The organism is Mesorhizobium sp. WSM4312 (genome assembly GCF_002294875.1).
Classification (GTDB): Bacteria; Pseudomonadota; Alphaproteobacteria; order Rhizobiales; family Rhizobiaceae; genus Mesorhizobium.
In genome coordinates, this window is record NZ_NSFU01000002.1 from 229171 (window position 1) to 284274 (window position 55104).

The 55104-nt window shown below is 63.6% G+C and carries 61 protein-coding genes and 1 tRNA gene (2 of these 62 cut by a window edge); 33 read left to right on the forward strand and 29 right to left on the reverse strand.

Going from position 1 to position 55104, the window contains the following annotated elements; genetic code table 11:
- Nucleotides 1–171 carry the 5' portion of an acyl-CoA dehydrogenase gene (locus tag CK228_RS04335; RefSeq protein ID WP_095787025.1) on the reverse strand. Its footprint begins 1071 nt before the window's first position, so the window shows 171 of its 1242 coding nt (coding positions 1–171); it begins with the start codon at nucleotides 169–171; its stop codon lies beyond the left edge, outside the window.
- Between the two features lie 112 nt (nucleotides 172–283).
- Between CK228_RS04335 and CK228_RS04340 the strand changes: the two genes are divergently transcribed.
- From CK228_RS04340 to CK228_RS04365, 6 genes are all read left to right on the forward strand, one after another.
- Nucleotides 284–1099, forward strand: a complete 816-nt coding sequence (locus tag CK228_RS04340) for an SDR family oxidoreductase (RefSeq protein WP_095787026.1) — start codon at nucleotides 284–286, stop codon at nucleotides 1097–1099.
- Between the two features lie 39 nt (nucleotides 1100–1138).
- Complete coding sequence (locus CK228_RS04345) at nucleotides 1139–1624, forward strand: MaoC family dehydratase (protein WP_010911413.1); 486 nt, start codon at nucleotides 1139–1141, stop codon at nucleotides 1622–1624.
- Nucleotides 1621–2655, forward strand: coding sequence for a phosphotransferase (locus tag CK228_RS04350; protein ID WP_095787027.1), 1035 nt, complete (start codon nucleotides 1621–1623; stop codon nucleotides 2653–2655). Before CK228_RS04345 ends, CK228_RS04350 begins: the two co-directional genes overlap by 4 nt.
- A gap of 12 nt (nucleotides 2656–2667) precedes the next feature.
- A complete protein-coding gene (locus tag CK228_RS04355; protein WP_095787028.1) occupies nucleotides 2668–3444 on the forward strand; it encodes an SDR family oxidoreductase in 777 nt (258 codons plus the stop codon).
- Between the two features lie 104 nt (nucleotides 3445–3548).
- Nucleotides 3549–4193: a TetR/AcrR family transcriptional regulator gene (locus CK228_RS04360; protein WP_095787029.1), complete on the forward strand. Its 645-nt coding sequence runs from the start codon at nucleotides 3549–3551 to the stop codon at nucleotides 4191–4193.
- Between the two features lie 187 nt (nucleotides 4194–4380).
- Nucleotides 4381–4629, forward strand: coding sequence for a DUF680 domain-containing protein (locus CK228_RS04365; protein ID WP_095787030.1), 249 nt, complete (start codon nucleotides 4381–4383; stop codon nucleotides 4627–4629).
- Nucleotides 4630–4782: 153 nt separating this feature from the next.
- Here the strand turns inward: CK228_RS04365 and CK228_RS04370 are convergent, their stop codons facing one another.
- The 8 genes from CK228_RS04370 to CK228_RS04405 all read right to left on the reverse strand — a co-directional run bounded on the left by CK228_RS04370 (nucleotide 4783) and on the right by CK228_RS04405 (nucleotide 12560).
- Nucleotides 4783–5832, reverse strand: coding sequence for a Gfo/Idh/MocA family oxidoreductase (locus CK228_RS04370; RefSeq protein ID WP_095772551.1), 1050 nt, complete (start codon nucleotides 5830–5832; stop codon nucleotides 4783–4785).
- 16 nt (nucleotides 5833–5848) lie between these two features.
- A complete protein-coding gene (locus tag CK228_RS04375) occupies nucleotides 5849–6634 on the reverse strand; it encodes a ThuA domain-containing protein (RefSeq protein ID WP_095787031.1) in 786 nt (261 codons plus the stop codon).
- 79 nt (nucleotides 6635–6713) lie between these two features.
- The gene (locus tag CK228_RS04380) at nucleotides 6714–6950 is read right to left on the reverse strand and encodes a hypothetical protein (protein WP_095787032.1); all 237 of its coding nucleotides are present in this window, start codon (nucleotides 6948–6950) and stop codon (nucleotides 6714–6716) included.
- A gap of 59 nt (nucleotides 6951–7009) precedes the next feature.
- Nucleotides 7010–7594: a sarcosine oxidase subunit gamma gene (locus tag CK228_RS04385; RefSeq protein WP_095772548.1), complete on the reverse strand. Its 585-nt coding sequence runs from the start codon at nucleotides 7592–7594 to the stop codon at nucleotides 7010–7012.
- Nucleotides 7587–10580 (reverse strand): sarcosine oxidase subunit alpha, encoded by a 2994-nt coding sequence (locus tag CK228_RS04390; protein ID WP_095787033.1) that lies wholly within the window; start codon nucleotides 10578–10580, stop codon nucleotides 7587–7589. The genes CK228_RS04385 and CK228_RS04390 overlap by 8 nt, the downstream gene beginning before the upstream one ends.
- Entirely contained in the window at nucleotides 10577–10873 is a 297-nt protein-coding gene (locus CK228_RS04395) for a sarcosine oxidase subunit delta (protein WP_095772546.1), read from the reverse strand. The genes CK228_RS04390 and CK228_RS04395 overlap by 4 nt, the downstream gene beginning before the upstream one ends.
- 11 nt (nucleotides 10874–10884) lie before the next feature.
- Nucleotides 10885–11307 carry a hypothetical protein gene (locus CK228_RS04400; RefSeq protein WP_095772545.1) on the reverse strand — a complete coding sequence of 141 codons (423 nt, stop codon included), beginning with the start codon at nucleotides 11305–11307 and terminating at the stop codon, nucleotides 10885–10887.
- Nucleotides 11307–12560: a sarcosine oxidase subunit beta gene (locus tag CK228_RS04405; RefSeq protein ID WP_032931625.1), complete on the reverse strand. Its 1254-nt coding sequence runs from the start codon at nucleotides 12558–12560 to the stop codon at nucleotides 11307–11309. The genes CK228_RS04400 and CK228_RS04405 overlap by 1 nt, the downstream gene beginning before the upstream one ends.
- A 215-nt stretch (nucleotides 12561–12775) precedes the next feature.
- Between CK228_RS04405 and CK228_RS04410 the strand changes: the two genes are divergently transcribed.
- The 8 genes from CK228_RS04410 (at nucleotide 12776) to CK228_RS04445 (ending at nucleotide 18816) form a co-directional block, all read left to right on the forward strand.
- Nucleotides 12776–13144, forward strand: a complete 369-nt coding sequence (locus tag CK228_RS04410; RefSeq protein WP_095787034.1) for a YrdB family protein — start codon at nucleotides 12776–12778, stop codon at nucleotides 13142–13144.
- Between the two features lie 110 nt (nucleotides 13145–13254).
- Nucleotides 13255–14013 (forward strand): SDR family oxidoreductase, encoded by a 759-nt coding sequence (locus tag CK228_RS04415; RefSeq protein ID WP_095772542.1) that lies wholly within the window; start codon nucleotides 13255–13257, stop codon nucleotides 14011–14013.
- Between the two features lie 110 nt (nucleotides 14014–14123).
- Nucleotides 14124–14510 carry an SET domain-containing protein-lysine N-methyltransferase gene (locus tag CK228_RS04420; protein WP_095787137.1) on the forward strand — a complete coding sequence of 129 codons (387 nt, stop codon included), beginning with the start codon at nucleotides 14124–14126 and terminating at the stop codon, nucleotides 14508–14510.
- Nucleotides 14511–14686: 176 nt separating this feature from the next.
- Nucleotides 14687–14953, forward strand: a complete 267-nt coding sequence (rpsU, locus tag CK228_RS04425) for a 30S ribosomal protein S21 (protein ID WP_010911429.1) — start codon at nucleotides 14687–14689, stop codon at nucleotides 14951–14953.
- A gap of 143 nt (nucleotides 14954–15096) precedes the next feature.
- Nucleotides 15097–15939 (forward strand): tetratricopeptide repeat protein, encoded by an 843-nt coding sequence (locus tag CK228_RS04430; protein WP_095772541.1) that lies wholly within the window; start codon nucleotides 15097–15099, stop codon nucleotides 15937–15939.
- A gap of 208 nt (nucleotides 15940–16147) precedes the next feature.
- Nucleotides 16148–16624, forward strand: a complete 477-nt coding sequence (locus CK228_RS04435; RefSeq protein WP_095772540.1) for a DUF992 domain-containing protein — start codon at nucleotides 16148–16150, stop codon at nucleotides 16622–16624.
- A gap of 87 nt (nucleotides 16625–16711) precedes the next feature.
- Nucleotides 16712–17197 (forward strand): DUF992 domain-containing protein, encoded by a 486-nt coding sequence (locus CK228_RS04440; protein ID WP_095772539.1) that lies wholly within the window; start codon nucleotides 16712–16714, stop codon nucleotides 17195–17197.
- A gap of 182 nt (nucleotides 17198–17379) precedes the next feature.
- Entirely contained in the window at nucleotides 17380–18816 is a 1437-nt protein-coding gene (locus tag CK228_RS04445) for an MFS transporter (RefSeq protein WP_095787138.1), read from the forward strand.
- Between the two features lie 85 nt (nucleotides 18817–18901).
- Here CK228_RS04445 and CK228_RS04450 read toward each other — a convergent pair whose 3' ends face one another.
- The 7 genes from CK228_RS04450 to kdpF are packed head-to-tail and all read right to left on the reverse strand — an operon-like array spanning nucleotide 18902 to nucleotide 27074.
- The gene (locus CK228_RS04450) at nucleotides 18902–19591 is read right to left on the reverse strand and encodes a response regulator transcription factor (RefSeq protein ID WP_095787035.1); all 690 of its coding nucleotides are present in this window, start codon (nucleotides 19589–19591) and stop codon (nucleotides 18902–18904) included.
- A complete protein-coding gene (locus CK228_RS04455) occupies nucleotides 19588–22320 on the reverse strand; it encodes a sensor histidine kinase KdpD (RefSeq protein WP_095787036.1) in 2733 nt (910 codons plus the stop codon). Before CK228_RS04455 ends, CK228_RS04450 begins: the two co-directional genes overlap by 4 nt.
- 57 nt (nucleotides 22321–22377) lie before the next feature.
- Nucleotides 22378–22941, reverse strand: coding sequence for a potassium-transporting ATPase subunit KdpC (gene kdpC / locus CK228_RS04460; protein ID WP_095787037.1), 564 nt, complete (start codon nucleotides 22939–22941; stop codon nucleotides 22378–22380).
- An 11-nt stretch (nucleotides 22942–22952) separates the two neighbouring features.
- Nucleotides 22953–25046, reverse strand: a complete 2094-nt coding sequence (kdpB, locus tag CK228_RS04465) for a potassium-transporting ATPase subunit KdpB (RefSeq protein ID WP_095787038.1) — start codon at nucleotides 25044–25046, stop codon at nucleotides 22953–22955.
- Nucleotides 25043–25276, reverse strand: a complete 234-nt coding sequence (locus tag CK228_RS04470; protein ID WP_095772534.1) for a hypothetical protein — start codon at nucleotides 25274–25276, stop codon at nucleotides 25043–25045. The genes kdpB and CK228_RS04470 overlap by 4 nt, the downstream gene beginning before the upstream one ends.
- Complete coding sequence (kdpA, locus tag CK228_RS04475) at nucleotides 25260–26963, reverse strand: potassium-transporting ATPase subunit KdpA (protein WP_095787039.1); 1704 nt, start codon at nucleotides 26961–26963, stop codon at nucleotides 25260–25262. The genes CK228_RS04470 and kdpA overlap by 17 nt, the downstream gene beginning before the upstream one ends.
- 21 nt (nucleotides 26964–26984) lie before the next feature.
- A complete protein-coding gene (gene kdpF / locus CK228_RS04480) occupies nucleotides 26985–27074 on the reverse strand; it encodes a K(+)-transporting ATPase subunit F (RefSeq protein WP_019861144.1) in 90 nt (29 codons plus the stop codon).
- Between the two features lie 433 nt (nucleotides 27075–27507).
- On the opposite strand from kdpF, the gene CK228_RS04485 reads away from it, so the two are divergent.
- Entirely contained in the window at nucleotides 27508–28005 is a 498-nt protein-coding gene (locus tag CK228_RS04485; protein WP_179295809.1) for a ferritin-like domain-containing protein, read from the forward strand.
- A 41-nt stretch (nucleotides 28006–28046) separates the two neighbouring features.
- On the opposite strand, the gene CK228_RS04490 is transcribed toward CK228_RS04485, so the two are convergent.
- Nucleotides 28047–28766, reverse strand: coding sequence for a Crp/Fnr family transcriptional regulator (locus CK228_RS04490; protein WP_095787040.1), 720 nt, complete (start codon nucleotides 28764–28766; stop codon nucleotides 28047–28049).
- 220 nt (nucleotides 28767–28986) lie between these two features.
- Here CK228_RS04490 and CK228_RS04495 point away from each other — a divergent pair, with 220 nt between their 5' ends.
- Nucleotides 28987–29223 (forward strand): hypothetical protein, encoded by a 237-nt coding sequence (locus CK228_RS04495; RefSeq protein WP_095772530.1) that lies wholly within the window; start codon nucleotides 28987–28989, stop codon nucleotides 29221–29223.
- A 501-nt stretch (nucleotides 29224–29724) separates the two neighbouring features.
- Here CK228_RS04495 and CK228_RS04505 read toward each other — a convergent pair.
- A complete protein-coding gene (locus CK228_RS04505) occupies nucleotides 29725–30027 on the reverse strand; it encodes a DUF982 domain-containing protein (protein WP_095772528.1) in 303 nt (100 codons plus the stop codon).
- A gap of 197 nt (nucleotides 30028–30224) precedes the next feature.
- Entirely contained in the window at nucleotides 30225–31484 is a 1260-nt protein-coding gene (locus tag CK228_RS04510) for an acyltransferase (RefSeq protein WP_095787041.1), read from the reverse strand.
- Between the two features lie 942 nt (nucleotides 31485–32426).
- Here CK228_RS04510 and CK228_RS04520 point away from each other — a divergent pair.
- Nucleotides 32427–32981: a hypothetical protein gene (locus CK228_RS04520; RefSeq protein WP_095787043.1), complete on the forward strand. Its 555-nt coding sequence runs from the start codon at nucleotides 32427–32429 to the stop codon at nucleotides 32979–32981.
- Between the two features lie 53 nt (nucleotides 32982–33034).
- On the opposite strand, the gene CK228_RS04525 is transcribed toward CK228_RS04520, so the two are convergent.
- On the reverse strand, nucleotides 33035–33328 hold the full coding sequence (locus tag CK228_RS04525) for a hypothetical protein (protein WP_245437966.1): 294 nt from the start codon (nucleotides 33326–33328) through the stop codon (nucleotides 33035–33037).
- A 113-nt stretch (nucleotides 33329–33441) separates the two neighbouring features.
- A tRNA-Ser gene (locus CK228_RS04530) sits at nucleotides 33442–33531 on the reverse strand.
- A 368-nt stretch (nucleotides 33532–33899) separates the two neighbouring features.
- On the opposite strand from CK228_RS04530, the gene CK228_RS04535 reads away from it, so the two are divergent.
- The 3 genes from CK228_RS04535 (at nucleotide 33900) to CK228_RS04545 (ending at nucleotide 36282) form a co-directional block, all read left to right on the forward strand.
- Complete coding sequence (locus tag CK228_RS04535) at nucleotides 33900–34616, forward strand: hypothetical protein (RefSeq protein WP_245437967.1); 717 nt, start codon at nucleotides 33900–33902, stop codon at nucleotides 34614–34616.
- A gap of 134 nt (nucleotides 34617–34750) precedes the next feature.
- On the forward strand, nucleotides 34751–35074 hold the full coding sequence (locus CK228_RS04540) for a hypothetical protein (protein WP_095772521.1): 324 nt from the start codon (nucleotides 34751–34753) through the stop codon (nucleotides 35072–35074).
- A gap of 218 nt (nucleotides 35075–35292) precedes the next feature.
- Nucleotides 35293–36282, forward strand: a complete 990-nt coding sequence (locus CK228_RS04545) for a BMP family ABC transporter substrate-binding protein (protein WP_095772520.1) — start codon at nucleotides 35293–35295, stop codon at nucleotides 36280–36282.
- A gap of 56 nt (nucleotides 36283–36338) precedes the next feature.
- Here the strand turns inward: CK228_RS04545 and CK228_RS04550 are convergent, their stop codons facing one another.
- Both CK228_RS04550 and CK228_RS04555 read right to left on the reverse strand, forming a co-directional pair.
- Nucleotides 36339–36737, reverse strand: a complete 399-nt coding sequence (locus CK228_RS04550; RefSeq protein WP_095772519.1) for a hypothetical protein — start codon at nucleotides 36735–36737, stop codon at nucleotides 36339–36341.
- Nucleotides 36738–36759: 22 nt separating this feature from the next.
- On the reverse strand, nucleotides 36760–36969 hold the full coding sequence (locus CK228_RS04555; RefSeq protein WP_095772518.1) for a SlyX family protein: 210 nt from the start codon (nucleotides 36967–36969) through the stop codon (nucleotides 36760–36762).
- A gap of 215 nt (nucleotides 36970–37184) precedes the next feature.
- Here CK228_RS04555 and CK228_RS04560 point away from each other — a divergent pair, with 215 nt between their 5' ends.
- From CK228_RS04560 to deoA, 6 genes are all read left to right on the forward strand, one after another.
- Entirely contained in the window at nucleotides 37185–38717 is a 1533-nt protein-coding gene (locus tag CK228_RS04560; RefSeq protein WP_095772517.1) for an ABC transporter ATP-binding protein, read from the forward strand.
- Nucleotides 38714–39853 (forward strand): ABC transporter permease, encoded by a 1140-nt coding sequence (locus CK228_RS04565; RefSeq protein WP_095787044.1) that lies wholly within the window; start codon nucleotides 38714–38716, stop codon nucleotides 39851–39853. Before CK228_RS04560 ends, CK228_RS04565 begins: the two co-directional genes overlap by 4 nt.
- Nucleotide 39854: 1 nt before the next feature.
- Nucleotides 39855–40826 (forward strand): ABC transporter permease, encoded by a 972-nt coding sequence (locus CK228_RS04570; RefSeq protein ID WP_095787045.1) that lies wholly within the window; start codon nucleotides 39855–39857, stop codon nucleotides 40824–40826.
- A gap of 167 nt (nucleotides 40827–40993) precedes the next feature.
- Nucleotides 40994–41386 (forward strand): cytidine deaminase, encoded by a 393-nt coding sequence (gene cdd, locus CK228_RS04575; RefSeq protein ID WP_095772514.1) that lies wholly within the window; start codon nucleotides 40994–40996, stop codon nucleotides 41384–41386.
- Between the two features lie 30 nt (nucleotides 41387–41416).
- Nucleotides 41417–42226, forward strand: a complete 810-nt coding sequence (locus tag CK228_RS04580; RefSeq protein WP_069093120.1) for a purine-nucleoside phosphorylase — start codon at nucleotides 41417–41419, stop codon at nucleotides 42224–42226.
- On the forward strand, nucleotides 42226–43545 hold the full coding sequence (gene deoA, locus CK228_RS04585; RefSeq protein WP_095772513.1) for a thymidine phosphorylase: 1320 nt from the start codon (nucleotides 42226–42228) through the stop codon (nucleotides 43543–43545). The genes CK228_RS04580 and deoA overlap by 1 nt, the downstream gene beginning before the upstream one ends.
- Here deoA and CK228_RS04590 read toward each other — a convergent pair whose 3' ends face one another.
- The 3 genes from CK228_RS04590 to CK228_RS04600 all read right to left on the reverse strand — a co-directional run bounded on the left by CK228_RS04590 (nucleotide 43546) and on the right by CK228_RS04600 (nucleotide 45961).
- Nucleotides 43546–44109 carry a TIGR02281 family clan AA aspartic protease gene (locus CK228_RS04590; RefSeq protein ID WP_095772512.1) on the reverse strand — a complete coding sequence of 188 codons (564 nt, stop codon included), beginning with the start codon at nucleotides 44107–44109 and terminating at the stop codon, nucleotides 43546–43548.
- Nucleotides 44110–44230: 121 nt separating this feature from the next.
- On the reverse strand, nucleotides 44231–44860 hold the full coding sequence (gene upp, locus CK228_RS04595) for a uracil phosphoribosyltransferase (protein WP_010911460.1): 630 nt from the start codon (nucleotides 44858–44860) through the stop codon (nucleotides 44231–44233).
- A gap of 126 nt (nucleotides 44861–44986) precedes the next feature.
- A complete protein-coding gene (locus CK228_RS04600) occupies nucleotides 44987–45961 on the reverse strand; it encodes an adenosine deaminase (protein ID WP_095787046.1) in 975 nt (324 codons plus the stop codon).
- A 134-nt stretch (nucleotides 45962–46095) separates the two neighbouring features.
- Here CK228_RS04600 and ubiE point away from each other — a divergent pair, with 134 nt between their 5' ends.
- From ubiE to coaBC, 3 genes are all read left to right on the forward strand, one after another.
- Nucleotides 46096–46872: a bifunctional demethylmenaquinone methyltransferase/2-methoxy-6-polyprenyl-1,4-benzoquinol methylase UbiE gene (gene ubiE, locus CK228_RS04605; RefSeq protein ID WP_095787047.1), complete on the forward strand. Its 777-nt coding sequence runs from the start codon at nucleotides 46096–46098 to the stop codon at nucleotides 46870–46872.
- A gap of 67 nt (nucleotides 46873–46939) precedes the next feature.
- A complete protein-coding gene (gene ubiB, locus CK228_RS04610) occupies nucleotides 46940–48514 on the forward strand; it encodes a 2-polyprenylphenol 6-hydroxylase (RefSeq protein WP_095787141.1) in 1575 nt (524 codons plus the stop codon).
- 91 nt (nucleotides 48515–48605) lie between these two features.
- Nucleotides 48606–50075 (forward strand): bifunctional phosphopantothenoylcysteine decarboxylase/phosphopantothenate--cysteine ligase CoaBC, encoded by a 1470-nt coding sequence (coaBC, locus tag CK228_RS04615; protein ID WP_210202886.1) that lies wholly within the window; start codon nucleotides 48606–48608, stop codon nucleotides 50073–50075.
- A 140-nt stretch (nucleotides 50076–50215) separates the two neighbouring features.
- Here the strand turns inward: coaBC and CK228_RS35680 are convergent, their stop codons facing one another.
- Nucleotides 50216–51175: an invasion associated locus B family protein gene (locus CK228_RS35680; RefSeq protein WP_245437968.1), complete on the reverse strand. Its 960-nt coding sequence runs from the start codon at nucleotides 51173–51175 to the stop codon at nucleotides 50216–50218.
- 20 nt (nucleotides 51176–51195) lie between these two features.
- Here CK228_RS35680 and CK228_RS04625 point away from each other — a divergent pair, with 20 nt between their 5' ends.
- Together CK228_RS04625 and CK228_RS04630 are read left to right on the forward strand one after the other, a co-directional pair.
- Nucleotides 51196–51579 carry a hypothetical protein gene (locus CK228_RS04625; RefSeq protein ID WP_245318103.1) on the forward strand — a complete coding sequence of 128 codons (384 nt, stop codon included), beginning with the start codon at nucleotides 51196–51198 and terminating at the stop codon, nucleotides 51577–51579.
- 125 nt (nucleotides 51580–51704) lie between these two features.
- Complete coding sequence (locus CK228_RS04630) at nucleotides 51705–52181, forward strand: NUDIX hydrolase (RefSeq protein ID WP_095772509.1); 477 nt, start codon at nucleotides 51705–51707, stop codon at nucleotides 52179–52181.
- 176 nt (nucleotides 52182–52357) lie between these two features.
- Here CK228_RS04630 and CK228_RS36285 read toward each other — a convergent pair whose 3' ends face one another.
- A complete protein-coding gene (locus tag CK228_RS36285) occupies nucleotides 52358–52582 on the reverse strand; it encodes a citrate/2-methylcitrate synthase (protein ID WP_280951009.1) in 225 nt (74 codons plus the stop codon).
- On the reverse strand, nucleotides 52519–52848 hold the full coding sequence (locus CK228_RS04635) for a hypothetical protein (RefSeq protein ID WP_348629230.1): 330 nt from the start codon (nucleotides 52846–52848) through the stop codon (nucleotides 52519–52521). The genes CK228_RS36285 and CK228_RS04635 overlap by 64 nt, the downstream gene beginning before the upstream one ends.
- Between CK228_RS04635 and CK228_RS04640 the strand changes: the two genes are divergently transcribed.
- Both CK228_RS04640 and CK228_RS04645 read left to right on the forward strand, forming a co-directional pair.
- Complete coding sequence (locus CK228_RS04640; protein ID WP_245437969.1) at nucleotides 52730–53362, forward strand: hypothetical protein; 633 nt, start codon at nucleotides 52730–52732, stop codon at nucleotides 53360–53362. The two genes, CK228_RS04635 and CK228_RS04640, sit on opposite strands and share 119 nt — an antisense overlap.
- 261 nt (nucleotides 53363–53623) lie before the next feature.
- On the forward strand, nucleotides 53624–55104 hold the 5' portion of the coding sequence (locus tag CK228_RS04645; RefSeq protein WP_095787048.1) for an EAL domain-containing protein. Its footprint extends 1018 nt past the window's final position; the window shows 1481 of its 2499 coding nt (coding positions 1–1481); it begins with the start codon at nucleotides 53624–53626; its stop codon lies beyond the right edge, outside the window.

The window sequence follows — 55104 nt, forward strand, 5'->3', positions numbered from 1 at the left end:
CCCTTCGAGGATTTCGCCCTGGCGTGGGCTGTAGACCCAGCGGTCGCCTGCCTTGCCCACTTCGCCCAAGAATTCCTTGTCGAGCGGCATGATCTCGTCACGCACCATGGCCGCGACGCGCGCGTGGATCGGCTTCAGCCGCTCGGTCATGCCGAGATTCATCTCCGTCATCGGTCGCTAACCCTTCATAGAGGCCCGGCAATTTACCCGTGGCAAGGATGACCGTACTTCGGATAGCCTTGTCAACGCGAACTCTTTGCCCAGGGCAGCGCGGAGGATTGGAATGGCCTATCTCGACGAGCTGTTTTCGGTGGCCGGCATGACCGCGCTGGTGACGGGCGCGGCGACCGGCATCGGCCGCATGGCGGCGACAGCGCTGGTCAAGGCCGGCGCCAGCGTGATGATCGCTTCGCGCAAGGGCCAGGATTGCATCAGGGTCGCCGATGCGTTGAACGGACTTGGCGCCCCTGGCCGGGCCGAGGGCTTTGCCGGCGACGTCTCGAGCGAAGCCGGCATCGCCGCACTCGTCGCCGAGGTCAAGGCGCGGACCGCCAAGCTCGATATCCTGATCAACAATGCCGGCGTTTCCTGGGGCGCGCCGCTGGAGAGTTTTCCTTATTCGGCATGGGCCAAGGTGCTCGGCGTCAATGTCACCGCCGTCTTCCACCTGACCCGCGAATTGCTGCCGCTGCTCGAGGCCGCGGCAAGCGACGCCGATCCGGCACGGGTGATCAATCTGGGTTCGGTGATGGGGACGCAGCCGCTGGCCGACGACGCCTATTCCTACACGGCGTCCAAGGCCGCGGTGCATCACCTGACGCGTACGCTCGCACTCGAATTCGCCGCCCGCCGCATCACCGTCAACGCCTTTGCCCCCGGCCCTTTCCAGAGCCGCATGACGGCCTTTGCCACCGGTACGGATGAGCAGGCCAAACATGTCGGCAACCATGTTCCGATCGGCCGTATCGGCGCACCGGATGACATTGCCGGCGCAACGCTCTATTTGTGCAGCCGTGCAGGCAGCTATGTCACCGGCGCCATCCTGCCGATCGACGGCGGGCAGTCGGTGCAGCATGGATTGACCTTGTTCAAGGAATGACATTTTCCGGCCGTAGAAGCCGGAGGTGAACTGGAGGACATGAGCGTGGAACCGATCAGTCTCGATGTGCTTCTGGCCAGTGTCGGCAAGGAGGTTGGCGTTTCGCCGTGGCGGGTGGTGACGCAGCGCATGATCGACCAGTTCGCCGACGCCACCGACGACCACCAGTTCATCCACTGCGATCCCGAGCGGGCCAAGCGCGAGACGCCGTTCGGCGGCACCATCGCGCACGGCTTCCTGTCGCTGTCGCTGCTGTCGGCAATGACGTTCGAGACAATGCCGCCGCTGGAAAACAGCAAGATGGGCGTCAACCACGGCTTCGATTCGCTGCGCTTCCTGGCGCCGGTGAAGACCGGCGCGCGCATCCGCACCCGTTTCGTGCTGGCCGACGTCAAGGTGAGACCCTCGGGCTGGGTGCAGACGGCGCACGACGTGACGATCGAGATCGAGGGCTCGAAGAAACCGGCCCTGACCGCCCGCTGGCTGACGCTGACGCTGATCGAACGCCAGCCCGAGACCGCATGATCGACCCCAACGCGCTCGACCAGGCAGCGCTTGCGCCTTACCTCGAGACGGAAATACCCGGCTTTTTCGGGCTTGCTTCAATCGAAAAATTCAAATCCGGCCAGTCCAACCCGACCTATCTCATCACGGCGGACAGCGGCCGCTATGTGCTGCGCGCCAAGCCGCCGGGGCAGTTGCTGAAATCGGCGCATCAGGTCGACCGCGAATTCCGCGTGATGAAGGCCCTTGCCGGCACCGCCGTTCCGGTGCCCGAAATGCTGCATCTGTCGGCCGAGGACTCGCCGATCGGCCGCATGTTCTATGTCATGGATTTCCTCGACGGCCGTATCTTCTGGGATCCGGCATTGCCCGAGGCACGTGACAACGAAGAACGCGCCGCCATCTACGACGCCATGAACGGCACGCTCGCGGCCCTGCACGATGTCGATGTCGACGCGGTGGGTCTCTCCGATTTCGGCCGGCCGGGCAATTATTTCGAACGGCAGCTGGCACGCTGGACCAGCCAGTACCGCGCCTCCGAAACCGCCATCATTGCCGACATGGACCGACTGATCGCCTGGCTGGAAACGCACCTGCCCGCCGATGACGGCCTGATATCGCTGGTGCATGGCGACTACCGGCTGGACAATCTGATCTTCGCGCCGGGCCAGCCAAGGGTCATCGCGGTGCTCGACTGGGAGTTGTCGACGCTTGGCCACCCCTTTGCCGATATCGCCTATCAATGCATGCAATGGCGCCTGCCGCATGCTTCCGGCTTTCGCGGCCTCGGCGGCGTCGACCGCGCCGCGCTCGGCCTGCCTTCCGAGGAAGACTACGTCGCTGCCTACTGCCGGCAGCGCGGCCTCAGCGGCATCGGCAACTGGACCTTCTTCCTCGCCTTCTCCTTCTTCCGGTTGGCGGCGATCTGCCAGGGCGTCTACAGGCGCGCGCTGGACGGCAATGCCTCCAATCCCGAAAAGGCCAGGACCTATGGCGAGGCGGTGAAGCTGCTGTCGCATCTCGCCGCCAGACTGATCGACAACCAGACATGACGGGGAGCCATTATGGGCCGCTTTGACGGGGCAACGGTGCTGATCACAGGCGCCGCCGGCGGCCTCGGCCGGGGTGCTGCGAAAGGCTTTGCCACCGAGGGCGCGCGGCTGGTGCTGTCGGACATCGACGAAAAGGCGCTCACCGATCTCGCCGCAACCTTGCCCGCCGAGACGGCGTTCCTGGCCGGCAACGTAGCGGACGAAAAATTGTCCGAGGACCTGGTCCGGCTGGCGGTCGAAAGATTCGGCAGGCTGGATGTCGCCATCAACAATGCCGGCATCGTCCAGAGTTTCGTGCGCCTGCCGCAGGTTGCGTCGGACGAGGCCCGCCGCGTGCTTGAGATCGACCTGCTTGGCGTCTTCTATGCCATGAAGCACCAGATCCCGCAGATGGAGCGCCAGTTCGGGGCGACGGCCAAGGGCGGCGCTATCGTCAATATCGCCTCGGTTGCCGGACTGGTCGGCGCGCCGAAACTCTCGGTCTATGCGGCCGCCAAGCATGGCGTCGTCGGGCTGACCAAATCGGCGGCCGCCGAATATGCCACCAAGGGTGTGCGCATCAACGCCATCTGCCCGGCCCACACAAGGACGGCAATGGTGGACAGTTTCGTGCGCGCCTCGGGTGCCCCGGAGGCAGAGGCGTTGGCCGAACTGACACGCGGCGTGCCGATGAAACGCGTGGCGGAGGTCGACGAAATCATCGCCGCCATCCTCTTCGCCGCCGACCCGGCCAACTCCTTCATGACCGGCCATGCGCTGGCCATAGACGGTGGCGTCGGGGCGATCTGATGCCTCCCGCTTGGGAACCTGCGGCGCCCTTGTCCGTTTCCGTACAGCGTATATAATTTAGCCCAGATACCGCCAACCCCAGACACCACCGAAAGGCACCGGACTTGCCGCTGAGCGTCCAGAAACGCCGCGAAAAACAGAAGGCCGAGCTGCGTTCCGAACTGGTCGAAGCCGCGCATAAGCTCGTTCAGGAAGAAGGCTATGAGGGCCTGACCATCCGCAAACTGGCCAAGCGGGTCGGCTATGCGCCGATGTCGGTCTATTCCTATTTCGCCGACAAGCAGGACATTCTGTTCGCGCTGGCCGAAGACGCCTTCGAAACGCTCGCCCGCCGCATCGAGGAGCATCCGTCCGACGATCCGATCGAGGCCTTGCAGGCGGTGATGACTGAATATGCCGCCTTCGGCCTCGGCAATCCCAATGAATACCGCACCGTTTTCATGACCGAAAAGACCAGGCCGCCGGAAGGTCGGAGTTTTCAAGAAATGCACGAGGCCAACCCGGCGATGAAGGTGCTGATCACGCGGGTCGAAGCCTGCGTCGCCGCCGGAAAACTGCAAGGCGATCCGCGCGCCATCGCCACCATGTTGTGGGCGGTCGGCCACGGCACGATCTCGCTGCTGATCACCTTTCCCTTCTACCCCTTCGGCGACCCGCAGGCTTTCGTGAAACGCATGTGCGATTTCCAACTGGCCGCACTCAGCACCCAGAACGTGCCGCCATTGACCGACACACCGGTCAACTGCTGAACGACATCTCCTTCGTTTCCACGCTTCCTCGCCACCTTTCGAACCAAACCGAGGGCAAATTCTTGGTTAACAAAAAATTTATCGTACGCGTACGATCTTGACTTGAACTTCGCGATCGGCGGACGTATCTGTACGCAGAGCCGTACATGTACGAAAGAAATTCACTCGTCGAAAACGGAGACTGACGATGAAAAAGACACTCCTCACCCTCGCCGCCGTGCTGGCACTTTCCGGTTCGGCCTTCGCCGCCGGCACCACCCAGCCGGTCAAGCACCTGCCGGCCGCGACCTGCGTCGACACCAAGACCAATGTGAAGCTGGATTGCGCCTCGACCGGCTCGGTCGAGAAGAAGGGCGCCGCGGAAAATACTGCTGAAGGCAAGGGCCCGCGCCTTGGCATCAGCATCAATCCCTGGATCCTGCCGAGCGCCTTCTAAGATCGACCGCATACCCGCCCGGGGTTTCCCCGGGCATGGACGAGATAGGTAGCCCAGGTTCTGCGCCTGATATCGAGTAGGTACGCAGCCAACCTTGCCGCTGAAGGCGGTGCTGAAGGCGCCAAGACTGCCAACCGCTGCTATGGCCAGACGTCAGCCGACCGAGATCGGCAGCCTGCTCGCCGAACTCTCGAAGGCGGCGTCGATAAGCTTCTGAATGTCGGCGGCGCGCCGGAAGGACGGGTCGCCATTCCGCCCGGCATCCAGCGCGTCGACAAAACGCCGGGCGTTGCGCTTGACATCCGGCAGGGCCAGCTCTCGCCAGAGCTGAACATCGACATCCTCTCCCAGGCACGCCGACAGCCGCGCTGCCTTGCCATCGGTCTCGACCTTGAGCGCTCCTTTGGTGCCGTGCAGCGTCAGCGACAGGTCATTGCCATGGCCGGTTGTGTAGCGGCTCGCCATGATCGTCGCCAGCGCGCCGGATGCCAGCCGTGCCGTCATCGCCACACTGTCATTGGCGTCCAGCACATAGTCGCCGATCCGGTCGCCTTCGGACTTCGGAAACGTCACCAGATCGGCGTGCAGGCTGACAATATCCTGGGCCGCGCCATAGGTGGCGAAGTCGAGGATGTGAATGCCGACATCGCCCAGAACCCCGGTCGAACCGTGCCGGGTCGACAGTCGCCACAGCCATTTGTCCTCGACGCGCCAGTCGCCCCAGGATTTGCTGACCAGCCAGCTCTGCTTGTAGCTCGCCTCGACATGGCGCAATTCGCCGATCGCGCCCGCCAACACCAGACGCCTTGCTTCCTGGATCGCCGGTGAATTGCGGTAGGTGAGATTGACCATGTTGACGAGGCCGGCGGCCTCGGCCGCTTCGGTCATGGCAAGCGCATCGGCATGGTTCGGTGCCAGCGGCTTCTCGCAAAAGACATGTTTTCCCGCTGCAAGCAGCGCCAGCGTCGTCGCCTTGTGCACACCGTCCGGAGTGGCGTTGATGGCGGCGTCGAAATCGCCCCAGGCGATCGCCGCTTCAAGGCTCTCGAAAGAAGCGCCGATGTCGTTGGCAGCGGCGAACGCCGCGGCGCGGCCAGGCAGTTGATCGACGCAGGCGACGATGCTGCAACCAGGAACCTTTGCGAACTCTTCGATATGATGTCCGGCGATCCAGCCGGTGCCGAGCAAGAGCAGGCGATGCATCAGATCAGGTTCCCCATCAACTCAACCCCTTATCGCCATCGGCATGCAGGCGCAGGCCCTTCTGCACGATCTTCTCCTTGGCCTTGTCCGTCGGCACGTTCGGCGCATTGGTGATTCCGGACCATGTGGGTGCCGGATTGTGCGCCCAGTGCACGGCATTGCACAGCACCTGCTGCACGCCCTCATTGTGGTAGATCGGATAGGTCTCGTGGCCGGGTGAGAAATAGAAGATGCGGCCCGCGCCACGCTGGTAGGTCAGCCCGGAACGGAACACCTCGCCGCCCTCGTACCAGGAGACGAAGACCGTCTCCAGCGGCTCCGGCACCGCGAAGGGCTCGCCATACATTTCCGTCTCGCCGATCTCCAGGCATTCGCCGATGCCTTGGGCGATCGGGTGACCACGGTTGATCGCCCAGACACGCTCGCGCTCGCCCGCCTCGCGCCATTTCAGCGAACAGGGCGTGCCCATCAGCCGCTTGAAGATTTTCGAGTAATGGCCGGAATGCAGCACGATCAGCCCCATGCCTTCCCAAACCCGCTTCTGCACGCGCTCGACGATCTCGTCCTTGACCTCGCCATGCGCGGCATGGCCCCACCACAAAAGCACGTCGGTGGCGGCCAGGCGCTTCTCGCTCAGCCCGTGCTCCGGCTCCTGCAAGGTGGCGGTGGTTGCCTCGATGCCCTTGTCCTGGTTGAGCGCCGCGGCAATGGTGCCATGCATGGTCAACGGATAGAGGTCACGCACGGCGGCATTGGTCTGTTCATGGACGTTCTCGCCCCAGACAACAGCTTTTATCGGCATTTTTCCTCCTCCAAAGCGCTTTGAATATCCCAACTGGCGATGCCTTGGAAAGATGCCTGTCGACCAAAATTGCTGAAAATCAGGGCCTGCGGGTTTTTCGACCAGAAACGGTCTTGGCCTTGCCCGGCTTGGCGGGCGCGCCGGGGATCGCCGAACTGGTGATGGACACAGGATCGCTGGCCGGGAACGTGTCCTCCAAGCCTTCCTCGAGTTCCTCTTCGGCGTCGGCCTCGCGATGCCGCTCATGTTCAAGCGAGCGCACCGCCGCGGTTTTGGCATTCGACTGCGGCGATTTCGGCGCGGACTTCGACGGCATCGACACTTCTCCCTCGACCTGTTGCCGCACAACGAACGCAGGCGGCAAAACGTTCCGGGTCAGCCAGCCGCGTCGCGGGCTCCCTCGGACAGGAAAGTAAAGACATAGTCCGAGAACGAACGCCAGCACTCGACCCGGAAGGCATCGTCCGACGTGCGCAACAGCACGATCTCGGCCTTGCCGAGGATGGTGCGCGAAGCCGCGCCCGCCGGGAAGGCGTCGAGCGACAGGTCCTGCGGGCAGCCCGCATTGATCGTGGCTTCGGCCGCCGGACCGGCGACGGAGATCGCGATGTTGCGGTGTGAGATGCCGACAGCCGAATGAAGCGCGGCGACCGTCGCACAGTCGGCGAGCGGATCGTTTCCGCCTTCGTCGATGACAAGCCACTCGTCGGGGCCGAGCCACAAAGCGGTGCGCCCGCCCTTCGACGCGGAAGTCTTCGGCTTCTTCGGCAAGGTCAGGCCAAGCGCCTTCGACAGCGCCGCGACCGAAGCCTCCGGCGCGCGCAACGAGATGCGCTCGGCTGGCGGCAGCACTTCAACCTTCACGCCCGTCGCTGTCGTACTGCGTCCAGCCAATGCCGGACGGCGGTCGACCGAAGGCGATGCGGCCGCAGCCGTCTTCTTTGCAGCAGCCTTAGCCATTGAGGCGGCCTCCCGTCTCGTCGAAGAACACCATGCCGGTAACCTCCACTTCGATCACCCCGTTCGGCATCGGCACGTAGAGCGTATCGCCCATCCGGTCGCGGCCGCCGGCAACCAGCGCCAGCGCGATCGAGCGGCCGCAATTCTGCGACCAGTAGCTGGACGTCACGTGGCCGATCATCTTCATCGGGATTGCCTGCTTCGGATCCTCGACGATCTGCGCGCCTTCCTCCAGCACCACCTTCGGGTCCTTGGTCTTGAGGCCGACCAGTTGCTTGCGGCCCTTGGCGACCAGGTCCGGCCGCGCCATGCCGCGGATGCCGACGAAGTCGGTCTTCTTCTTGCCGACCGCCCAGTCGAGACCGGCATCGTTCGGCGTCACCGTGCCATCCGTGTCCTGGCCGACGATGATGTAGCCCTTCTCGGCGCGCAGCACGTGCATGGACTCCGTGCCGTAAGCGGTGGCGCCGTGCTTCTGGCCTTCCGCCCACAGCGCTTCCCAGACGGCCTGGCCGTAATCGGCCGGCACATTGACCTCGAAGCCGCGCTCGCCGGTGAACGACATGCGGAACAGCCTTGTCGGCACGCCGCAGATCTTGCCTTCGCGCACCGACATGTGCGGCAGCGCCTCGTCGGACATGTCGATGCCTTCGACCAGCGGCGCGATGATGTCGCGCGATTTCGGCCCCTGCACCGCGATAACCGCCCACTGTTCGGTGATCGAGGTCAGCCAGACATTCAGATGCGGGAACTCGGTCTGGAGATAGTCTTCCATGTGGTTCATGACGCGCGGCGCACCGCCGGTCGTCGTCGTCACATGGAAGCGGTCCGGCGCCAGCCGGCCGACGACGCCGTCATCATAGATGAAGCCGTCTTCGCGCAGCATGATGCCGTAACGGCAGCGGCCGGGCTCGAGCTTCTCCCACGGATTGGTGTAGAGCAGTTCCATGAACTTGGCCGCATCCGGCCCGACCACTTCGATCTTGCCGAGCGTCGAGGCGTCGAACAGGCCGGCAGTCGTGCGGACCGCGACGCATTCGCGGTCGACCGCGGCATGCATGTCCTCGCCGGCTTTCGGGAAATACCAGGCACGCTTCCACTGGCCGACATCCTCGAAGACCGCGCCTTGCGCTTCGGCCCACGGATGCGTCGCCGTCTTGCGCGTCGGGTCGAACAGCGGCCCACGCGCATGGCTGACGATCGCGCCGAAGGTGACCGGCGTGTAGGGCGCGCGGAAGGTCGTCAGGCCGACCTCGGGGATCGGCTTGCCCAGCGTCTCCGCGGCGATCGCCAGGCCGTGCATGTTGGAGGTCTTGCCCTGGTCGGTCGCCATGCCGTTGGTGGTGAAGCGCTTGACGTGCTCGATGGAGCGCATGCCCTCATGCACCGCCTGGCGGATGTCCTTGGCGGTGACGTCGTTCTGGAAGTCGACGAAGGCCTTCACCGTCGTGTCCGGGCCGGCGCCGGGCGCGGCGCCCAGCATGCCGCGCGACCAGCTTTCCGAGGCGTCGACCTTCGGCTTGGCGCCCTTGGCGGTTTTCGCACCGGCATCCTTGGCCGCCTTGGCCCCGGCCGCATAGGCCTCGTCCACCGTCGCCGACAAGCCATCCGTGCCGTTGCAGGCGCCGACGGAGACGCAATCCTGCGCATAGGTGCCGGGCACGAAGCGCTTGGTCTCGTCGTTGAAGGCGACCTTGCCGCGCGACTGCGAGAACAGATGCACCGACGGTGTCCAGCCGGCCGACATCAGGATCGCATCGACGGAAATGGTGCGCTCGCCGCCGCCATTCTTCGGCTGCACGGTCATCGAGGACACGCGCAATTTGCCGCCGGCACGGATCACCGCGCGGCCGAAACTGATCTCGATGCCGAGCGCCCGCGCCTCGTCGATCACCGGACCGGTCGGGTTGTCGCGCAGATCGACGATCGCCGCGATGTTGACGCCGGCCTTTTTCAGATCGATCGCCGCGGCGTAAGCCGAGTCATTGGCCGTGTAGACGCCGATATTCCTGCCGACCGCCACGCCATATTGGTTGAGGAAGGTGCGCGCCGCGCCCGCCAGCATGATGCCCGGCCGATCGTTGTTGGCGAACACCATGTGGCGTTCGATGGCGCCCGAGGCCAGCACGACGCGCTTGGCCCGCACCTGCCACAGCCGCTCGCGCGGCAAATCATGGCCGGGAGCCTTCAGGTGATCGCTGACGCGCTCGACCAGGCCGACGAAATTCTGCGCGTAATAGCCGAAAGCCGTCGTGCGCGGCAGCACGCGGACATTGTCCATCGCGCTCAGCCTGGCGATCGCCGCTTGCGCCCAGGCAAAACCGTCCTGGCCGTCGATCCTGGCACCCGTCTCGAAACGCAGGCTGCCGCCGAACTCGGCCTGCTCGTCGGCGAGGATGACGCGCACGCCGGTTTCCGCTGCCGCCAAGGCCGCCGCGAGCCCGGCCGCGCCGCCACCCAGCACCAGCACGTCGCAATGCGCGTAGCGCGACGAATAATGGTCGGGATCGGGTTTGTCGGGCGAAACGCCAAGGCCGGCGGCTTCACGGATCTTCGGCTCGTAAAAGCTTTTCCAGGCCGCCTTCGGCCACATGAAGGTCTTGTAGTAGAAGCCGGCCGAAAACATCGGCGATGCCAGGTCGTTGACCGCGCCGACGTCGAAGGACAGCGACGGCCAGCGGTTCTGCGAATTGGCGGCGAGCCCGTCATAGAGCTCCTGCACGGTGGCGCGCACATTCGGCGTCTTGCGCGCACCGTCGCGCACGATCTGCACCAATGCGTTCGGCTCTTCCGCGCCGGCCGACAGGAAGCCGCGCGGCCGGTGGTATTTGAACGAGCGGCCGACCAGATGCACGCCATTGGCAAGCAGCGCGGAGGCCAGCGTGTCGCCCTCGATGCCGGTATAGGACTGGCCGTCGAAGCTGAACCGCGCGGTCTTGGCCTGGCTGAGGCGACCGGCTCTCGGGATGCGGAACGCGCCGCTCATTTGGCAACTCCGGGCAGCTTGGCGGGTTTGGGTTCGCCGGCCTTGTAGGTCATGACGAACTTGTCGGTGACGGTGTCGCGCACTGCGTTGAAGAAGCGCGCGCAGCCATGCATGTGCCGCCAGCGCTCATAGATGATGCCCTTGGGGTTGGAGCGGATGAAGAAGAACTTCTCGAAATCGTCGTCGCTCTCGCCAGCAATGTCGGTCGAGCGCGCAATATGCGCCTCGCCGGCGTTGCGGAATTCGAGTTCCGGGCGCTCTTCCTCGCAATAGGGGCAGCGGATGAGAAGCATTCTGTTTGTTCCTACAATTCGCCGTGGCCGACGCGGGCGCCGGGGGGTTGGTCGCAAAGTTTCTGGCCCATGGTCACGAACGGCGCGACGAGCCGCAGCCGCTCCTCGACGTCAGCGGAATCGCGAAACAGGGCGCGGTTGGCCATGTTGCCGAGCGTCAGTTGCACCGGGTCGGTCGTGACGATGACGCCACGCGGCTTGAAATCCTCGTCTTCATCCAGGTCCTTCGGCCGGCCTTCGAAGAACATCACCATTTTCTGGCCGCCACCCCAGACGCAGGCGAGCGTTCCCTCGTCGACCGAAAACGGCCATCCGGCCTCGTTGCCGGCGCGCGTGATCGGCTGCAGCCGCACCTCTTCAGCCGAAGGCATGTGGAACATGCCTTGTTCCCCCGCCAGCATCAGCGGCATCGCGACAGCCATCTGCGCCATCATCAGTGCGCCACTGCCGCCGCCGCCGCCTCGTCGATCAGCCGGCCGGTGCGGAAGCGTTCGATGGTGAAGGGCGCATTGATCGGATGCGGATCGTCCCTGGCGATGGTGTGGGCAAAGACATGGCCCGAACCGGGCGTCGCCTTGAAGCCGCCCGTGCCCCAGCCGCAATTGACGTAGAGGCCGGGCACCGGCGTCTTGGCCAGGATCGGCGAGCGGTCGGGCGTCACGTCGACGATGCCGCCCCACGAGCGCAGCATCTTCATGCGCGTGAAGATCGGGAACATCTCGCAGATGGCGTCCAGCGTATGCTGCAATATGTGCAGGCCGCCGGTCTGCGAATAGGAGACATACTGGTCGGTGCCGGCGCCGATCACCAGCTCGCCCTTGTCGGACTGCGAGATATAGGCGTGCACCGTGTTCGACATGACCACACACGGCACCACCGGCTTGACCGGCTCCGACACCAGCGCCTGCAGCGGATAGCTTTCCAACGGCATGCGCACGCCGGCCATGTTCATGATGACCGAGGAATGGCCGGCGGCAACCACGCCGACCTTCTTGGCGCCGATGAAGCCGCGGGTCGTGTCGACGCCCATGACCGCGCCGTTGGCCGCGCGCTTGACGCCGGTGACCTCGCAATTCTGGATGATGTGGACGCCGCGCGCCGAAGCGCCGCGCGCATAGCCCCAGGCGACCGCGTCATGGCGCGCCGTGCCGCCGCGCCGCTGCAGCGCGGCACCGACGACCGGATAGCGCGCATCCCTGGAGATGTTGAGCGGCGGGCAGAATTCCTTCGCCTGCTCAGGCGACAGCCATTCATTGTCGATGCCGTTCAGCCGGTTGGCGTGGACATGGCGCTTCAGCACCTGGATGTCGTGCACATTGTGGGCCAGCATCATGACGCCGCGCGCCGAATACATGACGTTGTAGTTGAGCTCCTGGCTAAGCCCGTCCCACAGCTTCAGCGCATGGTCGTAGATGCCGGCGCTTTCGTCATAGAGATAATTGGAGCGGATGATGGTGGTGTTGCGGCCGGTGTTGCCGCCGCCGAGCCAGCCCTTTTCCAGCACCGCGACATTAGTGATGCCATGCACCGTGGCGAGATAGTAGGCGGTGGCCAGGCCATGGCCGCCGGCGCCGACGATGATGACGTCGTATTCCTTCTTGGGCTCAGGCGAGGACCATTGTTCCTCCCAACCCTTGTGGCCGCGCATGGCCTCGCGGGCGATGGCGAATACCGAATATTTTTTCAACGTCCCAGCCTCGCGCCAACAGATCTCGCGGATTGCAGCCGGGCTTTTGTTCGGCCCGGCGCGCGAGGTGTATCACTAGCGAAACAGCGCTTCCACCCTTGCGCTGTTTGCGACGGCGCTTGCCGTTTTGCGCCACGACGAAAAAGACCCATGCGGGCTGGCTGCCGTGGTTGGGTTCAGCCACATTATCCGTCGGGCGATTCTGGAGGACGAATATGGGCAATGCCTGGTGGAATCTGGCCTTGCGCTTCCTGCTGGAGCTTGCCGCCCTGCTCGGTCTCGGCATTGCCGGCTGGCATGTCGCCGACGGATGGTGGCGCTGGGTCCTCGCTTTGGCCTTGCCGATCATTGCGGCCGTGCTGTGGGGTACTTTCGCGGTGCTCAACGACCCAAGCCGGTCGGGCCGCGCACCTGTGCCGGTTCCGGGCACGGTGCGGCTGGCGCTCGAACTGGTCATCCTGTTCGGCGGCGCTGCCGGATTCTATGCCGCGGGTCACACGACCGCGGGCATCGTCGTCGCGCTGCTCATCGCCATCAGCTACGCATTTTCGCTCGACCGGCTGGGCTGGCTGCTGAAGCAATAGTTCAGGACGACGCGACCTTCGCAGGTATCGGGTGGCTCCGACCTGCTCCATCTGCGACCAACATCCCGATTGCCGGCCAGACCGGCGCGAAAAACAGGGATGCCAAAAAAATGCTCGCACTCGCCAACAAGATCGCCATCGTCACTGGCGCCAGTTCCGGCATCGGCCGCGCCACGGCAAAACTCTTCGCCGAGGAAGGGGCCAGGCTCGTCGTCGCCGCCCGACGTCAGGCCGAGCTCGATACGCTTGTCGCCGAGATATCGGACGTGGAGGGCAAGGCCATCGCGCTTGCCGGCGACGTCAGGGACGAAGCCTATGCGAAGGCGCTTGTCGATCTGGCGGTCGAACGCTTCGGCGGCCTTGACATCGCCTTCAACAATGCCGGCGCCGTCGGCTTGATGGCGCCCCTGCCCGACATGATGCCGACAGCATGGCACGAGACGATGGACGTCAATCTGACCGGCGCCTTTCTCGGCGCGAAGTATCAGATACCGGCCATGCTGGAGCGCGGCGGCGGCTCGCTGATCTTCACTTCGAGCTTTGTCGGCTACACTGCCGGCATGCCGGGCATGGCCGCCTACGCCGCCGCCAAGGCCGGCCTGATCGGCCTGACACAGGTGCTGGCCGCCGAATACGGGCCGAAAGGCCTGCGCGTCAACGCATTGCTGCCGGGCGGCACCGACACACCGGGCGCAACGACAACGACGCCCGAAGCCCGCGCTTTCGTCGAAGGCATCCATGCGCTGAAGCGCATGGCGCAGCCGGAGGAGATTGCCCGCTCGGCGCTTTATCTCGCCTCCGATGCCTCGAGCTTCACAACGGGAACCGCGCTGTTCGCCGACGGCGGCGTCTCGATCAGCCGGACGTGAAGTTTTTTTGTGGCGAACAGGCCGGTTCACCGCTTTGACGCAGGCAGCCGGTCTTGCTTTTTCCGCGCGATTTGGCGATTCCGTTTCCTGTCGAAACGGGTCCCGAAACCATGATGCTGATCCGAACCTATGTGGCCGCGAGCGCGATCGAGGGCGTGGGCATGTTCGCCGCCGAGCCAATCCGGAAGGGCGCGTCGATCTGGCGGCTTAACCCGGATTTCGACCGGCTGATCCCGATGGACGAATACGAGGCCGCACCCCAGCCTCTGAAGGAATTGCTCGACCGTTATGCTTATCCGAGCCCGGATCGGCCGGGCTTCATGGTCTATGAGGTCGACAATGGCCGCTTCATGAACCATTCGGCGACGCCGAACACCGATTTTTCGCAATATGGCGGCGCGACAGCGACCCGCGACATTGCCTCCGGCGAAGAGATCACTTGTGACTACGGCGAATTCTTCGAGGATTTCGAACGGCTGCACCTGGCCACGGCGTAATTGGCGCCCTATCTCGGGGCGACCGTGGCAATTTGGCTGTTGTCCTGCATTTCGGCTGTGGACAGCGCGGCCTGATTCTGCTATCAGCCGCCACAATTCGTGGTGTCGACCGCCGCGGAGGCTAGTGGCTATGGCTACTTGCCTGTTGATATCAAACCCGAAAGACAGGATTGCCCGTGCAGGTACTCGTCCGCGACAATAACGTTGATCAGGCGCTTCGCGCGCTCAAGAAGAAGATGCAGCGCGAAGGCATTTTCCGCGAAATGAAGATGCGCGGTCACTACGAGAAGCCTTCCGAGAAGCGCGCCCGCGAAAAGGCAGAGGCCGTGCGCCGCGCCCGCAAGCTGGCCCGCAAGCGCGCCCAGCGCGAAGGCCTGCTGCCGATGACGCCGCGTCCGGTGGCTGCCGGTGGTGCTGCTGGCGCAGCGCGTCCGCCGCGCTGATTATCGCCAATATTTCGTCCTTTTCGAAGGATACCAAGGTGGCGCGATGCGGAATCGCCGCCACCTTTTTATTTTGATTGTGACCCGGCCCGGAGGGGGGATCCGGACCTGAACGACGCGGCATAAGTGAGGACAGGGCAGACATGAACGCAATAAGCGTGGAGCGCGGGACCGCATTGCGTGGTTTCGCCCTGACGGCAGCCCTGCTTTCCGGATTGGTGCTGGCCGGCTGCCAGACATCGGGCCCGACCGGCGAGTTCAACAACATCGACAAGGCGCAAGGGTCGAGCGAGAACATCTCCTCGCTGTCGGCCGTCATCCAGCGCAATCCCCAGGACCCCGAAGGCTACAATGTGCGCGGCTCGGCCTATGGCCGCGGCGGCCAGTATCAGGCGGCGCTCAAGGACTTCAACCAGGCCATCCAGCTCAATCCGAATTTCTACCAGGCCTATTCCAACCGCGCGCTCATCCAGCGCTTCCTCGGCAATCAGGCGGCCGCGCTCGACGACTACAACAAGTCGATCCAGATCAACGGCAATTATGACGCCGCCTATATCGGCCGCGGCAATCTCTACCGCAAGGCGGGCCGCACCCAGGACGCCTTCAACGACTTCCAGAAGGCGATCCAGCTCGACACGACGGACGCCCGCGCCTACCACAATCGCGGCCTGATCTATCAAAGCCAGGGCCAGCACAAATTCGCCATCGAGGATTTCTCGACCGCCATCTCGCTGGCGCCGGATGCCGCCGAGCCCTACAACGGCCGTGGCCTCTCCTATCTGGCGACGGGCGACGAGGACAACGCCTTCTCCGACTTCAACATGGCCATCAAGCTCGACGGCAAGAACGCCGAGGCCTGGGCCAATCAGGCGCTCATCTACGAGCGGCGCGGCGACAAGGCGAAGGCGGCGAAATCCTATAAGGAAGCCGTGCGCCTCAACCCCAATTACCAGCCGGCCAAGGACGGCCTCGCCCGCGTCAGCTGATATCGGCGTTAGCAGAGCCGGCTAAGCATTATGGCGACGTCGGCGTGTCCGAAAGGACACGCGGCGTTGCAGATCGCCGCCCATCCGGCAACCGCGCGTTAACCCCCGCACCAAGCCGTTGACCCTTGCCTTGTTCGCGCCAAGTTTTCAGCGGAACGGTCTGGTCACTCGAGCCGTTATTCCAAGCGATTTGCGAAAGGACCCTCCCATGATCAAGAAACTCGTCAGCGCCGCTGCCCTTGCAACGACCGTGTTCGCTGCCGCTCCGGCCAGCGCCGGAAAGCTGCAGCTCGGCACTCTCGACTGCACCATCGACGGCGGCACCGCCTATATCGTCGCCTCCAACAAGGGCGTGTCCTGCGTCTTCCGTCCCTACCACCACGGCCCGTCGGAGATCTACACCGGCGTCATCTCCAAGATCGGTGTCGATCTCGGCCAGACACATCAGGGCCAGCTCGTCTGGGCGGTTCTTGCCGCGACCCGCGACCGCGACGCGGGCGACCTTGCCGGCAGCTATTATGGCGTCAATGCCGAGGCGAGCGTCGTCACCGGCGGCGGCGCCAACCTGCTGGTCGGCGGCTTCGACGGCGCCTTCATGCTGGAGCCGCTCAGCGTCCAGGCGCAGACCGGCGTCAATCTCGCCGTGGCCGTGACCTCGCTTCAGCTGATTCATTCGCTGAAGTGATCGAACGGAGCCTTGCGCTCCTCTCTACCTTACGGCGCGGAACCATATAGGATGGTTCCGCGCCGTTTGATTTTGAGGGGGAACGATATGCCGAAGACAGCCATCGCCGCTGCCGCGATCGCACTCGTGCTCGGCGCGACACAGGCGCAGGCGCAGGACCGAGGCATCGAACTTGGTACCCTTGAATGCGCCATTGGCGGGGGCACCGGCTTCATCTTCGGCTCGACCAAGGATCTGAGCTGCACCTTCACGCCGACCGACAAGAGCTTCGCGCCGGAGGCCTATTTTGGCGCGGTCAACAAATACGGCCTCGACATCGGCACGACAAAACAGTCGGTGATGCGCTGGCTGGTGCTGACGCCGCTGAAGAACATCTACGCGCCGGGTGCGCTGGCGGGCGACTATATCGGCGCCAGCGCCGAGGTGACGGCCGCCGTCGGCGCCGGCGCCAATCTCCTGGCCGGCGGCTCCTCGCAGGCCTTCACCCTCCAGCCGCTCAGCCTGCAGACGCAGACCGGCATCAATCTCGCCATCGGCGTCAGCCAGTTCCAGCTGCGCAGCACCGAGAACTGACCTCCTTGAAAAAACCGCTTGAGCTCAACCGCGGTTGAGGTTCTACAAGCCCAGCCCGACCGGACCGGCACCCCGATGGGCACGCTATCCGGCGCTGTTGCCGCGCATGGTCCTGCCGGAAAGCCTTGCTGGCTTCTGGTGCCGTGCGCCGGCATCGCGATATGCAAAAGCATGGGGTGGACATGACTGAAATCAGCACAAACAGGGTCGACTGGCGCGCATTGTGGGCGAGCGGCGACCTGGCGCGCTTCTGCTTCATCAGCCTCGGCATCCTGCTGCACGCCACCAACGAGACGATGGTGGCAACCGTCATGCCGGCGATGGTCGGCGAACTGGCCGGGGTGCAGCTCGTCGGCTGGTCATTGGCGATCTACGAGCTCGGCGCCATCGACGCCGGTGCCGCCGCCGGGCGACTGGTGAGCTACGTGGCGCTGCGCACCAATATGGTGGTCGCGGCCCTGCTCTACGCCGCCGGCGCGCTGATCTGCGCCACCTCGCCTTCCATGCAGTTGTTCCTGGCCGGCCGGCTGATCGAGGGGCTGGGCGGCGGCGCGCTGGTATCGCTCGCCTTCGTCTCGGTCGAGCGGCTGTTTTCGCGCACCATCTGGCCGCAGCTCTTCGGCATCATGTCGGCGATCTGGGGCGTCGCGGCGTTCAGCGGCCCGTTGCTGGGCGCTATCATGACCGAATTCCTGTCGTGGCGCTGGGCCTTCGGCGTCTTCACCCTCGGCGGTACCGCCATGGCGTTGGCAAGCTTCCTCGTGCTCAACACGCCGGAGGCGAAGAAACCCAGCAGGAGCGCCGGCAAGACCCCGCCCTTCCCCTTCGCCGCCCTTGCCTGCCTGGCCGTCGCCGTGGTGCTGATCGCCTCGGCCGGCATCGACATCGCCTTGCTGCGTTCCTCTCTGCTGATCGTGCTGGGCCTGGCCGGGCTCGCGCTGTTCTTCACCATCGACGCGCTGAAGCCGCGCTCGCGGCTGTTCCCGGCGCGGCTGTTTTCGTGGCGCACTCCGGTCGGTGCCGGCATGACCATGGTCGCCGCCTTTTCCGTCGCGACCTGCTCCTTCGGCGTCTACGGGCCCCTGCTTTTGACCAGCCTGCACGACATCCCGCTGCTGACCACCGGCTACATCATCGCCGCCGAATCGATCGCCTGGTCGATCCTGTCGATCCTCGTCGCCAACGCGCCGCCGCAGCGTGAACGGCTGATCATTGTTACCGGCGCGCTGATGATCGCGGCGGGCATCGCCGGCTTTGCCTATACGATACCCCTGGGCTCGATCCCGCTGATCCTGGTCTGCGCCTTGCTGCAGGGCGGCGGCTTCGGCATTGCCTGGCCGTTCCTGACCCGCGTCATCGTCGCCTCCGCCCCGGACGACGAGCAGACCATCGCCTCGGCCGCGGTGCCGACCATGCAGCGCATCGGCTACGCCGTGGGGGCCGCCCTTGCCGGCATCGTCGCCAATGCCAGCGGCTTCTCGCAAGGCTTGAACCACGACGCGGCGGCCAATGTCGCGAGCTGGCTGTTCCTTGCCTTCGTCCCGCTTGGCATCCTCGGCTGTCTCGCCGCCTTGCGGACGTCGGTGGCCGCAACTCGGCCGTTGGAAGCCGTCGGCTGACTGGAGCAATTCCAGGAAAAGTGTGTACGGTTTTCCGCCCGGAATTGCGTCAAAACAAAAAGTTAGAACTTCAATTCGAGCTGTCTCAATCGACACGCAGCCGATAGCCGACACCGGTCTCGGTGGTGATGTAGCGCGGCTGGTCGGGGGTCTTCTCGATCTTCTGCCGGAGCTGCCTGACATAGACCCGGAGATACTGCACGTCGGTCGAATCATCCCAGATCTGCTTCAGGATGAAATGGTGGGTCAGCACCTTGCCGGCATGCTGCACCAGGATGCGCAATATGTCGTATTCCTTCGGCGAGAGTTTTATCTCCTCGCCCTCGACCTTGACGATGCGCTTGACCAGATCGACGCTGAGGTCGCCGCTTTGGAATACAGGCTTCTCGCCCTGTTGCTGGAACTTGTGCCGCAACGCCACGCGGATGCGCGCCACCAGTTCGTTCATGCCGAACGGTTTGGTGACATAATCGTCGGCGCCGAGTTCGAGCGCATTGACGATGCCGGCCTCGTCGGTGCGGCTGGAGAGGATGACGACGGGAATGTCGAGGCCCTCGTCACGCCATTTGCGCAGGAGCTCATGACCGCCCATGCCAGGCAGGCCGAGGTCGAGCAGCACCAGATCCGGCTTTTCTTGTTCCATCAGTTCGATCGCCACCTTGGCGTTCGGCGCCTCGCTGATGACATAGCCCTGGCTGCCGAGGCCGACCCGAAGCAGCTTGCGGATCGGCGGCTCGTCATCGACGACCAGTATCCTGACATTCGAATTTGTCATGAAGGCCGATCCACGCTGGTCTCTTCGCCGCGATTGCCGGCATCGGGTGCTTCCGCCGGCATCGGGATCCTGATGGTGAACGCAGCCCCTGTGCGGTCGGTCCGGTTGGCGGCCGAGATGGTGCCGCCCATCGATTCGACAAAGCCGCGGCAGATCGACAGGCCAAGGCCGGTGCCGGCGCGCACCTGATCGCCCTTGCGCGCCCGGTAAAAGGTGTCGAACACACGTTCCAAATCATGCCCCGGAATACCCGGCCCCTCATCCATGATCTGCACGATGACGGATCCATTGTCGGCCCATCCCTGCACGCGGATCGTCGAGCCGGACGGCGAATATTTCGACGCATTGTCGAGAAGGTTGAACAGAACCTGCTCGAACAGCACGGGATCGAGCTTCAGCATCGGCAGGTCGGGCGGAATATCGACCTCTATCTTGTGTTCGCTGGTGATCTTGCGGGCGCGGTTGAGCGCCGTGCCGACGATATCGCCGACATAATGCAGGGCATAGTTCGGCTCCATGGCCCCGGATTCGATCTTGGTCATGTCGAGCAGATTGGCGATGAAGCGGTTCAGCCGCTCCGATTCGTCGATCACCGTCGACAGGAGCTCCGCCCGGTCCGGCTCGGGCAGACCCGGCGCGAATTCCTTGAGCGTGCCCGCCGCTCCCATGATCGCCGAGAGCGGCGTTTTCAGATCATGCGAAATCGAGGTCAGCAGGGCCGAGCGTAGCCGGTCGGCTTCGGCGGCGAGCTTGGCGCGGTCGACATCGGCGACCAATTGGACGCGTTCGATCGCCACCGCCGCCTGGTCGGCCAGCGCATCGAGCAGGCGCTGTTGCTCGGGCGTCAGCAGCGGGCCCTGCTTGTCATTGTCGAGACCGACGACACCGATCGCGGTGCGCCCGGTACGCAAAGGCAGATAAAGGCGCTTGGCGCCAGGCAGCGTATCGGCGCCGCGCCCGGCGGCGCGGTTGTGTTCCCAGGCCCAGCGGGCTGCGGCGATGTCGGCTTCGGCCAGCGTGTCGTCCGGCGGATAGCCTGCCTTGACGGTGATGGTGCCGTCTTCGGGCAGAAGCAACACCACGCGCAGCTTCAGCATCGAGGCGATCTGGAAGGCGGTGGCCCACAGCACGTCGTCGAGCGTGCCGGCGCCGGCGAGCTTCCTGGAGAAGAGGTAGATGTCCTCGGTGGCCCGTGCCCGCGAGCGGGCGGCGACGGCCTGGCGCTGCATGCGCGCGGCGAGATTGCTGGCGATCACCGCCACGGCAAGGAAGACGGCGAGCGCCACGATGCTCTCGGGATCCCGGATCGTCAGTGTGTAGCGCGGCTCGAGGAAGAAATAGTTGAAGGCAAGGGCACTGAGGAAGCACGCATAGAGCGCCGGCCAAAGGCCGCCGGCCACCGCCGATGTCAGCACCGCCAGGAGGAAGACGATCGCCAGATTGCGGACGTCCAGGAACTGGTCGAGGACGGCGCTGACGGCCAATGAACCCGCAACATAGGTCGTGGCCAGCAGATAGGGCCAGATCTGGAAGTGCTTCTGCTCGGCCGCTGCCTTGACCCTTCTCGAGGTCGCTTCGGCATCCCGCTCGGTCCCCGAAATGACGTGGACGCTGATGTCGCCGGCGTTGCGGATCAAATCATAGGTGAGCGAGCCCTCGATCAGTTCGCGCCAGCGCGACCGGGTCGGCCTGCCAACCACGATATGGGTGAAATTGTTGGCCGTCGCGTGGCGCACGATGTCCTGCGCGACGTTCTGGCCGGGAATGGTCGTCACCTCGGCGCCGAGTTGCTCGGCAAGGCGCATCAGCGTGGCGAGCCGGTCCTTGTCTTCCTCGGACATGCCGGCCGAGCGCGGCGTATCGACATGCAGCGCCGTCCATGGCGCGCGAAGCCGGTCGGCCAGCCTGCGTGCGTAGCGGATGCGGGCCGCGCCGCCCGGACGCGCGTCGACGCAGACGAGCACCCTCTCGCCCGCGGCCCATGGGCCCTGGATGGCGTGCGACTGCATGTGATTGAGCAACTGCTCGTCGACACGCTGGGCGGTGCGGCGCAGCGCCAGTTCGCGCAAAGCCGTCAGATTGCCCGACGAAAAATAGTTCTCGATGGCGCGCTGCGCCGTGTTGGGGAAATAGACCTTTCCCTCTTCCAGCCGCTTGATCAGGTCGTCGGGCGTCAGGTCGATGATTTCGACATCGTCGGCCTGGTCGATGATGGAATCGGGAACCGTCTCGCGCACCCTGACCCGCGTGATCTGCGCGACGACGTCGTTCAGGCTTTCGACATGCTGGATGTTGAGCGTCGTGTAGACGTCGATGCCGCGCGCCAGGATCTCCTGGACGTCGAGATAACGCTTGGGGTGGCGGCTGCCGGGCGCGTTGGTGTGGGCGAGCTCGTCGACCAGAACCAATGCGGGGCGCCGGGCGAGGATGGCGTCGATGTCCATCTCGTCGAGGACGCGCCCCTTGTAGTCGATCTTGCGGCGGGGGATGACTTCGTAACCCTCGACCAGGGTCTGGGTTTCCCTGCGGCCATGCGTCTCGACGACGCCGATCACCACATCGATGCCGTCCGCCAGCCTGGCACGGCCCGACATCAGCATTTCGTAGGTCTTGCCGACACCGGGCGCGGCGCCGAGGAATATCCGCAGGCGGCCGCGTCCCTCCCGCTCGGCGTGCTCGAGCAGCGCGTCGGGGGAAGGTCGGTTTTCGTTGCTTCTGTCGTCCGGCATCAGGATCGATCATGGCGAGGTCCGGGGATGCTGTCGATCCCCGGACCTCTCCATCACCTATTTAGCCGCGTCGAGCGCCAGGTTGAGCGCCAGCACGTTGACGACAGGCTCTCCCATGAAGCCGAGCTCCCTGCCCTCGACCTGGCCGTCGACGAGCGCCTTGACCTTGGCTTCGTCGATGCCCCTGGCCTTGGCCACGCGCGGAACCTGGAAATAGGCGGCCTCCGGGCTGATCTGCGGGTCAAGGCCGCTGCCCGACGTCGTCACCAGATCCATTGGGACCGGTGCGTTCGGATTCTCCGCCTTCAGCTTCTCGGCATCGCGCTTGATGCGCTCGATCAGCTTGGGATTGGTCGGGCCGAGATTGGTGCCGCCGGAGGCGGTGGCATCGTAACCATTGCCGGCCGCCGAAGGCCTGCCATGGAAATACTTGTCGCTGGCGAAGACCTGGCCGATCAGCTCGGAGCCGATGACCGTTTTGTCCTTCTCGATCAGGCTGCCATTGGCTTGGTGCGGAAACAGCGCCTGGGCAATGCCGGTCATGCCGATCGGATAGATCAGTCCGGTCAGGACCGTGAAGAAGACGATCATGATGATCGCGGGTCTTATCTGGGTGAGCATGGATCTATTCCTTAAGCGAGGCCGAGGGCGGTGACGATCATATCGATCGCCTTGATGCCAACGAACGGCACGATGATGCCGCCGAGGCCGTAAACGAGGAGGTTGCGGCGGAGCAGGGCGCCGGCGCCGATGGCGCGATATTTGACGCCTTTCAGCGACAGCGGGATCAGCGCGATGATGATCAGCGCGTTGAAGATGATGGCCGACAGGATGGCGCTCTGCGGCGTGCCCAGATGCATGATGTTGAGCGCCTGCAACGGGCCGGTCGTCTGTCCCGGCGCGACGTAGAAGATCGCAAACATCGCCGGGATGATGGCAAAATACTTGGCAACGTCATTGGCGATGGAGAAGGTCGTCAGCGAGCCGCGTGTCATCAGCAGCGCCTTGCCGATCTCGACGATCTCGATGAGCTTGGTCGGATCGCTGTCGAGGTCGACCATGTTGCCCGCCTCGCGGGCGGCGACCGTGCCGGTGTTCATCGCGACGCCGACATCGGCCTGGGCAAGGGCCGGCGCATCGTTGGTGCCGTCGCCGCACATGGCGACCAGCTTGCCCTTGGCCTGTTCGTCTCGGATCAGCTTCAGCTTGTCCTCGGGCGTTGCCTGGGCGAGAAAGTCGTCGACGCCGGCTTCCGCCGCGATCGCCGCTGCCGTCATCGGATTGTCGCCGGTGATCATCACCGTGCGGATACCCATCTTGCGCAACTCGGCAAAGCGCTCCCTGATGCCACCCTTGACGATGTCCTTGAGGTGGACGACGCCGAGCAGGCGACCATTGCGCTCGACCGCCAGCGGCGTGCCGCCAGACTTGCCAATCTCGTCGGCGATCGCCTGGAGATCCCTGACGGTATCGCTGCCGGGACGCGTGCCGTGGGCGGCGACCGTCGACTGATTGACGTGGGCAAGCACGGAATCGACGGCGCCCTTGCGTACCGACGAGCCGTCGATGTCGACGCCGCTCATGCGGGTCTGCGCCGTGAAGGGCACGAAGGTGGCGTGCAATGTCGCCATGTCACGGGCGCGGATGCCGTATTTCTCCTTGGCCAGCACGACGATCGAGCGCCCCTCAGGCGTCTCGTCGGCGAGCGAGGCGAGTTGCGCCGCGTCGGCCAGTTCCTGCTCGGTGACGCCCTTGACCGGGCGGAATTCGGTCGCCTGGCGGTTGCCGAGCGTGATGGTGCCGGTCTTGTCGAGGAGCAGCGTGTCGACGTCGCCGGCGGCTTCCACGGCACGACCCGACATGGCCAGCACGTTGAAGCGCACCAGGCGGTCCATGCCGGCAATGCCGATGGCCGAGAGCAGCGCGCCGATGGTGGTCGGGATCAAGGTGACGAACAGCGCGACCAGCACAGTCACCGAGATATAGCCGCCGGAATAGGAGGCAAAGCTCGGGATGGTCGCGGTAGCCAGCACGAAGATCAGCGTCATGCCGACGAGCAGGATGTTGAGCGCGATCTCGTTCGGTGTCTTCTGGCGCGCGGCCCCTTCGACCAGTGAGATCATGCGGTCGAGGAAGGTGTGGCCGGACGCGGCTGATATGCGCACGCGGATCCAGTCGGACAGAACCTGCGTGCCGCCGGTGACGGCAGAACGGTCGCCGCCGGATTCGCGGATGACCGGTGCGGACTCCCCGGTGATTGCCGCCTCATTGACCGAGGCCACGCCTTCGATCACCTCGCCGTCGGACGGGATGATATCGCCGGCTTCGACCAGCACGATGTCGCCGACCTTCAGGCTGGTGCCGGGCACCAGCTTGAATTTGGAGCGGTCCTCGCCGGCCAGCAGCTTGGCCTGGGTCTCGGTGCGCGCCTTGCGCAGCGAGTCGGCCTGCGCCTTGCCGCGCCCCTCGGCGACCGCTTCGGCGAAATTGGCGAACAGCACCGTGAACCACAGCCAGATGATGATCTGCAATGTGAAGCGCAGGTCGCCGCCGCCGGTGATGAGGTCCCTGACGAACAGCACTGACGTCAGCGCCGAGACGATTGCGACGACGAACATCACCGGGTTGCGGGCCAGCGTGCGCGGGTCGAGTTTGCGGAAGGCACCGCCAATGGCGGGCCAAAGAATGCTGGCATCCACGATGCTGGCTGATTTTGTGTGACTCATTTTGAAGCTCCGGCTTCGCTGTTGTTGGGCGGCACCGGGTGATTGGATGCCGAAAAGGGTGGGCCGTAGACCAGCAGCCAAATCACGATCATGACGGCCGCAATGCCCAGGAACGTCGACACGGTCGGGAAGGGAGGAGGCTTGGCCTCCCCCTCGCTGTCGGCCGGCGGCCTGGCCTTGCGACGCTTGCTGCTGAACAAGGGCATGGCCGCCTCAGAAGGTTTGCCCATGGATCATCGCCAGGTGCTCGATGATCGGCCCGACGGCGAGCGCAGGGAAGAAGGTAAGGCCGCCGACGATGACGATGACGCCGATCAGCAGCCCGACGAACAGCGGCCCATCGGTCGGGAAGGTGCCTGCCGAAGCCGGCACGGTCTTCTTCGCCGCCAGCGAGCCGGCGATGGCGAGCGCCGGGATGATGACCAGGAAGCGGCCCATCAACATGCCGATGCCGATGGTGATGTTGTACCAGGGCGTGTTGCCGCTGAGGCCGCCAAAGGCCGAACCGTTGTTCGCCGCCGCCGAGGTGTAGGCGTAGAGCACCTCGGAGAAGCCGTGCGGACCGCCGTTGGCAATCGAGGCCACGGCGCTCGGCAGGACAACGGCGATCGCCGTGAAGATCAGCATGGCGAGCGGCAAGCACAGGATGGCCAGCATCGCCATCTTGACCTCCTTGGCCTCGATCTTCTTGCCGAGATATTCGGGCGTACGGCCAACCATCAGGCCGGCAACGAAGACCGCAATCACGATGAACATCAGGATGCCGTAGAAGCCGGCGCCGACGCCGCCGACGATGACCTCGCCAAGCTGCATGTTGATGAGCGGGATCATGCCGCCGAGCGCGGTGAAGCTGTCATGCATGGCGTTGACCGCACCGCAGGAAGCGGCCGTCGTGATGACGGCGAACAGCGCCGACAGAGCGATGCCGAAGCGGGTTTCCTTGCCTTCCATGTTGCCGCCGTCGATGCCCAGCGCATGGATCAGCGGATTGCCCGCGGCCTCTGCCCAGTAGCAGACGGCGACGCCGGCGATGAACAGCGCGCCCATCGATGCCAGGATCGCCCAGCCCTGGCGCTGGTTGCCGACCATGCGGCCGAAGACGTTGGTCAGCGCGGCACCCAGCGCGAAGATCGTCACCATCTGGATCAGGTTGGAGATGGCGTCGGGATTTTCGAACGGATGCGCGGCATTGGCATTGAAGAAGCCACCGCCATTGGTGCCGAGCATCTTGATGGCGACTTGCGAGGCCACCGGGCCAAGCGCGATGGTCTGCTTGGCGCCTTCCAGCGTGGTGGCGTCGACATACGGCCCAAGCGTCTGCGGTATGCCGAGCCGGACATAGACCAGGGTGAGCACGATGCAGAGCGGCAGGAGTACGTAGAGCGTGCAGCGGGTCACATCGACCCAGAAATTGCCGATCGATTTGCCGGAGGCGCGGGCAAAGCCTCGGATCAGTGCAATCGCGATGGCAATGCCGGTGGCCGCCGAAACGAAATTCTGGACCGTCATCCCGGCCATCTGCAGGAGATAGGACATCGTGCTTTCGCCACCGTAGTTCTGCCAGTTGGTGTTGGTCACGAAACTGGCGGCGGTGTTGAAGGCGAGCGCCGGATCGATCGCGCCCATGCCGGCGGGATTGTAGGGCAGACTGCCCTGCAGGCGCTGCAGGGCATAAAGCACCAGGAACCCGGCAAGGTTGAACAGCAGCAAGGCCACCGCATAGGCGGTCCAGTGCTGTTCCTCGCGTTCGCTGGTGCCGCAAATGCGGTAGAGCCCACGCTCGAGCGGGCCGAAGATCGGTGAAAGCGGCGTGCGATCGCCGTTGAAGACGCGGTGCATGTAGAAGCCAAGCGGCTTCGTCAGCAAAACGATGATCGCGCAGAAGACAAGGATCTGTATCCAACCGTTCAGTGTCATGGCTTGTGGCTTTCCGTGCCTTCAGAAGCGTTCTGGACGAACGAGGGCGTATGTGAGGTAGGCGAGCAGGAACAAGGTCACGCCGCCGCCGAGGATGTAATCGAAAAGCATGGCTCGATCCTTCAGCTCAAATTCTGTCGCAGGCTTTGACGTAGACCAAGGACAGGGCAAAAAACAAAACCCCTATCCCGAGAACAATAATGTCCATTGTGCTTGTCCCTTGCTTTGATTTTTCTACTCGGCAGCTGCCGGAGCAGGCCTGCAATTACGTGAAAGCGGCGCGCCGCATTCCTATTGGCGGCGTCCGACGTTTTTCCCATGCGGAATATGGAGCCGATCGCCATAAAGGTTCGAGACGGCGCGGGGCGGAAAGAAATAGGAATTTTATAAAGGTTTTTGCCGGCCCCGTCGGTGTCGGGGGAGATAGCGTCCCGATAAGGATTTATCGGGTTGGATCGCTCGACCGCCCTATGCCGCGCGGATGGAACGAATCAATCTGCGGGAGATTGTCGACCTGAGGGTTCACGCATCAGAGGATATGACGATGGCAAAGCAGAAAATGCTCGACGACCTGTTTCATGACACGCTGAAGGACATCTATTTCGCCGAAAAGAAGATATTGGCGACACTGCCGAAAATGGCCAAGGCCGCGCAAAGCGCCGAGCTGAAGGCCGCCTTCGAAAAGCACCGCACCGAGACCGAGGGCCACGTCGCCAGACTGGAGAAAGTCTTCGGCGTGATCGGCAAGAAGCCGGTCGGCAAGACCTGTGCGGCGATCATGGGTATCACCGAGGAAGGCGCCGAGATCATGGAGGAGTACAAGGGATCTCCCGCGCTCGATGCCGGTCTGCTGGCCGCCGCGCAGGCGGTCGAGCACTACGAGATCTCACGCTATGGCACGCTGAGGACGTGGGGCGGTGAACTCGGCCTGAACGAAGCCGTGACGCTTCTCGAAGCAACGCTGAAGGAAGAGAAGGCCACGGACGAGGCCCTGACCAAGATCGCGGAGACGGCGGTCAACGTAGCAGCCGAAGCGGCTTGAACGTCTCGCCCACAGGATCGGGGAGCCGCGTCTGGAATAAACTAACGCGGCTCCCGCATCATGCTGAGATAGGTGGGATCGAACTCGGCGATTTCCTGCAGCCGGTGCCAGTCGAGAATGGTCACCGTGTGGTTTGCCCAGTTGACGACCCCGACCTTGCGCAAGGCGCCGATAACCCGGTTCATGTGCACCACCGACAAGCCTAGCACATCGGCCAGTTCAGCCTGCGAGAGCGGCAGGTGAAAGCTCATGCCACTGGCCCGCTGCACCACCTGCAGCCGCACGAAGAGTTCACAGACGAGATGGGCCAGATGCGAGGTCTTGGAGCGCCGCCCCATGGCGACGATCCACTCGCGGTGGATGGCGCCGTCGACCAGCGTGTCCAGCCACAACAGCCGGGTCAGGTGCGGCGCCTGCTCGGTGATGGCGCGAAGCCGGCTATGGTCCGCGAACATGACATGACAGGGCGACAGAGCGACGATGCCGTGATCCATGGTCTTCAGCAGGAAAGCGTGGAGATCGACGAAATCGCCGGACACCTGCAATGAGGTGAACTGCCGGCCGCCATTCTCCAGCACCTTGTAGCGCGCCGCCAGCCCATCGAGGATCAGCGTCGAATAAGTCGGACGCGACCCCGATGCGACGATGTCCTGGCCGGTGGCGAAATGCCTCTCGAACGTCATGGCGCCGGCGAGCAGCGCCTTCTCGGCGTCTGACAGCGCGTCATGCTGCCCCAGGTTCAGATAGAGGGATTCAAGCACCGCAATCTCCGGCGAAAGGGCTTCGACAGCCGATCGCCATCTTGTTCTGTCGGAAGCAAAGGCGGCTTCGGCTGCATACGCCGTTGGCCGCTGCTAAGCATTAACATTTGTTAGCGCCTGCTTGTTCCGCGGCAAATGCCCCTCTGACGGAACAACTGGTTGGTCCGCGAATTGTCGGTTGAATATTTCGCCATCTCATCAGTCTGAGGTTCAGCCCATCATGCCTCGATATTATCTTGACCTCTACAATGGCGACGGTCTGACGGTCGATGATGACGGCCAGGTCTTCGAGACCCGCGAACGCCTACGGCGCGAAGCGATCCGCATTCTGCCCGACATCGTCCGCGACGAGATCATCGAAAACGGCCACACCGCCATCACCGTCAAGGTACGCGACGAGGAGGGACACCAGATATTCGAGGCGTCGCTCGTCGTCTCGTCAGGTTGGTGTGACTGACACCTCTCTATCCCGGAACATCTATGACAAAAGCCTTCCAACCATCATTTGTAATCGCCGCCCCCGCCGCAACGCTGCACCATGCGGGGCCGGAAGATGATGGAGGCGGCGATTTGTTCCAAATCAACGCTGGTTCGTAATGGAGTTAGCAGCACATGGTCCGTGCAAAAGTCGACACCCAGCGCGATGAGCGCGCCAAGCGTGAATCGCAGATCGTACTCGACGCCGAGCGGGCGGCCCGCGAAGCAAAGACAGCCAGATTGAGAGAGCTGCGCCTCGCAGCGCAGTCATCGCAAGAGCCCGATCCGACGAGGCCCAAGCCGACGCGTCGGCGCGCGCCTTCGAAAGGTTGATCGCCTACACCGTTGGGCAAAACATCATCGGCAGATGACGGCGATCCTTGTGATCGCCTTGCAACAAAGCGAAGCCCGGCTCGGGAAGGCCAAGCCGGGCTTTCGGTGGTGGCGGCGTTAGCCGCCACGACGGGAGGTGGCCTCAAACTCAGGCGGCGTAGCCGCCATAGCCGCGCGCGACGGCGCGCGCCACGATGTCCGGCTCGACTTCGGGCCAGAGGATGCCGGTTGCTTGTGCGAACTCGACGAGCGCATGGCGCGCCTCGTCCCTGGTGATACAGCCTTCCAGCGCAAGGCCGCACGCCTCCACGGCATTGCGATGGAGGGGGCCACGGCGCGAGGTCGTCCAATCGGTCAGGAAATCGTGCATTTCGGCCAGCGAGGCAATCTCGCGCTTGAAGCCAAGGCCGACGGTCAGTGCGACCGGTGAATGAAACAGCTTGTCGTGCATGAAGCAGGCTCCTGATTATAGCAGCGCCAGGAGAAATATCCGGGCTGGTCCACGGACGGGACGCCGTGAAACGCGCTGCGGGCCAAGCGGTTCCGGGCCGGGAGCATTTCATATGAAATGCGGCGGTCGTGCTCTGATCGCGATGCCCGCATCGTTCGCGTCAGCCCAGGCCAAACAGCGTTCGAATGGCCCGGAAATCATCGCTCTTGGGCGTTGTGCGCGGCCTGCAGACTGTCTTGTGAGACGTCCGCGGTGCGCCAGGGCTGCGCTGCGTCAGCGGCTGTCGTCTCACGCACCTCGCGCTGCGTCGACAGGCGAAGAACTGCCGCAAGACGGTTTCCCAGCGAGACGCCCGGCTTTTCGATCACAAGGTGCGCGACCAGCGCCATGAGGACCAGAAGCACCATCGCAATCAATATCACGAGCCAATATTGGGCGGCATTGTCCATGGCGAAGGCCCGCAGGGGGGCGATGGAGAACGTCGAGACGAAGGCAAGCCCTTGCAAGAGATAGATGCCAAAGCTGATCTCGCCCAGCCGCACTGAGCGGGAGGCCGTCAGCAGACCAAAGAAATCAGCGCCCGTCACCACCAGGAAGAAGGTGGCAATGCATAGCAGCATCGGCCCCGGCGCGTAGGCAGTCTTATAAACGGCGAAGATACACACCAGCATCACCAGGGCGGCGGCGGACAAGGCATGCCGATGCCACTTCACCAGCAGGCCTTGCGCTTCAAGCGTTGCGCACAACATTCCGCCCGCGAAAAGCCCCAGAAAGCCGAAGGCGGGGCGGCCCCCGTTCACTGACATGAGAATTGAAAACGCCAGGAGAAAGGCTGGCAAGCCCATGCGGGCCACCGGATGCCGGCTGAATATCGCCGCGATCGGCAGGCTGAAATACAACAGCCATTCATAGGGCAAGGTCCAGGTTACGCAGGCCAATACGCAGACGCGGGAACTCGAAAGCGGGACATAGCCGAAGACACCGAACAGCAGATTGAAAAATGCCCGCTCGTAGGTCGCGAAGGCCGAATAGTCGATCGCGCCATCGGCGACCTCCAAAGCCATCGCCGTACCGACGGCCAGAACATAGAGCGGCCCGATCCTGAAAGCCCGCTTGAGGAACAGGGTCGGAAAATCCACGGAGGACTTTGCCGACAGCAGTTTCCCCCAGAACAGATAGGCGGAGATGATGAAGAACAAGGATACGCCCACCTGTCCCAGTGGGCCATAGAATGCCGAAGGCGGATACTTCCATGCGCCGGTCGCCAGCATTTCATGGTAGATGACGGCGTGGTGAAGCACGACGGCAAGCGCCAGATAGCCTCGCATTCCGTCTATTGCCCGCACCCTGGAGGAGTTCGATTCGAAACCTACCCGCTGAAACAGCGGCATGCCCGCAAGCGGCCAAAGCAGCGCGACGACCACGAAAGCGGGCCAGATGTCATAAAGTCCAATCACGATTGCTCCGAGCCGATGCGCACAGCACGCTGAGTCGCCTTGTTGGACTATGCAACCTTGCCCGGAGCCCGCACAAGCGCTCGCCACCATCCGCCAACCGAACAATCACTGGCCTGCCCTGGCCGAAGCCGTCGAGCGCATGCACGACGACCGGTTCTTGTCGAGCACAAGGCCGCCCACAATGCACCGCGCTTGCTGGCCATGGTTGCCGTGGTGCTGGAACGGGAACTGTGGAGACCGCAAGACGGTGACGATAACCAGCCTGGAGAAAGTCACAACCTCGGTGACCGCGCCGTGGCGCGCACCGCCTTGCTCGTGACGCCCAACGAAGCCCGAATTATGTAGAACTGGAGTTCGCGAGTGGATCGATCTTCGTCAGGCGCTCTCTGGCCTCGATGACACGCTGCTGAGCGGCTCTTATCCTGCCGCAGAGCGCAATATTGATTCCCACCCCGCAATCTTCGTCCAGCATTTCCTTGGCGCGTCTGAGGGTGACCTCCGCCCGCTTAACTCGCCGGCGCGCCGACCGCGTGCGGTTCGTTCCGTTCAATCTGTGAAGGTCCAGACACCGGCCGCCCTAAACTGCGGATCTCGGAAAACCTAATGACGCTTCGGAGGCCTGCGCGCCCTATTGTTTGGTGTTGGATCTCTTGATCAGGCCATGGGCATCCCGCCGACGCCGCAGCGCATCATGCCTCGCACTGCCGAGGATGTCGAATCTTGCGATGCGTCCAAAACAGCAACATCACCTGTTCGGGGTCGGTGGCTTTGTACTACTCTTCGAATTTCACGGCGTACAGACGGCCACCTCGGAGTGTGCTATAGTGAAAGATAAGTTGGACTGAAGAAGTGCGGGTCGCATGCGTTTGGAGCTGGTGGTCGGCAACTTTGACTTATTGAGATGCAGACTAGCGAAAATACCGTGGAGGGGGATTTTTTAACATGGAGGACCCACAGCCCGCTGACCGCGCCTCAAAAATTATTAACAATACCAAGGTCATATTCGAAATACTTGGTATAATAGCGGCTGGGGTTTGGGCTTTTTTCGTTTTTGGAAAAACTCAAGACCCCCAATTCCATTCGCAATTGAACGTTTCGTCCAAGATAAATTTCTTTAGGTCCGTAAGCGAATCCGGCTCTTGCGTTACAGCGATCAACGTAACGATCTCCAACGATCGAAATGCTAGCGTTAAGGTAAAGAGCCTGAGCCTTCGAGTATGGCATTTCGACTTTCCGTCCTCTCAGAGCGGAGGGGGGTATTTTGACTACGAAGCGCTCAAGCAGACAAAACCGACCTGGGAGTTGCCCAAAGGAGCAGGGTCAGTGCTTATGGGACAATACTACCCGAAAACCGATTACGGATACCAGTTTCAATTTATTGGCGATAGAAAAGAGAGGTATGTATACTACATAGCCCAGATTGAAACTGACCCAGTTGAGGTCGGAATGGAAACTTTTTCTTCTTCTGAAACTGAAAATAATTGCAACAGAGTGTAAAATTCTCGAAGGGGATAACAGTTCGTCACAGGGCGACATCAGCTCCCTTCCACTCACCGGACAAATGAAACTTCCATGTCCGGCACGTCACCATTGACAAACGGCGTGGTCGGCAGGCCGTAATCGACAACCACCGGGTCGGCATCCAGGCTCCAGGCGATGACGCCCACATGGTTACTAGCCAATGCCTTTGCAGTTCGGATTGCCCGATCTTCGCTCTGCTGATCAGTCGGCCCGTACATCGGAAACAGTTCGCCATGGTTGCCTCGGTCGAACGCGACCACGACAATCAGCTTTCGTTTCTTCTGACTCGGCAGCACTAGAAAGCGCAACGGAAACAGCGGCACCCGGGAGTGCGCCGATCCGATAAGATTTCTGGGGCACCAGCATGGGGCACCGGCATTCAAAGTCGCCGCTAAAAACGGAGGAACTTCAAAACGTTAGGAAGTCCTTGATATACTGGCGGAGAGAGCGGGATTCGAACCCGCGTTACGGTCTCCCGTAAACACACTTTCCAGGCGTGCGCCTTCAACCACTCGGCCACCTCTCCGTCCGTGCCTTCGCGCCGGCCGGTTTCGCCGCGCGGGTTGGGGAGATGCATCTCCTTGGGGCCGCGGCGCGGAATGTCCGCGCCATGGATGCCGCCCAACCAGCGGACATCCTTCCCCGGCACCTGAGCCGTCGAAGCAACAGGCGCGGGGCTCATCTAGTCGATCCCGCGCCGAATGCCAAGCCATAACGGCACTCTATTCGCTTTGCCGGCCACATGGCGGTTCGCGGGGCCGCCCTCGCACCGGTTTCCGCCGGCGCCGGCGCCGAATGATGTGCACAGGCAAGGCCATAAGACCCGCCGCGCTTGACTTCGCCGCCGGCCACCTGTCGAGTGAGGCAGAGGCTTTGCGGGGGCATCGTCCGGACATGACATCGAGCAGCGAACAACCGAGTGGGCAGGCGCCGGCCGGCCGCCCGGGTGGCGACCTTTTTTACGTCCCGGTGGGCTGGCTCATCTTCGTCATGGCGTGGTCGGTCTATGGCCTGGCCTCGGCATGGTGGCTGGTTGGCAATTCCGGCCTGCCCGACAAGATCTTCTATTTCCTCGTTGGCGGGCTCGTCGCCAATGTCATCACCATCCTGTGGGGGCTTTACCTGCTCGGCCTCGCCTTTGGCCGTTCAGGGCGTTTCCCCCGCCATTTCACCATCTGGCAGATCGCCACCATCGTCTGGGTGCTGGCGAGACAGGCCTATGTGCTGACCGTGCCGGAATTCGTCTTCTCCGCCAGGAGCCTCGGCATCACCGCCATCGAGATCGGCATCGGCCTGCTTTGCATCTACCTGTTGCGCCCCGGCTCGGGCGCCGGGACCGTCTACGCCAGGCCGCAAACCGAAGCGCCGCCGGTCTTCGTTTCCATCATCGCCGCCTTGCTCGGCATCATTCTGGGCGCCGTCATCGGTGCCCTGGTCGGCTTCTTCGCCGGCTCGGTGATCGCCGATGTCGCCGAGGTGAGCTGCTTCGAGGGTGGCTGCGGCTATTTCGCCGCCTTCATCGGCCTGGCCGGGCTGGTGGTCGGCGCCATTGGCGGCGGCATTCTCGCCGTCTGGCTCGTCCATCGACGCAGGCGCAAGCCTGTGGCATAGGGACAGAAAAGCGCGGGCCTTCAAATCCGCGCATCGCGGTTGCGGGCGGGCCAGACAAATTCTATTTCTCGTTTCGGGACACGTGCCGGAGATCCCTTGGGAAAGCATCCAGGATCGGCCGGGGGAGAACCTGGATGTTTCGCTTCATTTTCCGCCTTGCCGCGATGGTCGCGCTGTCGGTCTCCGTCATCATGGCGGTGCTCGACACGACGCGCACGGTGGCGGCTTCGGCGCTTGTGCTGACCCCGCTCAATGCCAGCTGGCTGGCGGTGTCGCCGGAAACGCGGGCGGCCTTCGAAACCTTCGTCCGCGCCAAGGCCAGCCCGCTTTTGTGGGATGGCGCCATCGCCTGGGTGCTCGACCAGCCGGGATTTGCCGTGTTCGCGGTGCTGGCCTTCCTGCTCTACGCCATCGGCTACAGGCGCCAGCGGCGCACCGGCCAATTCGCCGCCAACTGATCGGCAAAGGTTCGCCAGGCAAGATCGAGCTGCGGCGCGGCCTGCCCCGGCACGCTTTTCCAAAAGGTCAAAATTCCGCGTGAATTTTGTTTCGGGCCGTGCCAGATTGCCGCCGAGCGGGAGGGGAATACACTCCTGGCTGACGTCGCATGCCGGCCGCAGAACCGGGCAGGCAGGCGGGGCGTAACGGAAAAAATAACCGACAGGGTGTGGATCACATGAAACGTATCGTTCTCGGCCTCCTGGCCGCAACCGCAATGGTTCTTCCGGCTTTCGCCGCGGATGTCCAGCCGGCCATCCTCTATGATCTGGGCGGCAAGTTCGACAAATCCTTCAACGAGGCTGCCTTCCATGGCGCCGAGAAGTTCAAGACCGAGACCGGCACGCCCTATGTCGAGTTCGAAGTGTCCAACGCCTCGCAGCGCGAGCAGGCGCTGCGCCGCTTCGCCGAGGACGGCCACAACCCGATCGTCATGGCGGGCTTTGCCTGGGAAGATGCGCTGAAAGCGGTCGCGAAAGATTATCCCGACCTCAACTTCGCCATCATCGACGATGCCGTCGATATGCCCAATGTCCGCTCGCTGGTGTTCAAGGAAAACGAGGGTTCCTATCTCGTCGGCATCATGGCGGCGATGGCCTCGAAGACCAAGAAGGTTGCCTTTATCGGCGGCATGGACATCCCGCTCATCCGCAAGTTCGAATGCGGCTATGTCGGCGGCGCCAAGTCGGCCGGCGCTACCGACGTCATTCAGAACATGACCGGCGACACCCCGGCCGCCTGGAACGATCCGGCCAAGGGCGGCGAGATCGCCAAGACGCAGATCGACCAGGGCGCCGACGTGGTCTACGCCGCGGCCGGCGGCACCGGCGTCGGCGTGCTGCAGGCGGCGGCTGATGCCGGCAAGCTCGGCATCGGCGTCGATTCCAACCAGAACGGCCTGCAGCCCGGCAAGGTGCTGACCTCGATGATGAAGCGCGTCGACATTGCCGTCTACACCGCCTTCATGGATGGCAAGAACGGCACCTTCAAGGGTGGCGTCGAGAATCTCGGCCTCAAGGAAGGCGGCGTCGACTACGCCATGGACGACAACAACAAGGCGCTGGTGACGGACGAGATGAAGGCGGCGGTCGAGAAGGCCAAGGCCGACATCATCTCCGGCAAGATTCAGGTGCACGACTACACGGCAGACAACGCCTGCCCTTATTGATCGGCAGAGACTGATTTGCGAACCGCCGGGTGAAAGCCCGGCGGTTCTGCGTCGGCCTATAGTTTTCCGACGAAATAGCCGAGCGCGAAGACCACTATCAGCACGACGGCGACGACAAATCCGCGCCGGCCGCCAAGCGAATGCACGCCAACGCCGTATGGTGACCGGGACAGGCTTCGGATCACCGTCTGCGGTTTGGCATCATTGCCGAGCCCAACGCTGCGCATCTGTGGCAATTCGGCGAGGCGTTGCGTCACCAGCGTCCAATGATTGGCAGGCAAGGCAGGCTTTTCGGCACGATCAAACACATGCATGCGTTCGGCAAGCTGCAGCACGGCGTCGCGGAAGGCAGGGTCTATCTCCAGATCGCGCTCGGCCCGTTCGCGATCGGTATCGTTCATCAGGCCAAGCACGTAGTCGCCGGCTCGCGCGATACGATCCCTTTCACCGACCATGGCTTGTTCCCTCCCCTCGTCCTCACCAATGCGGCGGCTTGGTCACCGGCACGTCGGGCGCCGCCTGCTCCTCCAGTGCCAGGAAGCGATCGGTCAGCGCGTCGAGCTTGCGCTGCATGCGCTCGATCACCGTCCACTGCTCGGCGATCTGTCCCGACAGTTCCTCGATGGTCCTTTCCTGCTCGGCGGCGCGGATTTCCAGCGTCGTCAGCCGGTCGGCGGGCATGTTCATTCGCAGTCCCTGATCTTGCACCACAATGCCTTGCGTCGTGATGCGAATTTCGACGCCGTCATATTAGCGAATATGAAGCCTGCGGACACGTTGGAAATTGACAAGCGCACCGGGATTTGCCGAGAGTGGATACTGCTCCGGCCAATTGGCACGGGCCGGGCGTCATGCTAGGCATTTTGACCAAGCGATAAAAAAATAAGAGTGGGACTGGCTGCATGGCGCAAGCCGCAATCGAACTGATCGGCATCAACAAGAGTTTTGGCGCCGTACGCGCCAACCGCGACATCAATCTGGAGATCGCGCGCGGCACCATCCACGGCATCGTCGGCGAGAACGGCGCCGGTAAGTCGACGCTGATGTCGATCCTCTACGGATTCTACCAGGCCGACAGCGGCGAAATCCATGTCGGCGGCAAGCCGGCATCGATCAAGACGCCCAATGACGCGATCGCGCTCGGCATCGGCATGGTGCACCAGCATTTCATGCTGGTCGACAATTTCTCGGTGCTGGAAAACATCATTCTCGGCGCCGAAAGCGATGCCCTCTTGAAAAGCAGCATTGCCAAGGCGCGCTCCGAACTCGACCGCCTCGAAAGGGAATATGGGCTCGAAGTCGACCCCGACGCCATCATCGAGGAACTGCCGGTCGGCCTGCAGCAGCGCGTCGAAATCCTCAAGGCGCTCTATCGCGGCGCCGAGATCCTGATCCTCGACGAGCCGACGGGCGTCTTGACGCCGGCCGAAGCCGACCATCTCTTCCGCATCCTCAAACAATTGAAGGAACAGGGTAAGACGGTGGTGCTGATCACCCACAAGCTGCGCGAGATCATGGCCATCACCGACAATGTCTCGGTCATGCGCCAGGGCACGATGGTGGCGACGCGCGAAACCAACAAGACGACGGTGGGCGAACTGGCCGAACTGATGGTCGGGCGGCGCGTGCTTTTGAGGGTCGAAAAGGGCGAAGCGGAAGCCGGCGCCGTCAAGCTCGCGGTCAAGAACCTGACGGTGAAGGATTCGCGTGGCGTCACCATGGTCGACGATATCTCCTTCGACCTGCGCGCCGGCGAGATCGTCGGCATCGCCGGCGTCGCCGGCAACGGCCAATCCGAGCTGCTCGAGGCGATTTCCGGCATCAGGCATGCCGTTTCAGGCTCGGTCATGCTCGACGGCAAGCCGATCGACCTGACGGGTGCCGCCGACCCCGGCGAATTGCGCGACCGAGGGCTGGCGCACGTGCCGGAGGATCGCCATCATGTCGGGCTGGTGCTGGCCTTCGAGGAGAACGAGAATTCCATCCTCGGCTATCACGACGACCCTCGCTATCTCAAAGGGCCGTTCCTCAACGTCGATGCCATCATGGCCGACGCCAAGGACAAGATCGAGAAATACGATATCCGTCCAGGCAATCCGCGCCTGAAGACGGCGAACTTCTCCGGCGGCAACCAGCAGAAGATCGTTCTGGCACGGGAGATGGAGCAGGATCCGGGTGTGCTGATCGTCGGCCAGCCGACGCGCGGCGTCGACGTCGGCGCCATCGAATTCATCCACAAGCGCCTGATCGCCATGCGCGACCAGGGCAAGGCCGTGCTGGTGGTCTCGGTCGAACTCGACGAGATCCGTTCGCTCTCCGACCGCATCCTCGTGATGTTTGCCGGCCGCATCGTCGGTGAGCGCGGTCCGGAAGCGACCGAGGGCGAGCTTGGCCTGCTGATGGCGGGCGTCGAGCGCCAGGAGGCAGCACTTTGAGCACGCCATACGCCAAACTGCCGGCCTGGGCCGATTATGGGCTGATCCCGCTGATCAACCTGGCGGTCGCCTTCATCGTCGCCGGCTTCGTCGTGCTCCTGGTCGGCGAGAACCCGTTCCGCGCCGCCGTCATCCTGGTTGAGGGCGCCTTCGGCAAGGGAACGGGCATCGCCTTCACCCTCTTCTATGCCACCACCTTCATCTTCACCGGGCTTTCGGTGGCGGTGGCGGCGCATTGCGGCCTGTTCAACATCGGCACCGAGGGACAGGCCTATATTGCGGGCCTGGGCATCGCCATCGTCTGCCTGTCCTTCGACAGCGTGCTGCCCTGGTGGCTGACATTTCCGATGGCCATCGTCGCTTCGGCGCTTGTGGGCGCGTTGTGGGCGCTGATCCCCGCCTACCTTCAGGCCAGGCGCGGCTCGCACATCGTCATCACCACCATCATGTTCAACTTCATCGCCGCCTCGATCATGGTCTATCTGCTGGTCGGACCGCTGAAGCCGGCGGGGTCGCAGGCACCGCAGACCCGCAACTTCCTTGCCGGCGCCGAACTGCCGAAACTCAACTGGATCATCGAGCTGTTCGGCGCCAAGATCCGCTCGGCGCCGCTCAACGTCACCTTCCTGCTGGCGCTGCTCATGGCCTTCCTGGTCTGGCTGCTGATCTGGCGCACCAAGCTCGGCTATGAGATGCGCACCTATGGCCATAGCCCCAAGGCGGCGCGCTATGCCGGCATTTCGGAAACCCGCATCATCATCACCGCGATGATGATCTCGGGCGCGCTGGCCGGCATGATGGCGCTCAATCCGGTGATGGGCGACCAGCACAATGTCGCGATCGACTTCGTCTCCGGCGCCGGCTTCGTCGGCATCGCCGTGGCGCTGATGGGGCGCCTGCATCCGGTCGGCATCGTGCTGGCGGCGGTCCTGTTCGGCATGCTCTATCAGGGCGGCGCCGAACTCGCCTTCGAAATGCCGGCGATCAGCCGCGACATGATCGTCATCATCCAGGGCCTGGTGATCCTGTTCGCCGGCGCGCTCGAACACATGTTCAGGCCTTACATCCAGGCGCTGTTCGCCTCGTTCAGTCCGAGATCGGTCGGCATGGAAGCGGTCAAGGGAAAGGGCGCCTGAGATGGATGTCTTTATCGCCATCGTGCAGATATTGGACTCGACCATCCGCTTGTCGGTGCCATTGCTGCTCGCCTGCCTCGCCGGCCTCTTTTCCGAGCGTTCCGGCATCTTCGACATCGGGCTGGAAGGCAAGATGCTGGTCGGCGCCTTCGCCGGCGCCGCCGCTGCTTCTGTGTTCCATTCGGCCTTTATTGGCCTTGGCATGGCGATCCTGATCTCGGTCGCCTTCGCCATGGTGCACGGCTTCGCCTCGATCACCCACCGCGGCAATCAGATCGTTTCCGGCGTGGCGATCAATTTCATCGCCGCCGGATCGACCATCATCCTCGGTCAGGCCTGGTTCCAGCAAGGTGGGCGCACGCCGGCGCTGCAGCCGGGCGAGCGGTTCGACGCGATTGTCTGGCCCGGCGCCGAGGCGGTCAGGGGCGTGCCGATCATCGGGCCGATCTATGCGGAACTGATCTCGGGCCATTCGCTGCTGGTCTACCTCGCCTTCCTGATGGTGCCGTTCACCTGGTGGGTGCTGTTCCGCACCCGCTTCGGCCTCAGGCTGCGCGCCGTCGGCGAGAACCCGGCCGCCGTCGACACCGCCGGCATTTCGGTCGCCTGGCTGCGCTACCGCGCCCTCATCTGCACCGGCATCCTCACCGGCGTCGCCGGCGCCTATCTGTCGATGGTGCAGAATGGCGGCTTCGTGAAGGATATGACCGCCGGCAAGGGCTACATCGCGCTGGCCGCGCTGATCTTTGCCAAATGGAAGCCGGTCAACGCCATGTTCGCTTGCCTGCTGTTCGGTTTCCTCGACGCGGCGGCGATCCGCCTGCAGGGATCACCGCTGCCGATCATCGGCAAGGTGCCGGTGCAGTTCATGCAGGCCTTGCCCTATATCCTCACCGTCATCCTGCTCGCCGGCTTCATCGGCAAGGCCATCCCGCCGCGTGCAGGCGGCGTGCCCTACGTCAAGGAACGCTAATGCATGTCGCCCAAAAGTGACCTCGGTTTTGGGAGAACGACATGCATAAAACAGAGAGTTTAAGCGCGTCGCCTGAATCCGTTTCGACGCGACGCGCTTAAGGGTTGACGGCCCGGCGCGTGCCTCGCGCCGGGTTTTGGACACGATCATCGGAGAGAACAACTGAAATGTCGCATGATCTGTTCGAAGCGGCCAGAGCCGCCATGGCCAAGGCCTATGCGCCCTACTCGAAATTTCCGGTGGGCGCGGCCTTGCGCACCGAGGACGGACGCGTCTTCACCGGCGCCAACATCGAAGTCGCCTCCTATCCGGAAGGCTGGTGCGCCGAGACCACCGCGCTCGGCCACTACATTATGGGCGGCGGCGGCAAGATCGTCGAAATAGCCGTCCTTGCCGAACGCATGGCCAAATGCTCGCCCTGCGGCGGCTGCCGCCAGCGGCTGGCCGAATTCTGCCAACCGGACACAAAACTCTACCTCTGCGACAATACGGGCGTGGCCGAGACCGTGACCATGGGTGACATGCTGCCCTATGGTTTCCGCGGCGACATCTTGAAATGAGGAATTGGCTCAAATGAAGAGCGGGCTGCAATGACCGAAAAGGCGGTGGACCATCTGATCGAAAGGCTGGACGGCCTGGCGCCGTCGACGGCACTGGTGCTGGGATCGGGCCTCGGTGTCCTTGTCGACCGGATCGAGCACCCGATCCGCGTCCCCTATGCCGACCTGCCCGGCTTTCCCAGAAGCGGCGTCAGCGGCCATGCCGGCGAAGTGGTGGCGGGCCTGTTTGCCGGCAAGCCGGTGCTGATGCTGTCCGGCCGCGCCCATTATTACGAGCACGGCAACGCGGCGGCGATGCGCCCGGTGCTGGAAGTGCTCGCCGGCATCGGCATCACCAAACTGATCCTCACCAACGCCGCCGGTTCGGTCGACCCGGACATGCCGCCGGGCTCGGTGATGATGCTCACCGACCACATCAATTTCTCCGGCAGCAATCCGCTAATCGGCGAGCCCAGCGACCGCCGCTTCGTCGGCCTGACCGAAGCCTATGATGCCGGCATCCGCAAGGCGATCGAACGCGCCGCCAAGGCAACCGGCACCGCGTTGCACAAGGGCGTCTATATGTGGTTTTCCGGCCCGTGCTTCGAAACGCCGGCCGAAATCCGCATGGCGCGCATCATGGGCGCCAACGCCGTCGGCATGTCGACCGTTCCGGAAGTCATTCTCGCCCGTTTCCTTGGCCTGCGCGTCGCCGCCTGTTCGGTCATCACCAATCTGGCGGCCGGCATGACCGGAGCCGAGCTTTCGCACCAGGAGACCAAGGACATGGCGCCGGTCGGCGGGTCGCGGCTGGCAACGGTCCTGCACAGAGTGTTCCGCGACGGACTGCTGGAGAGCTGATGCTTCCGCAGGAAATCATCCGCCACAAGCGAGACGGTCACAGGCTCTCGGCCGGTGAAATCGCTGCCTTCATCGGCGGCGTGACCTCGGGCGCCGTCACCGATGGCCAGGCCGCGGCTTTCGCCATGGCGGTGTTCTTCAACGGCATGAACCGCGACGAGGCCGTGGCGTTGACGCTGGCCATGCGCGATTCCGGCGATGTGCTCGACTGGTCGGACCTGCCCGGCCCGGTCACCGACAAGCATTCGACCGGTGGCGTCGGCGACAATGTCTCGCTGATGCTGGCGCCGATCGTCGCCGCCTGCGGTGCCTATGTGCCGATGATTTCGGGCCGCGGCCTTGGTCATACCGGCGGCACTCTGGACAAGATGGATGCGATCCCCGGCTACATCACCCAGCCCGATCTCGCGTTGTTTCGCCAGGCGGTGCTGGAAACCGGCTGCGCCATCATCGGCCAGACCGCCGATCTGGCGCCCGCCGACCGCCGGCTCTATGCCATACGCGACGTCACCGGCACCGTGGAGTCGGTCCCGCTGATCACCGCCTCGATCCTGTCCAAGAAGCTGGCCGCCGGTCTGGGCTCGCTGGTGCTCGACGTCAAGGTCGGCAATGGCGCCTTCATGGAGAAGTCGCGCGACGCGACCGCGCTCGCCAACAGCCTGGTCGAGGTCGCCAGCGGCGCCGGACTGAAGGTCTCGGCGCTGATCACCGGCATGAACGAACCGCTGGCCTCGGCCGCCGGCAATGCCGTCGAGGTGCGCAGCGCCGTCGATTTCCTCACCGGCCGTCTGCGCGACCGGCGGCTGGAGGATGTGACGCTGGCGCTGGCCGCCGAAATGCTGCAGTCGACGGGACTGGTGTCGTCCAACCAGGATGGCTTGCGGCGCGCCACCGAGACGCTCACCAGCGGCCGCGCCGCCGCCACCTTCGCCCGCATGGTGGCGGTGCTCGGCGGCCCCGCCGATTTCATCGAGAAGCCGGAAAAATATTTGGCCGTGGCAGCCACGGAATTCGCGGTCAGGGCGACGACGGACGGCTTCGTCACCGGCATCGCCACCCGCGACATCGGCCTTGCGGTGGTTGGCCTGGGCGGCGGGCGCACGAGGCCTGACGACAAGATCGACCCCAGCGTCGGCATCACCAGGCTGCTGCCCATAGGCGCGGAAGTCCATGCCGGAGACGCGCTGGCACTGGTCCACGCCCGCTCGCCCTCCGATGCCGAGGCGGCCGCCGCCACCGTGGTTTCGGCCTATGCGATCGGCACCTCGAAGCCGCCGGCGGACAAAACCGTCATCCGGCGGATCCTGCCGCGCGGTTGATTATTGGATGAGCAGCAGCGTACCGTTTTCGGCCTGATATTTGCCGAGCCGGCTGAGGAAGCTCATGCCTATCAGATTGGTGCTGAGCGCCCTGTCGTCGAGCACGATGGCTTGCACGCCGTCGACGCTGATGCTGCCGATCTGCAGGCGGTCGATCGTCACCACCGCCGCCTTGATCGAGCCGTTGGCGGTGTTGACCTCATGGCTGAAATCGGACGGATTGAGCGACAGCCCGATCCTGCGTGCCGTCGAGGTGTTGACGGCGACCAGCGTGGCGCCGGTGTCGATCATGCCGTCGACCTGACGGCCGTTGAGCTTGAAGGTCGACGAGAAATGCCCGCGCCCGTCCGCGGTGACGACGACCTTGCGGCCGGTCGCCAGCGGCGCCGCCGGTCTGTCGGGAACCGACGCCAGGTTGACCTGCGGTTGTGCCTCGACCTCGGGCCTGGCCGTCACCGTCGATTTCAGCAGGTCTTCGAACATCCGCGGATTCGACTGATAGACGACCGGGATCGATGCCGATGTCCCGGCAAAGACGCTGAGGATGAGAAGCTTGCGCAGCATGGATCGGCCTTCGTGAGAGCCAATCGTTTAGCCCCGGCATGGTATTTGCCGCTTTAACGGGGGCTAAAACCGCGCCGTTGCGTAAATATTCGGTAAACAGTACCAGGAATTTTGCCTGCTGCTATTTCGTCCCGTACATGCGGTCGCCGGCATCACCGAGGCCGGGCATGATGTAGCCCTTCTCGTTGAGCTGGCGGTCGATGGAGGCCGTGAAGACCGGAACGTCCGGATGCGCCTTGGTGAAACGCTCGATGCCTTCGGGCGCCGCCAAAAGGCAGAGGAAGCGGATGTTGGTGGCGCCGCGCCCTTTCAGTTTGTCGATCGCCGCGATCGCCGAATTGGCCGTCGCCAGCATCGGATCGACGACGATCACCAGCCGGTCGGCGAGATCGCTTGGCGCCTTGAAGAAATATTCGACCGCCTCCAGCGTCTCGTGGTCACGATAGAGGCCGATATGGGCGACGCGCGCCGCCGGCACCAGGTCAAGCAGGCCTTCCAGCAACCCGTTGCCGGCGCGCAGCACCGAAGCGAACACCAGCTTCTTGCCCTCCAGCGTCGGCGCTTCCATGGTCTCGATCGGCGTTTCGATCGTTGTCGTCGTCAGCTCGAGATTGCGCGTGACCTCATAGCCGAGCAGCAGCGATATCTCGCGCAACAGCCGCCTGAAACCGGCCGTGGACGTCTCCTTCTTTCGCATGATGGTCAGCTTGTGCTGGACAAGCGGATGGTCGACGACGGTGACGCCCTTCATGATGTTCTCCTGATGCGTGTCGCCCGGCGCGCGGACGCGCTTCAGGCAGCTGGAACGACCCTAGCGACTATGGACCGGCCAAGGAACCGCTTGGCCGCCATCGACCACAGCTTTGTCGGAAGAAAATCAGCGCGCCGCGCCGTTCAGCCGGGCTAGAAGTGCCGCTTTGGTCTTCCTGTCGACAAAGGCGGCTTCGATGGCGGTTCTGGTGACGGCGGCAAGCGCCTTTTCGTTCATCGCAAAATGCTCCGCCGCGATATCGTATTCTCGCTTCAACGACGTCCAGAAATAGGGCGGGTCGTCGGAGTTGAGCGTCACCTTGCAGCCGGCGGCCTGCAAGGCGGGAAACGGATGGTCGGCAAAACTGTCGAACACCTTGAGCGCGATGTTGGAGCCGGGGCAGCACTCCAGGACGATGCCTTCGTCGGCGATGCGCCGGACAAGGTCCGGGTTCTCGATAGCGCGCACGCCGTGGCCGATGCGCGAGGGGCGGATATGGTCAAGCGCCGCCTGGACCGTCTCCCAGCCCGTCAGCTCGCCGGCATGGATGGTGATGCCGAGCCCGGCCTCGCGCGCGATCTCGAAAGCCCTGACATAGTCCTCCATCTCGCCCACGCGTTCGTCGCCGGCAACGCCGAAGCCAGTGACCAGCGGATTCCCGCAGCGCGCCGCGAAGCGTGCCGCCCGTTCGATCGATTCCACGCCGACATGGCGCACGCCGGTGACGATCATGCGGCCCTCAATGCCGGTCTTGGCCTTGGCGCGCAGCATGCCTTCGCCCAGCGCATCGGTATAGGCCTTGGGCGAGAGCCCGGCTTTCGTCGCATGGTCCGGCGAGGTGAAGACTTCGGAATAGATGGCGCCATCGCGGGCAAGACTGGTCAGATAGTGATCGGCCAGCCGCGCGTAATCCTCTTCGGTGCGGAACAGATCGGCGGAAAAATCGTAAGCCGCGAGGAAGGACGTAAAATCGTGCCAGACGAAGGAACCGTTCTGGATATAGGGCGAGGCATCCTCGCCGTATTTCTGCGCCTGGCGGATGACGAGCTCTGGCGCCGCTGCCCCTTCAATATGGCAGTGCAGTTCCGCTTTCAAAGGCATTCAAACATCCCGTCGGTCAGTCCAGGTCTTGAAAACCCACCACCTGGAAGCGCGGCTGAACACCGCGCCTTAAACAATAGCGCCCACAGCATCGATCGGCTATGGTCCCGCCGGTTTTATGACGGATCAAAAAAATGTCAGTTGAGAGAACCACGGCCGCGGGCGGCATGGAAACCTCCTATGGTTTCAAGCGTGTGGGGGAAGGCGAGAAGCAGTCCCTGGTCAACGATGTTTTCCACAAGGTCGCCAATCGCTACGACCTGATGAACGACCTGATGTCGGCCGGCCTGCACCGGCTGTGGAAGGATGCCATGGTCACCTGGCTCAATCCGCCGAAGCGGGCGGGCTGGAAGGTCCTGGATGTGGCCGGCGGCACCGGCGACATCGCCTTCCGCATCGTCGATGCCAGCCATGGCAGCGCCCACGCCACCGTGCTCGACATCAACGGCTCGATGCTCGCTGTCGGCCGCGACCGGGCCGAAAAGAAAGGCCTGTCCGGCAACACCGATTTCGTCGAGGCCAATGCCGAGGAACTGCCCTTCACCGACGCCACCTTCGACGCCTACACCATCGCATTCGGCATCCGCAACGTGCCGCGCATCGATGTCGCGCTCGCAGAAGCGTTCCGCGTGTTGAAGCCCGGCGGCCGGTTCCTGTGCCTGGAATTTTCCGAGGTCGAGATGCCGTTGCTCGACAAGGCCTATGAAGCCTGGTCGTTCAATGCCATCCCCAAGATCGGCAAGATGGTTACCGGCGACGGCGAGCCCTATTCCTATCTGGTTGAATCGATCGCGAAATTCCCCAACCAGCAGAATTTCGCGGCAATGATTTCCCGCGCCGGTTTCGACCGTGTTTCCTTCCGCAACTATTCCGGCGGTATTGCCGCGCTTCATTCGGGCTGGAAGCTTTGAGGCTGGCCCGCATTTCCCATTCTCGATATGGCTCATGCCGGTCTCAAGAACCGGCCTTGGTGCGGCCATGAGCAGCGTCGGCGCCGGTTTCAGGCTCGCGCGGGCCGGCTGGGTGCTGGTGCGCGAGGGCGTCATCGCCGCCCTGCCGGGCGAGGAACTGTCAGGCCTGCCGAAATTCGGCTGGCGGCTGGCGCGGCTGTTCACCCGCCGCCGCGCGCTCGCCTATCAGCGCAGCGACCGGCTGGCCAAGGCAGTGGTCCGGCTCGGCCCGTCCTATGTCAAGCTCGGCCAGTTCCTGGCAACGCGGCCCGACGTCGTCGGCAACGACATGGCGCTCGATCTCGCCATGTTGCAGGACAAGATGCACACCTTCCCGAGAACTGAGGCGGTAGCGGCCATCGAAGCCTCGCTCGGGCGCAAGGTGAGTGATCTCTACGCCGAGTTCGGCGACCCCGTCGCCGCCGCTTCGATCGCCCAGGTCCATGCCGCCGAAGCCATCCATGATGGCGCTGCCGCCAAGGTCGCGGTGAAGGTCATCCGGCCCGGCGTGCGCCGCCGCTTCTTCCAGGATCTCGAAAGTTATTTCCTCGCCGCCCACCTGCAGGAGAAATACATCCCCTCCTCGCGCCGCCTGCGGCCTGTCGAGGTGACCGAGACGCTGGCGCAGACAACCAAGATCGAGATGGATTTGCGCCTCGAGGCGGCGGCGCTCTCCGAACTTTGGGAGAACACCAAGGACGATCCGGGCTTTCGCGTGCCATCCGTCGACTGGGAGCGCACCGGCCGTGACGTTTTGACCATGGAATGGGTCGACGGCGTCAAGATGAACAACATCGCAGGCCTGGAGGAGGCCGGCCACGATCTGAAGGCGATCGCCGCCAATCTCGTCCAGTCATTCCTGCGCCATACGCTGCGCGACGGCTTCTTCCACGCCGACATGCATCCGGGCAATCTGTTCGTCGAGGAGGACGGGACCATCGTCGCCGTCGATCTCGGCATTGCCGGACGGCTCGGCAAGAAGGAGCGCCGCTTCCTCGCCGAAATCCTCTACGGCTTCATCATGCGTGATTATCTGCGCGTCGCCGAAGTGCATTTCGAGGCCGGCTACGTGCCGCGCCAGCACAATGTCGCGGCCTTCGCGCAAGCGATCCGCGCCATCGGCGAGCCGATCCACGGCCAGCCGGCCGAGACCATTTCCATGGCCAAGCTGCTGACGCTGCTGTTCGAGGTGACCGAACTCTTCGACATGGCGACGCGGCCGGAACTGATCCTGTTGCAGAAGACCATGGTCGTGGTCGAGGGCGTGGCGCGCACGCTCGATCCGGCCTTCAACATGTGGAAGACCGCCGAGCCGGTGGTCGGCAGCTGGATCGCAGGAAACCTTGGCCCCCGCAGCATGATGATCGATGCGCGCGACGGCGCCAAGGCGCTGCTGACGCTCGCCCGCCAGGCGCCGGAGCTTGCCGCCCGCACCGACCGGCTGTCGCGCGAGATCGACCTGATGGCCGAGCACGGCCTGCGTTTCGACGAGACCACGGCGCGTGCCATCGGCAAGGCCGAGGCGCGCTACAGCCGCTCCGGCCGCGTCGCGCTGTGGGTGATCGCGCTGACGCTGGTCTATATCGCATGGAAGATTCTTTAGACCTGAAAAAACGAAGGGTGAGCCGCAACTTGCGGCAAATTGATTGCATTGCTATCATCGCCTTCGACCGGCATGAGCAAAGTGCAATCACATGGCAAGCATCACGATCCGCAACCTTGACGATGAGGTCAAGGAGCTGCTGCGCCGATTGGCGGCGGAAAACAACCGTTCCATGGAGGAGCAGGCCAGGGTGATGATCCGGGCCGCCGTCGACGGCCAGATCGGATCCGGCCGCATCGACCAGATCGAAAACACCTTGCGCGAACTGACCAGCATGCACAGTGCGGCGACCGCGGTTGCGGCCCCTGCGGGCAAGATCCTTCCGCGGGGCACGCTTTCCGGCAAGTGCATCCTGCTTATCATCGGTGGCGGCATCGCCGCCTACAAGGCGCTGGACCTGATCCGCCGGCTGCGCGAGCGTGGTGCGGCAGTAAGGGTGGTGATGACTGCCGCAGCGCAGGAATTCGTCACCACGCTGTCGGTTGGCGCGCTGTCGGCCGACCACGTCTTCACCGAACTGTTCGACCGCAATGACGAGCACGATGTCGGCCATATCAGGCTGTCGAGGGAGGCCGATCTTCTGGTCGTGGCTCCCGCCACCGCCGATCTGATGGCCAAGCTCGCCAATGGTCACGCCAACGATCTGGCCTCCACTGTGCTGCTGGCCACCGACAAGCCGGTACTGATGGCGCCGGCGATGAATCCGAAAATGTGGTCGCATCCGGCCACCCGCCGCAACCGCGCGACCTTGGGCAAGGACGGCGTCACTTTCGTCGGCCCTGCCAGGGGCGAGATGGCCGAAAGCAACGAGGCCGGTGAAGGCCGAATGGCTGAACCGCTGGAGATCGTCGCCGCAGTCGAGGCGCTGCTCGATGCCGGCCCCAAGCCGCTGGCGGGGCGTAGGATCATCGTCACCTCCGGCCCGACGCATGAGCCGATCGACCCGGTGCGCTATATCGCCAACCGTTCCTCCGGCAAGCAGGGCCACGCCATCGCCGCCGCATTGGCAAGGCTTGGCGCCGATGTGCGCCTCGTCTCCGGTCCCGTGAGCATCGCCGACCCGGCTGGCGTGAGGACTATTCATGTCGAACGTGCGCAGGAAATGCGCGATGCGGTCGAACAGCTTTTGCCCGCCGATGCCGCGGTGTTCGTCGCCGCCGTCGCCGACTGGCGCAGCGAGAATTCGGCCGGCGAAAAGATCAAGAAGGTGGCGGGCGAAGGACCGCCGGTGCTGCGCATGGTGGAGAACCCCGACATCCTTGCCGGCGTCGGCCATCACAGCCAGCGACCCGGCCTGGTCGTCGGCTTCGCCGCCGAGACGCAGGATCTCTTGCGCAATGCCCGGGCCAAGCTCGCGAAGAAAGGCGCCGATCTGATCGTCGCCAACGATGTGTCGCACGAAAGCGGCATCGGCCCTTCAGGCGTCATGGGCGGCGATCGCAACCGGGTGCGGATCGTGTCGAAGGCCGGCGTCGAGGAATGGCCCGAAATGACCAAGGACGAGGTGGCGGCGCGGCTCGCCACCCTCATTGCCGAGCGGCTGAAAACGATCGTCGTTTGACGTGTATTGGAGCAATTCCAGGAAAAGTGTGAGCGGTTTTCCCTGGAAAAGCGCGGAGCGCCTTCCCTAGGGAATTGCGAACATCAAAGACTACACGCGACGCCAGCTGGACGCCGCGCATCAGATTCCGGACTGAGCGGTCAGTTTGACAAGAGCTCCGCCGTACGGGCGAGCGCGCCGCCGAAACCGTTGAGCGGAATGGAAAAGCTCACCGCTTGTCCCGTATCCGCCGCGAAGGCGTCGATCTTCAGCGTCGTGCCATTCTTGAGCAGCGGCGTGACATTGGCGTCGAACGCCACCGGCACCAGGCAACCGACGGCCTGGCAAGTGTTGAATGCCAGGCTGCCGTCCAGCTTCTGGTCATCGATGGTCAGGGTGACGCCTTTGGCGAGCGCCAGCCCAAACGGCAGGGCAAGAGTGCCTGTCGCCTCGTCGCCGGTCTTGCTCGACAGCTCGATCGCCAGCAGCCGCTGGTTGCTCTGTTTGTTGAACTGTTGGTGCGACAGGCTGCAGACCTTGTTCGTGCCCGATATCTGGCAATTGACCGTCCAGTCGCCATGGGTTTCGGACAAGGCCGATGCCCCGCCCGGCAGTTGTGGCGCATCGGCCGCGGCGGGCGGAGCCGCCACCTTGTCGCCTTTGGTCTGCGCGGCCACGGCCGGCACACCGGCGATGCAGGCCGCACCCAGCATCGCAACCAAATACGCGTATTTCCTCATCAAGACCTCTCCCGCCCGGCTCCGCCTCGAGCCAGCCTGGAAACTGACCTTGAGAGGCGCGCTGACTGCATTCTGTTTGACCGTTTCCCCGAAGACGCCATTGTCCCTGGCGGACATGCCGGCGCCATTCAGCTCGAGGCCGGCGCCGACCCGATAGAGCGGCGAATCGATCGCTTCCGTCAAGTGCAATGCGAGGTTGCCGGGCAGATTCTCCGCCACCGCGAAGCGGCCTTCGATCTCCGCTCCTTGTGTTGAAGAAGAACTCTGCCCCCGGGCCTTCGATAGAGGCGATGCTGGCGCGATGTCCGTGCCGGTCTCCAGCGCTGGCGTCGCCTGCAATCCGTGGCCGCTGGCCGGATGGCCGGGACAGGGCGGGGTCACGATTGATTTCAAGGCGACCGATGGACCGCCATGGCATCGCCGGACAAACACCCTATATTGCGGGAATGAACAGGATTTTTAGCAAGAATGTGCCGATGTCGGCGCGCCGACTATTGATGAGACTTGCGTCGGCGGTGCTGGCCGCTACTTTTTTAGCCGGCTTTGCGCTGCACGCTTCCGCGCAGGTGGCCAATCCCGCGATCAACAGCAACGCGCCGATCCAGCAGAACGATCTGCAGGCCTTGCAGAGCCGCATTCAGCGGCAGCAATTCCAGCAGCAGCAACAGCAGTACCGCGACCAGGACCGCGTGATCGTCCAGCAGCCACCGCCGGTCGTGCCACGGGTCAGGCCGGGCTGCCAGACGCAGATCATCGGCAGCACGGCCGTGAGCAATTGCCGCTGACAGGCGGGCTTCTTTTATTTAGCCGACTTACATGGTAGGGGACCTTGAGGGTACCCCTGCGGCAGTTTGGGTTTGCAAAGGCGCCGCGTCACGCTATGGGGCACTGACCGACTGGACTATTGTAGATGAAAACCACGAAGAAAAAGGCCGCACGCCGGGCCAAGAAAGGGGAAAGAATCCGCCAGGTGGCGGCGATCCCCTTTCGCTTGACCGCGGATGGGAGTTTCGAGGTGATGCTGGTCACGTCGAGAACGACGAGGCGCTTCATCGTCCCCAAGGGATGGCCGATGAAAGGCAAGAACGGACGCAAGGCCGCCACCATCGAGGCGATGGAAGAAGCCGGCGTGCTTGGCAAGACCCTGAAGCAGCCGGCCGGCACCTATTCCTACTGGAAGCGGCTGGCCAACCGCTTTGTCCATGTCGATGTCATCGTCTACCTGCTTGAAGTGACCGAGGAACTGGCCAACTGGCAGGAGGCCAAGCGGCGACAGCGGGCATGGCTGACGCCGGCCGACGCGGCGATGTTGATCGACGAACCGGATCTTTCGACGCTGGTGAAGACCCTGACACTTCCCCAGCCCACGCCGACCGATGCAACCTGAGGACAATTCCTCAGCCGCTCCCACCCCCTTTTCGGGAAGAGGGCGTACCGGCATGCCGGTATAGACCCACAACCATTCGCGCGGCAGCAGCCCCTTGTTGCGCTCGCTTTGCTGCGACTGTTCCCAGGCGTGCGCCAGGATGCCGACGGAACGTGACAGCACGAAGAGCCCGCGCGTCAGCGGCGGCGGGAAGCCGAGTTCGCATAGATGACGGCCGTGGCGCCATCGATGTTGAGCGGTATCCTCTTGCCCTTGCGGCGTGCGACCTCCGCCTCGATCGCCTCGGCGATGTCGGCGAACCCTCCATTGACGACGCCACGCGTGGCAAATTCGCGGGTCAGTTCCGGCAGGCGCGGTGCGCGCGGATCGACCGGGTGAAAGCGGTGGCCGAGCCCCGGCACATAACCCCTTTCCTCGACGAAGAACCGGTCGAGCCGTGCCGAGACCGCCTCCCAAACGCCGCCCCGCCATCGATCGCCTTGGCGATATCACCGTAGAAGGACTGCGCCTGTTCGCCGGCGCCGCCATGCACGTCGCCGAGTGCATTGATGGCTGAGGCCATGGCGCTGTTGATGCCGACACCGCAGGTTGCCGCCATGCGGGCGATTGCGATCGACGACGCCTGCGGCCCATGGTCGACGGCAGCGCCCAGCGCGATGCCGAGCAGTGCGGCCTGGTCGCTCTTTCAGCGTTCGGTCGTGGCGGTCGACATCCTGCTGCCGATCATGCGCGACCTTTCCGGGCACAGCTGGGAGAGTGTTGCCTTCTATGTCCGCTCGGGCGACGTCCGCACCTGTCTCTACCGCGTCGAATCCAAGCACCCGATCCGCTACACCATACGCGAGGGCGACCTGTTGCCTTTACTCGTCGGTTCGGGCGGACGCGTGCTTGCGGCATTTTCCGGCGAGGCGGGCGAGCCCTATGAGACCATACGCCGGACCTGCCTCGCCGTCGGCGACCGGGACCCCGAGACGGCGGGCGTCTCGGCACCGGTGTTCGGACCGGGACGCGTCCTGCTCGGCGCCTTGACGCTGGCTGGGCCGAGCACGCACGTCGGTGCCGCCTTCCTTCAGCGCATGAAACGGCCGCTGCTCGAGGCGGCGGCCCGCGCCACTCGAGCCTTCGGCGAGGATGCCTCGATGCTCGAACAGGCATGTCTTGCAGCGGAGGCCCTGCCCTAACCCGCGCGGTTATAGGCCGAAAAGGACTGATAAGCTTCGAATACAAACCGATTCAAGTTCAAACAGTCAATTGACGCTGCGTAATATTCAGTCACCCAACTCAAGAAAAGGCTTCAAAGCGAACGGAGCTATTTATTGGCTGTTAAGTCCCTCGTGATAAGCGGTTGTCGTCGCCATTTGCGCGACATGAGGGGCAGAGAATCGTCTTAACCGACGGGTGAAACAGTCGGACAGACGCGCTGACAGGATCATGGCACGTCCGTGAATTCGAAGACGCCGTCATCGCTGGACGCCAGCCCCCGTCTTCTCGGGCTCGTCTGGCCGTTCATCGCCGTCGTCCTCGTCCAGGCGCTGGTCGCCAGCCTCAGCCTGTACACGCTTTCGGCGGTTCGCGCCTATGTCGGCGGGGAAAGCCAGTGGTCCAAGGGGCAAAAGCACGCCATCTATTTCCTCAGCCTCTATGCGGATACAGGCAATGAGGCGTTCTTCACCGAGTATCGCGAAGCGATCGCCGTTCCGCTTGCCGACCGCTCGGCCCGCCTGGCGCTCGAGCAGCCCGAACCCGATGCAGAGGCAGCGCGCACAGGCTTTCTGCAAGGCAGAAACCACGCGGACGACGTTGCCGGGCTGATCTGGCTGTTCCAGAATTTCCGGAAGTTCAGCTATCTCGATACCGCTATTCGGCACTGGGCGGCGGCCGACACAATGATCCTCGCCATCCAGCGGCTCGGCGATACGATGCATGCGACACTCGGCAAGGGGCCGGCGTCGACAGCCGAGATCAGCGCCTGGAAGGCGGAAATTCATCGGCTCGATCGTCAGGTCACTCCATTGTCCAAGGCCTTCTCGGACAGTCTCGGCGAGGGATCGCGCTTCATCCAGATGCTGCTTACCTTTGCCAATCTCGTCACTGCCGCATTGTTGATCCTGCTTGCCGTGTGGCGCACGCGCAAGCTCCTTGCGCAGCGCCAGGCCTTCCAGCTGGCGCTCAATGCCGAGCGCGAGCGCCCCCAGATAACACTGGCTTCGATCGGCCAGGCCGTCGTCAGCACCGGCCGCGACGGGCGACTCGACTACATGAATGCGGTTGCCGAGAAACTGCTGGCCTGCCCGCTCGGCGCTGCAAGGGGCAAACCCATCGCAGCATTCTTTCGCCTCATCGACAAGGGCACCGGCGTTGAAGAAACGCAGTTGGTCGAGCGTCTCCTGGCCGGCGAAGCGCGCCGTTCCAGCGCCCGTCCACAATTGCTGCAGCGGCCGGACGGCTCCGTTGTTCCCGTCGCATTGACCGGCGCACCGTTGCTCGTTTCCGGCGAGGTCGTCGGTGCCGTGCTCGCCTTCCACGACATGACGCGCGAAGAGGATTACATCGAGCGGCTTTCGTGGCAGGCCTCGCATGATGCGTTGACCGGGCTCGCCAACCGGCGCGATTTCGAAAGCCGGCTGGAAAGGACAATCGTCGAATTGCAGGGCCAGCCCCGGCAGCACGCCTTGATGTATCTCGATCTCGATCAGTTCAAGCTTGTCAACGATACGTGCGGCCATGCGGCGGGCGACCAGTTGCTGCGCCAGATCTCGGCGCTGCTGACCTGCGAATTGCGGCCGGGCGACGTGCTGGCACGATTGGGCGGGGACGAGTTCGGCGTGCTGCTCGTCGATTGTGAAGCCGACGAAGCGTGCGACATCGCCGAACAGCTGCGCGCGGCTGTGCAGAATCTGCATTTCGCCTGGGATGGCAGGAC

Coding starts and splice junctions, on each gene's coding strand:
- CK228_RS04385 (WP_095772548.1), bottom strand. CDS start 7,594: ATGGCTAAGGCTGCTGCAAAGAAGACGGCTGCGGCCGCATCGCCTTCG.
- upp (WP_010911460.1), bottom strand. CDS start 44,860: ATGAAGGGCGTCACCGTCGTCGACCATCCGCTTGTCCAGCACAAGCTG.
- coaBC (WP_210202886.1), top strand. CDS start 48,606: ATGGCAAGCATCACGATCCGCAACCTTGACGATGAGGTCAAGGAGCTG.
- ubiB (WP_095787141.1), top strand. CDS start 46,940: ATGAGCAGCGTCGGCGCCGGTTTCAGGCTCGCGCGGGCCGGCTGGGTG.
- CK228_RS04505 (WP_095772528.1), bottom strand. CDS start 30,027: ATGCACGACAAGCTGTTTCATTCACCGGTCGCACTGACCGTCGGCCTT.
- CK228_RS04415 (WP_095772542.1), top strand. CDS start 13,255: ATGCTCGCACTCGCCAACAAGATCGCCATCGTCACTGGCGCCAGTTCC.
- CK228_RS04625 (WP_245318103.1), top strand. CDS start 51,196: ATGGACCGCCATGGCATCGCCGGACAAACACCCTATATTGCGGGAATG.
- CK228_RS04420 (WP_095787137.1), top strand. CDS start 14,124: ATGATGCTGATCCGAACCTATGTGGCCGCGAGCGCGATCGAGGGCGTG.
- CK228_RS04580 (WP_069093120.1), top strand. CDS start 41,417: ATGACCGAAAAGGCGGTGGACCATCTGATCGAAAGGCTGGACGGCCTG.
- CK228_RS04485 (WP_179295809.1), top strand. CDS start 27,508: ATGGCAAAGCAGAAAATGCTCGACGACCTGTTTCATGACACGCTGAAG.
- kdpB (WP_095787038.1), bottom strand. CDS start 25,046: ATGAGTCACACAAAATCAGCCAGCATCGTGGATGCCAGCATTCTTTGG.
- CK228_RS04540 (WP_095772521.1), top strand. CDS start 34,751: ATGTTTCGCTTCATTTTCCGCCTTGCCGCGATGGTCGCGCTGTCGGTC.
- CK228_RS04340 (WP_095787026.1), top strand. CDS start 284: ATGGCCTATCTCGACGAGCTGTTTTCGGTGGCCGGCATGACCGCGCTG.
- CK228_RS04535 (WP_245437967.1), top strand. CDS start 33,900: ATGACATCGAGCAGCGAACAACCGAGTGGGCAGGCGCCGGCCGGCCGC.
- CK228_RS04630 (WP_095772509.1), top strand. CDS start 51,705: ATGAAAACCACGAAGAAAAAGGCCGCACGCCGGGCCAAGAAAGGGGAA.
- CK228_RS04395 (WP_095772546.1), bottom strand. CDS start 10,873: ATGCTTCTCATCCGCTGCCCCTATTGCGAGGAAGAGCGCCCGGAACTC.
- kdpC (WP_095787037.1), bottom strand. CDS start 22,941: ATGCTCACCCAGATAAGACCCGCGATCATCATGATCGTCTTCTTCACG.
- CK228_RS04600 (WP_095787046.1), bottom strand. CDS start 45,961: ATGCCTTTGAAAGCGGAACTGCACTGCCATATTGAAGGGGCAGCGGCG.
- CK228_RS04430 (WP_095772541.1), top strand. CDS start 15,097: ATGAACGCAATAAGCGTGGAGCGCGGGACCGCATTGCGTGGTTTCGCC.
- CK228_RS04345 (WP_010911413.1), top strand. CDS start 1,139: ATGAGCGTGGAACCGATCAGTCTCGATGTGCTTCTGGCCAGTGTCGGC.
- CK228_RS04520 (WP_095787043.1), top strand. CDS start 32,427: ATGGAGGACCCACAGCCCGCTGACCGCGCCTCAAAAATTATTAACAAT.
- CK228_RS04550 (WP_095772519.1), bottom strand. CDS start 36,737: ATGGTCGGTGAAAGGGATCGTATCGCGCGAGCCGGCGACTACGTGCTT.
- CK228_RS04560 (WP_095772517.1), top strand. CDS start 37,185: ATGGCGCAAGCCGCAATCGAACTGATCGGCATCAACAAGAGTTTTGGC.
- ubiE (WP_095787047.1), top strand. CDS start 46,096: ATGTCAGTTGAGAGAACCACGGCCGCGGGCGGCATGGAAACCTCCTAT.
- cdd (WP_095772514.1), top strand. CDS start 40,994: ATGTCGCATGATCTGTTCGAAGCGGCCAGAGCCGCCATGGCCAAGGCC.
- CK228_RS04400 (WP_095772545.1), bottom strand. CDS start 11,307: ATGATGGCGCAGATGGCTGTCGCGATGCCGCTGATGCTGGCGGGGGAA.
- CK228_RS04470 (WP_095772534.1), bottom strand. CDS start 25,276: ATGGGCAAACCTTCTGAGGCGGCCATGCCCTTGTTCAGCAGCAAGCGT.
- CK228_RS04435 (WP_095772540.1), top strand. CDS start 16,148: ATGATCAAGAAACTCGTCAGCGCCGCTGCCCTTGCAACGACCGTGTTC.
- CK228_RS04445 (WP_095787138.1), top strand. CDS start 17,380: ATGACTGAAATCAGCACAAACAGGGTCGACTGGCGCGCATTGTGGGCG.
- CK228_RS04350 (WP_095787027.1), top strand. CDS start 1,621: ATGATCGACCCCAACGCGCTCGACCAGGCAGCGCTTGCGCCTTACCTC.
- CK228_RS04495 (WP_095772530.1), top strand. CDS start 28,987: ATGCCTCGATATTATCTTGACCTCTACAATGGCGACGGTCTGACGGTC.
- CK228_RS04370 (WP_095772551.1), bottom strand. CDS start 5,832: ATGCATCGCCTGCTCTTGCTCGGCACCGGCTGGATCGCCGGACATCAT.
- CK228_RS04570 (WP_095787045.1), top strand. CDS start 39,855: ATGGATGTCTTTATCGCCATCGTGCAGATATTGGACTCGACCATCCGC.
- CK228_RS04380 (WP_095787032.1), bottom strand. CDS start 6,950: ATGCCGTCGAAGTCCGCGCCGAAATCGCCGCAGTCGAATGCCAAAACC.
- CK228_RS04450 (WP_095787035.1), bottom strand. CDS start 19,591: ATGACAAATTCGAATGTCAGGATACTGGTCGTCGATGACGAGCCGCCG.
- CK228_RS04545 (WP_095772520.1), top strand. CDS start 35,293: ATGAAACGTATCGTTCTCGGCCTCCTGGCCGCAACCGCAATGGTTCTT.
- CK228_RS04355 (WP_095787028.1), top strand. CDS start 2,668: ATGGGCCGCTTTGACGGGGCAACGGTGCTGATCACAGGCGCCGCCGGC.
- CK228_RS04455 (WP_095787036.1), bottom strand. CDS start 22,320: ATGCCGGACGACAGAAGCAACGAAAACCGACCTTCCCCCGACGCGCTG.
- CK228_RS04590 (WP_095772512.1), bottom strand. CDS start 44,109: ATGCTGCGCAAGCTTCTCATCCTCAGCGTCTTTGCCGGGACATCGGCA.
- kdpF (WP_019861144.1), bottom strand. CDS start 27,074: ATGCTTTTCGATTACATCCTCGGCGGCGGCGTGACCTTGTTCCTGCTC.
- deoA (WP_095772513.1), top strand. CDS start 42,226: ATGCTTCCGCAGGAAATCATCCGCCACAAGCGAGACGGTCACAGGCTC.
- CK228_RS04640 (WP_245437969.1), top strand. CDS start 52,730: ATGGCTGAGGCCATGGCGCTGTTGATGCCGACACCGCAGGTTGCCGCC.
- CK228_RS04375 (WP_095787031.1), bottom strand. CDS start 6,634: ATGCCGATAAAAGCTGTTGTCTGGGGCGAGAACGTCCATGAACAGACC.
- kdpA (WP_095787039.1), bottom strand. CDS start 26,963: ATGACACTGAACGGTTGGATACAGATCCTTGTCTTCTGCGCGATCATC.
- CK228_RS04555 (WP_095772518.1), bottom strand. CDS start 36,969: ATGAACATGCCCGCCGACCGGCTGACGACGCTGGAAATCCGCGCCGCC.
- CK228_RS04410 (WP_095787034.1), top strand. CDS start 12,776: ATGGGCAATGCCTGGTGGAATCTGGCCTTGCGCTTCCTGCTGGAGCTT.
- CK228_RS04390 (WP_095787033.1), bottom strand. CDS start 10,580: ATGAGCGGCGCGTTCCGCATCCCGAGAGCCGGTCGCCTCAGCCAGGCC.
- CK228_RS04365 (WP_095787030.1), top strand. CDS start 4,381: ATGAAAAAGACACTCCTCACCCTCGCCGCCGTGCTGGCACTTTCCGGT.
- CK228_RS04440 (WP_095772539.1), top strand. CDS start 16,712: ATGCCGAAGACAGCCATCGCCGCTGCCGCGATCGCACTCGTGCTCGGC.